Source organism: Acidiferrimicrobium sp. IK (genome assembly GCF_025499425.1).
Taxonomy (GTDB): domain Bacteria; phylum Actinomycetota; class Acidimicrobiia; order Acidimicrobiales; family Palsa-688; genus Acidiferrimicrobium.
Map to the genome: position 1 here is coordinate 1 of NZ_JAIMCB010000012.1, position 57326 is coordinate 57326.

Annotated in this window: 56 protein-coding genes and 1 riboswitch (1 of these 57 running past the window's edge); of the genes, 21 read left to right on the forward strand and 35 right to left on the reverse strand. The window is 70.4% G+C overall.

Going from position 1 to position 57326, the window contains the following annotated elements; genetic code table 11:
- Positions 1-101: 101 nt before the first annotated feature.
- From K6U06_RS18040 to rplM, 13 genes are all read right to left on the reverse strand, one after another.
- Positions 102-950, reverse strand: a complete 849-nt coding sequence (locus K6U06_RS18040; RefSeq protein ID WP_262323357.1) for an amidohydrolase family protein — start codon at positions 948-950, stop codon at positions 102-104.
- A 107-nt stretch (positions 951-1057) separates the two neighbouring features.
- Complete coding sequence (ltrA, locus tag K6U06_RS18045) at positions 1058-2530, reverse strand: group II intron reverse transcriptase/maturase (protein ID WP_262323358.1); 1473 nt, start codon at positions 2528-2530, stop codon at positions 1058-1060.
- 447 nt (positions 2531-2977) lie between these two features.
- Complete coding sequence (locus K6U06_RS18050) at positions 2978-3730, reverse strand: HAD family hydrolase (protein WP_262323359.1); 753 nt, start codon at positions 3728-3730, stop codon at positions 2978-2980.
- A gap of 188 nt (positions 3731-3918) precedes the next feature.
- The gene (locus K6U06_RS18055) at positions 3919-4632 is read right to left on the reverse strand and encodes a glycosyltransferase (protein WP_262323360.1); all 714 of its coding nucleotides are present in this window, start codon (positions 4630-4632) and stop codon (positions 3919-3921) included.
- Complete coding sequence (locus tag K6U06_RS18060; protein WP_262323361.1) at positions 4623-5744, reverse strand: glycosyl hydrolase family 8; 1122 nt, start codon at positions 5742-5744, stop codon at positions 4623-4625. Before K6U06_RS18060 ends, K6U06_RS18055 begins: the two co-directional genes overlap by 10 nt.
- Positions 5741-6556 (reverse strand): hypothetical protein, encoded by an 816-nt coding sequence (locus K6U06_RS18065; protein ID WP_262323362.1) that lies wholly within the window; start codon positions 6554-6556, stop codon positions 5741-5743. The genes K6U06_RS18060 and K6U06_RS18065 overlap by 4 nt, the downstream gene beginning before the upstream one ends.
- Positions 6557-6615: 59 nt before the next feature.
- A complete protein-coding gene (locus K6U06_RS18070; RefSeq protein WP_262323363.1) occupies positions 6616-8352 on the reverse strand; it encodes an ArnT family glycosyltransferase in 1737 nt (578 codons plus the stop codon).
- Positions 8349-9632, reverse strand: coding sequence for a glycosyltransferase (locus K6U06_RS18075; protein ID WP_262323364.1), 1284 nt, complete (start codon positions 9630-9632; stop codon positions 8349-8351). The genes K6U06_RS18070 and K6U06_RS18075 overlap by 4 nt, the downstream gene beginning before the upstream one ends.
- 77 nt (positions 9633-9709) lie before the next feature.
- Positions 9710-10933, reverse strand: a complete 1224-nt coding sequence (locus K6U06_RS18080; RefSeq protein ID WP_262323365.1) for a hypothetical protein — start codon at positions 10931-10933, stop codon at positions 9710-9712.
- Positions 10930-11532 carry an RNA polymerase sigma factor gene (locus K6U06_RS18085; protein ID WP_262323366.1) on the reverse strand — a complete coding sequence of 201 codons (603 nt, stop codon included), beginning with the start codon at positions 11530-11532 and terminating at the stop codon, positions 10930-10932. Before K6U06_RS18085 ends, K6U06_RS18080 begins: the two co-directional genes overlap by 4 nt.
- A 114-nt stretch (positions 11533-11646) precedes the next feature.
- Positions 11647-13026: a phosphoglucosamine mutase gene (gene glmM, locus K6U06_RS18090; protein ID WP_262323367.1), complete on the reverse strand. Its 1380-nt coding sequence runs from the start codon at positions 13024-13026 to the stop codon at positions 11647-11649.
- Positions 13027-13051: 25 nt separating this feature from the next.
- A complete protein-coding gene (gene rpsI, locus K6U06_RS18095) occupies positions 13052-13456 on the reverse strand; it encodes a 30S ribosomal protein S9 (protein ID WP_262323368.1) in 405 nt (134 codons plus the stop codon).
- Between the two features lie 29 nt (positions 13457-13485).
- Positions 13486-13938: a 50S ribosomal protein L13 gene (gene rplM / locus K6U06_RS18100; RefSeq protein ID WP_262323369.1), complete on the reverse strand. Its 453-nt coding sequence runs from the start codon at positions 13936-13938 to the stop codon at positions 13486-13488.
- Between the two features lie 175 nt (positions 13939-14113).
- On the opposite strand from rplM, the gene K6U06_RS18105 reads away from it, so the two are divergent.
- Entirely contained in the window at positions 14114-14368 is a 255-nt protein-coding gene (locus tag K6U06_RS18105; RefSeq protein ID WP_262323370.1) for a type II toxin-antitoxin system Phd/YefM family antitoxin, read from the forward strand.
- The gene (locus K6U06_RS18110) at positions 14361-14870 is read left to right on the forward strand and encodes a type II toxin-antitoxin system VapC family toxin (protein WP_262323371.1); all 510 of its coding nucleotides are present in this window, start codon (positions 14361-14363) and stop codon (positions 14868-14870) included. Before K6U06_RS18105 ends, K6U06_RS18110 begins: the two co-directional genes overlap by 8 nt.
- 105 nt (positions 14871-14975) lie before the next feature.
- On the opposite strand, the gene K6U06_RS24815 is transcribed toward K6U06_RS18110, so the two are convergent.
- Positions 14976-15305: a type II toxin-antitoxin system PemK/MazF family toxin gene (locus K6U06_RS24815; RefSeq protein WP_410051088.1), complete on the reverse strand. Its 330-nt coding sequence runs from the start codon at positions 15303-15305 to the stop codon at positions 14976-14978.
- On the reverse strand, positions 15302-15535 hold the full coding sequence (locus tag K6U06_RS18115; protein WP_262323372.1) for a hypothetical protein: 234 nt from the start codon (positions 15533-15535) through the stop codon (positions 15302-15304). Before K6U06_RS18115 ends, K6U06_RS24815 begins: the two co-directional genes overlap by 4 nt.
- A gap of 154 nt (positions 15536-15689) precedes the next feature.
- On the opposite strand from K6U06_RS18115, the gene K6U06_RS18120 reads away from it, so the two are divergent.
- The 11 genes from K6U06_RS18120 to K6U06_RS18170 all read left to right on the forward strand — a co-directional run bounded on the left by K6U06_RS18120 (position 15690) and on the right by K6U06_RS18170 (position 29065).
- Complete coding sequence (locus K6U06_RS18120) at positions 15690-16598, forward strand: hypothetical protein (RefSeq protein WP_262323373.1); 909 nt, start codon at positions 15690-15692, stop codon at positions 16596-16598.
- An 82-nt stretch (positions 16599-16680) separates the two neighbouring features.
- Positions 16681-16782, forward strand: a riboswitch (TPP riboswitch).
- Positions 16773-17585: a hydroxyethylthiazole kinase gene (gene thiM / locus K6U06_RS18125; RefSeq protein WP_262323374.1), complete on the forward strand. Its 813-nt coding sequence runs from the start codon at positions 16773-16775 to the stop codon at positions 17583-17585. (Overlaps the previous riboswitch by 10 nt.)
- A complete protein-coding gene (thiE, locus tag K6U06_RS18130) occupies positions 17582-18199 on the forward strand; it encodes a thiamine phosphate synthase (RefSeq protein WP_262323375.1) in 618 nt (205 codons plus the stop codon). The genes thiM and thiE overlap by 4 nt, the downstream gene beginning before the upstream one ends.
- Complete coding sequence (gene thiD, locus K6U06_RS18135) at positions 18196-19041, forward strand: bifunctional hydroxymethylpyrimidine kinase/phosphomethylpyrimidine kinase (RefSeq protein ID WP_262323376.1); 846 nt, start codon at positions 18196-18198, stop codon at positions 19039-19041. The genes thiE and thiD overlap by 4 nt, the downstream gene beginning before the upstream one ends.
- 63 nt (positions 19042-19104) lie before the next feature.
- Complete coding sequence (gene fdh / locus K6U06_RS18140) at positions 19105-22353, forward strand: formate dehydrogenase (RefSeq protein WP_262323377.1); 3249 nt, start codon at positions 19105-19107, stop codon at positions 22351-22353.
- A gap of 23 nt (positions 22354-22376) precedes the next feature.
- Positions 22377-23222 carry a 4Fe-4S dicluster domain-containing protein gene (locus tag K6U06_RS18145; RefSeq protein WP_410051092.1) on the forward strand — a complete coding sequence of 282 codons (846 nt, stop codon included), beginning with the start codon at positions 22377-22379 and terminating at the stop codon, positions 23220-23222.
- Positions 23215-24219 (forward strand): NrfD/PsrC family molybdoenzyme membrane anchor subunit, encoded by a 1005-nt coding sequence (gene nrfD, locus K6U06_RS18150; protein ID WP_262323379.1) that lies wholly within the window; start codon positions 23215-23217, stop codon positions 24217-24219. Before K6U06_RS18145 ends, nrfD begins: the two co-directional genes overlap by 8 nt.
- 10 nt (positions 24220-24229) lie before the next feature.
- Positions 24230-24970, forward strand: coding sequence for a cytochrome c oxidase subunit II (locus tag K6U06_RS18155; protein ID WP_262323380.1), 741 nt, complete (start codon positions 24230-24232; stop codon positions 24968-24970).
- Positions 24971-25035: 65 nt separating this feature from the next.
- Positions 25036-26658 carry a cytochrome c oxidase subunit I gene (gene ctaD, locus K6U06_RS18160; RefSeq protein WP_410051093.1) on the forward strand — a complete coding sequence of 541 codons (1623 nt, stop codon included), beginning with the start codon at positions 25036-25038 and terminating at the stop codon, positions 26656-26658.
- A gap of 189 nt (positions 26659-26847) precedes the next feature.
- Positions 26848-27333, forward strand: coding sequence for a cytochrome c oxidase subunit 4 (locus K6U06_RS18165; protein WP_262323382.1), 486 nt, complete (start codon positions 26848-26850; stop codon positions 27331-27333).
- A 247-nt stretch (positions 27334-27580) separates the two neighbouring features.
- Complete coding sequence (locus K6U06_RS18170; RefSeq protein WP_262323383.1) at positions 27581-29065, forward strand: ABC1 kinase family protein; 1485 nt, start codon at positions 27581-27583, stop codon at positions 29063-29065.
- 31 nt (positions 29066-29096) lie between these two features.
- Here K6U06_RS18170 and K6U06_RS18175 read toward each other — a convergent pair whose 3' ends face one another.
- From K6U06_RS18175 to K6U06_RS18195, 5 genes are all read right to left on the reverse strand, one after another.
- Positions 29097-31967, reverse strand: coding sequence for an IPT/TIG domain-containing protein (locus tag K6U06_RS18175; RefSeq protein WP_262323384.1), 2871 nt, complete (start codon positions 31965-31967; stop codon positions 29097-29099).
- Between the two features lie 211 nt (positions 31968-32178).
- Complete coding sequence (locus tag K6U06_RS18180; RefSeq protein WP_262323385.1) at positions 32179-33789, reverse strand: cytochrome b; 1611 nt, start codon at positions 33787-33789, stop codon at positions 32179-32181.
- 12 nt (positions 33790-33801) lie between these two features.
- On the reverse strand, positions 33802-34827 hold the full coding sequence (locus K6U06_RS18185; protein WP_262323386.1) for a ubiquinol-cytochrome c reductase iron-sulfur subunit: 1026 nt from the start codon (positions 34825-34827) through the stop codon (positions 33802-33804).
- Entirely contained in the window at positions 34824-35684 is an 861-nt protein-coding gene (locus K6U06_RS18190; RefSeq protein WP_262323387.1) for a c-type cytochrome, read from the reverse strand. The genes K6U06_RS18185 and K6U06_RS18190 overlap by 4 nt, the downstream gene beginning before the upstream one ends.
- Complete coding sequence (locus K6U06_RS18195; RefSeq protein WP_262323388.1) at positions 35681-36307, reverse strand: heme-copper oxidase subunit III; 627 nt, start codon at positions 36305-36307, stop codon at positions 35681-35683. Before K6U06_RS18195 ends, K6U06_RS18190 begins: the two co-directional genes overlap by 4 nt.
- Positions 36308-36395: 88 nt before the next feature.
- Between K6U06_RS18195 and K6U06_RS18200 the strand changes: the two genes are divergently transcribed.
- From K6U06_RS18200 to K6U06_RS18210, 3 genes are read left to right on the forward strand one after another with little or no spacing between them, the layout of a single operon-like run.
- On the forward strand, positions 36396-37328 hold the full coding sequence (locus K6U06_RS18200; protein ID WP_262323389.1) for a cytochrome c oxidase assembly protein: 933 nt from the start codon (positions 36396-36398) through the stop codon (positions 37326-37328).
- On the forward strand, positions 37325-38569 hold the full coding sequence (ilvA, locus tag K6U06_RS18205) for a threonine ammonia-lyase (RefSeq protein ID WP_262323390.1): 1245 nt from the start codon (positions 37325-37327) through the stop codon (positions 38567-38569). Before K6U06_RS18200 ends, ilvA begins: the two co-directional genes overlap by 4 nt.
- 49 nt (positions 38570-38618) lie before the next feature.
- The gene (locus K6U06_RS18210) at positions 38619-39551 is read left to right on the forward strand and encodes an MIP/aquaporin family protein (RefSeq protein ID WP_262323391.1); all 933 of its coding nucleotides are present in this window, start codon (positions 38619-38621) and stop codon (positions 39549-39551) included.
- Positions 39552-39838: 287 nt separating this feature from the next.
- Here K6U06_RS18210 and K6U06_RS18215 read toward each other — a convergent pair whose 3' ends face one another.
- The 5 genes from K6U06_RS18215 to K6U06_RS18235 form a co-directional block, all read right to left on the reverse strand.
- The gene (locus K6U06_RS18215) at positions 39839-40105 is read right to left on the reverse strand and encodes a PIN domain-containing protein (protein WP_262323392.1); all 267 of its coding nucleotides are present in this window, start codon (positions 40103-40105) and stop codon (positions 39839-39841) included.
- Between the two features lie 118 nt (positions 40106-40223).
- The gene (locus K6U06_RS18220; RefSeq protein WP_262323393.1) at positions 40224-40454 is read right to left on the reverse strand and encodes an AbrB/MazE/SpoVT family DNA-binding domain-containing protein; all 231 of its coding nucleotides are present in this window, start codon (positions 40452-40454) and stop codon (positions 40224-40226) included.
- 155 nt (positions 40455-40609) lie between these two features.
- The gene (locus tag K6U06_RS18225) at positions 40610-41428 is read right to left on the reverse strand and encodes an N-acyl homoserine lactonase family protein (RefSeq protein ID WP_262323394.1); all 819 of its coding nucleotides are present in this window, start codon (positions 41426-41428) and stop codon (positions 40610-40612) included.
- Positions 41429-41545: 117 nt separating this feature from the next.
- Positions 41546-42166 (reverse strand): methylated-DNA--[protein]-cysteine S-methyltransferase, encoded by a 621-nt coding sequence (locus tag K6U06_RS18230; protein ID WP_262323395.1) that lies wholly within the window; start codon positions 42164-42166, stop codon positions 41546-41548.
- Positions 42163-42642, reverse strand: coding sequence for an RNA polymerase sigma factor (locus tag K6U06_RS18235; protein WP_262323396.1), 480 nt, complete (start codon positions 42640-42642; stop codon positions 42163-42165). Before K6U06_RS18235 ends, K6U06_RS18230 begins: the two co-directional genes overlap by 4 nt.
- A gap of 202 nt (positions 42643-42844) precedes the next feature.
- Here K6U06_RS18235 and K6U06_RS18240 point away from each other — a divergent pair, with 202 nt between their 5' ends.
- Positions 42845-43363: a DUF1203 domain-containing protein gene (locus K6U06_RS18240; RefSeq protein ID WP_262323397.1), complete on the forward strand. Its 519-nt coding sequence runs from the start codon at positions 42845-42847 to the stop codon at positions 43361-43363.
- 67 nt (positions 43364-43430) lie between these two features.
- On the opposite strand, the gene K6U06_RS18245 is transcribed toward K6U06_RS18240, so the two are convergent.
- Together K6U06_RS18245 and K6U06_RS18250 are read right to left on the reverse strand one after the other, a co-directional pair.
- Positions 43431-43592: a hypothetical protein gene (locus tag K6U06_RS18245; RefSeq protein ID WP_262323398.1), complete on the reverse strand. Its 162-nt coding sequence runs from the start codon at positions 43590-43592 to the stop codon at positions 43431-43433.
- Positions 43593-43794: 202 nt separating this feature from the next.
- Positions 43795-45384 (reverse strand): Fic family protein, encoded by a 1590-nt coding sequence (locus tag K6U06_RS18250; protein ID WP_262323399.1) that lies wholly within the window; start codon positions 45382-45384, stop codon positions 43795-43797.
- 336 nt (positions 45385-45720) lie between these two features.
- Here K6U06_RS18250 and K6U06_RS18255 point away from each other — a divergent pair, with 336 nt between their 5' ends.
- Positions 45721-46254, forward strand: coding sequence for an aquaporin (locus tag K6U06_RS18255; protein WP_262323400.1), 534 nt, complete (start codon positions 45721-45723; stop codon positions 46252-46254).
- A 163-nt stretch (positions 46255-46417) separates the two neighbouring features.
- Here K6U06_RS18255 and K6U06_RS18260 read toward each other — a convergent pair whose 3' ends face one another.
- The 7 genes from K6U06_RS18260 to K6U06_RS18290 all read right to left on the reverse strand — a co-directional run bounded on the left by K6U06_RS18260 (position 46418) and on the right by K6U06_RS18290 (position 54213).
- On the reverse strand, positions 46418-47140 hold the full coding sequence (locus tag K6U06_RS18260) for an L-threonylcarbamoyladenylate synthase (protein ID WP_262323401.1): 723 nt from the start codon (positions 47138-47140) through the stop codon (positions 46418-46420).
- Positions 47137-48399 carry a hypothetical protein gene (locus tag K6U06_RS18265; protein ID WP_262323402.1) on the reverse strand — a complete coding sequence of 421 codons (1263 nt, stop codon included), beginning with the start codon at positions 48397-48399 and terminating at the stop codon, positions 47137-47139. Before K6U06_RS18265 ends, K6U06_RS18260 begins: the two co-directional genes overlap by 4 nt.
- Complete coding sequence (locus K6U06_RS18270) at positions 48396-49307, reverse strand: phytanoyl-CoA dioxygenase family protein (protein ID WP_262323403.1); 912 nt, start codon at positions 49305-49307, stop codon at positions 48396-48398. Before K6U06_RS18270 ends, K6U06_RS18265 begins: the two co-directional genes overlap by 4 nt.
- Before the next feature lie 56 nt (positions 49308-49363).
- The gene (locus K6U06_RS18275; protein ID WP_262323404.1) at positions 49364-50809 is read right to left on the reverse strand and encodes an MmgE/PrpD family protein; all 1446 of its coding nucleotides are present in this window, start codon (positions 50807-50809) and stop codon (positions 49364-49366) included.
- Between the two features lie 107 nt (positions 50810-50916).
- The gene (locus K6U06_RS18280; protein ID WP_262323405.1) at positions 50917-51456 is read right to left on the reverse strand and encodes a YbhB/YbcL family Raf kinase inhibitor-like protein; all 540 of its coding nucleotides are present in this window, start codon (positions 51454-51456) and stop codon (positions 50917-50919) included.
- A gap of 154 nt (positions 51457-51610) precedes the next feature.
- Positions 51611-52993 carry a citrate synthase gene (locus K6U06_RS18285; protein WP_262323406.1) on the reverse strand — a complete coding sequence of 461 codons (1383 nt, stop codon included), beginning with the start codon at positions 52991-52993 and terminating at the stop codon, positions 51611-51613.
- Positions 52994-53043: 50 nt separating this feature from the next.
- Positions 53044-54213: a citrate/2-methylcitrate synthase gene (locus tag K6U06_RS18290; protein WP_262323407.1), complete on the reverse strand. Its 1170-nt coding sequence runs from the start codon at positions 54211-54213 to the stop codon at positions 53044-53046.
- A gap of 268 nt (positions 54214-54481) precedes the next feature.
- On the opposite strand from K6U06_RS18290, the gene K6U06_RS18295 reads away from it, so the two are divergent.
- The 3 genes from K6U06_RS18295 to K6U06_RS18310 all read left to right on the forward strand — a co-directional run bounded on the left by K6U06_RS18295 (position 54482) and on the right by K6U06_RS18310 (position 55649).
- A complete protein-coding gene (locus K6U06_RS18295) occupies positions 54482-54682 on the forward strand; it encodes a hypothetical protein (RefSeq protein WP_262323408.1) in 201 nt (66 codons plus the stop codon).
- Positions 54683-54806: 124 nt separating this feature from the next.
- The gene (locus tag K6U06_RS24820; protein ID WP_410051089.1) at positions 54807-55097 is read left to right on the forward strand and encodes a helix-turn-helix domain-containing protein; all 291 of its coding nucleotides are present in this window, start codon (positions 54807-54809) and stop codon (positions 55095-55097) included.
- A 42-nt stretch (positions 55098-55139) separates the two neighbouring features.
- A complete protein-coding gene (locus K6U06_RS18310) occupies positions 55140-55649 on the forward strand; it encodes a DinB family protein (RefSeq protein ID WP_262323409.1) in 510 nt (169 codons plus the stop codon).
- 89 nt (positions 55650-55738) lie between these two features.
- On the opposite strand, the gene icmF is transcribed toward K6U06_RS18310, so the two are convergent.
- Positions 55739-57326, reverse strand: the 3' portion of a protein-coding gene (gene icmF / locus K6U06_RS18315; RefSeq protein ID WP_262323410.1) for a fused isobutyryl-CoA mutase/GTPase IcmF. It continues 1637 nt past the right edge of the window; only the last 1588 of its 3225 coding nucleotides appear in the window; the start codon falls outside the window, past its right edge; it ends in the stop codon at positions 55739-55741.

The window sequence follows — 57326 nt, forward strand, 5'->3', positions numbered from 1 at the left end:
CCAACCGGCTCGTCGGCATCCTCCACGGCTGCCTAGGACACCACACGCTCTACGACGAGCACACCGCCTGGGGCCACCGTGAACAAGAAGCTGCTTGACAGTTAGACCCGTGGGATGTCTAGGTCCTCGCGGGTCATCTGCATGGTGGGCACGACGTAGGTACCCGAGCGCTCGGCCATGTCGATGGCCTCCTCGTCGATCAGGTAGGCGTGCTCGAGGCTGCGGGCCCCGCAACGCACCGCTTGCTTACAAGCCTCCGCGCCGCCGGTGTGCACCGCGACCGGCAGCCCCAGGAGCCGGGCGGTGGCACAAAGCTCCTCCATCTCGTCGTCGAACCACGTGCCGCTGGCGGGGTCGTCTCCCACGCTGAAGTAGCCGCCGGCGTTGGCGGTCTTGATCCAGTCGGCGCCATGGGCGTGCTCGCGGCGCACGACCCGGCGGATCTCGGGGGCGCTGTCGGCGAGCGTGGATACCGGAAGCTCCCATCGGGGCGGGTAGAAGCCGCTCATGTCGCCGTGGCCGGCGGACGCGCTGATCACGTGGGGGGCGACCACGAGCCGGGGTCCGGTCACAAGGCCAGCGTTGATGGCGTCTCGGAGATCGACCGTCGGGAACTCCGGGTCCATGCTTCCCAGGTCGCGCAGCGTCGTGAAGCCGTACTGGAGATACTGCTGGGCCAGGTGGAGGCCCTTGAGGGCCTTCGCAGCGGAGGACTGCAAGGTCTGGAGCGCCAGATCGGAGGCGTCCATGGTCAGGTGGACATGGGTGTCGATGAACCCCGGGCTGACCGTGCGCTGCGACAGGTCGATCACCTCTGCCCCGTCGGGGCGGTGCACGGCCGGGCCGATCTCGGCGATCAGGCCGTCACGCACCAGGATCTGCGTTGGCCCGACGATCTCGTCGGAGACCCCGTCGAAGACCGCTCCGCACACCAGGACCGATGCGCCCACTGGTAGTCAGGGGCGCGGTGCTCTGGTGAGCCCGTTTCCCCATCCCCCTTTCAATCCGTACGTGCGGTTTTCCCGCATACGGCTTAACGACGGTCTTCTTGACATGGTTACGCTGCCTTCGGATATCGGATAGTTCCCATGAGCTTGTGCAGGCCCTGGTCATGGAACCAGGTGCGCTTCCAACGGTCCGCTTGACCAGCACGGAGATTGCGACCTCGCTTCTTGATGAGCAAGCGGCGGAGTCGCCACGCTACGTAGCGGTCAAGTTCGATGAACTTGTTGCCAGCGTTCCCGGTGCGAAAGTAGTTGCCCCATCCCCGTAGGAACAGGTTCAGCCGTCCGATGACGGCTTGTAACTCCATCCCCACCTGGCTTCGACCGGTCAGGGCCTTGACTCGCTGTCGAGCCCTCTTCATCGACCGCTGCGAGGGCCAGCGGTGCAGGTAGTAGCGGACAATGCGCCGCTGCTCCCACTGCTTGCCAGACATACGGGCATGAAGATGGCAACCGAGGAAGTCGAAACCCTCCTTGCCACCCCGGAGTTCGACCACACGGGTCTTGTCCGGGTGCAGCCTCAACCCGAGGTCACCCAAGATGGCTCTCGCCGTCTCACGGGCTTGCTCGGCCTGTTCCTGAGATGTGCACATCACCACGAAGTCGTCCGCATAGCGGACGACTTCCCCGGTGCCACGCTCAACCCAGGCCCGGTCGAATGCATGCAAGTAGATGTTGGCCAACAGCGGCGAGATCACCCCGCCCTGAGGTGTCCCGGTGACCGTCTCGGAAACCACCCCATCGGCCAACACACCCGCACGCAGCCACTGTCGCAGCAGTTTGAGTACCCGCCGGTCCGATACCCGAGCCTCGACCAGAGACATCAATATGTCCTGGTCCAAGCTCCCGAAGAAGTCGGCGATGTCGGCCTCGAAGACGAACTCGTAGCCTTCGATAAAACCGACCCGCAACCGCTCCAAGGCGTCGGTGGCCGACCGCTTCGGGCGGAACCCGAACGAGCAGGGCAGAAAGTCGGACTCGAATATCGGTTCGAGGACAATCTTCGCTGCCTGCTGGCACACCCTGTCCACTACGCCAGGAATGCCCAACGGCCTCTTGGAGCCATCAGGCTTTGGTATCTCCACCCGGCGCACCGGCGCCGGACGGTAGATGCCTGCACGGAGGCGCTCAGCCAGTTCATCGAGCATCCGATGAACCCCGTAGTCCTCCACCGCCGCCAAGGTCAATCCGTCGACCCCCGCAGCGCCACGATTAGCCCGAACCCGCTCCCACGCCTCCCACAGAACGTCACTCCTGTAGATGCGGTCATACAGGGCGTGGAAACGCCGATCCGGAGACTGCTTGGCCGTAGCCCATAGCCGGTTCTGCAGTTGTCGCACTTTGACCGGGGCCACATGGCGCCCCTCGGGGTAGTTGGGCTGGGCGGTCCCAGCCATGCCCTCGCGCTTACCCGCTCGACCAGCCTGACCGAAGTCGGGGCCCTTCCCTCCCGCCGGGTTCATCCCGGCGATCAACGGTACTACGACCCCGTCGGACTCCCGCTGTGCTCCGCTCGATTTCACCATCGGCTTATACGATCGGTCTTTGCTGACAAGGCTGCACAGACGGGTCTCTCCTGTTCCGACCCAAACCTTGCGTACGTGCCGCTCCCCGTACCCCGAGGGGACCCGACCAAGGGCATCTCCGGAACTGGCCAGGAGGTCGGACATGGGCCTTCGCCGTGATGTGAGCGGCTCGGCTCCCCCATTGTGAATGTGACGAGGCTGCAGGACTCGCGCCTGGTGGCACTACGGCCCGCACGCTTGCTCCCTCCAAAGAGGCTCTTGACGCCCCGCTCAGCCCGCCACGTCTCCGCGACGAACCGGGGCCTGCTACCGGGCTCTCCGGCGATTACCCGGACGGGACTCTCACCCGCTGGTCTGGTCCAGCTTTCAGGACGCAACACGACGCCCAGACTAACCATCGGGATCCAGCTGCGCCCCCGGTCTACCTTCCAGGGACCGTCGGGCCGGCTAGGCGGATGGCCCCGCCCAGTCGGAGTGGGAGTCGGAGGCGGGGAAGGACTCCATCTCCTGCTCGTCGACCGGGTCGACGGCGCTTTGCTCGGGTTCGTCGCCCAGCCGGCTGAGCCTCGACACGGTGAGGTCATCGAGCTGGTGGACCACCAGGTCGGCTCGAGCCAGCACCCCGGCCTCGGGTGGGAATTCCCGGTTCGGTACAGCCGCCACCCGCATGCCGGCAGCCAGTGCCGCCTTGATCCCGTTGGACGAGTCCTCGATGGCAACGCAGCGACGCGATGGCACCCGAAGGCACCGGCATACCTCCAGGTAGACATCGGGATGGGGCTTGCCTCTCGGCACTTCCTCCGACGACACGGTGACCAAGAAGGCGTCGGTCAAGCCGCTCAGGGCTAGAAACTCATTGATCACGGGCCGGTTCGCCGATGAGGCCAGCGCTAGCGGCCAACGTCGCCCGATCCTTGCAACCGCGTCGAGTGCGCCGGGTAGCAGGGGCAAATGATGTCGGTAACGCGCGAGCAGCGCAGCCACCACCAGCTCGACGATCCGCTCCTTGTCGAGTTCGACGCCGATCTGGTCTCGCAGGTACGTCGACCATTCGACCGAGCTCATGCCCTGCATGTCGGAGGTCGCGTCTGGGCGCCACCGCCCGCCGTGCTCGTCGGCGACCCGGCGACGCGCGCCGTCCCAGAGGATCTCAGAATCGAGCAGCACTCCGTCCAAGTCGAACACGACCGCCTCGATCACCCCTGCAGTATGACCCTGCGAAGGAGTCGTCGGCTACCGGCGCTGGACGGACGAGGCCTGTCAACGAGAAGGTGATCTCATAGTCTCACCGAAGGCCTGAGCGTCGTGGGCTCGGCGCCGACGAGGCGCGCTTCATGAACGCGCCTCCGCCGCTTTGCGCCTCTGCCAGGATCGGCCCGGCGCACGGATCACGCCCCGGCCAGGCGCCCCAGTTGGCGCACGAACCGCCAGCCTGTCTCCACCGAGGCGTTCGACGTCCCGGCGTGGCGGGGCGCGAACGAGTAGGGCACCTCGACGGTCCGCTCCCAGCTTCCGCCGGCGAGGACCTCGAGGAGGATCTTGAACCCGTCGGGCTGGAGCGCCGCGCCGTCCACCACCGAGCGGCGCATCGCGAAGTACCCGCCGAGAGGGTCGCTGATCGAGCGCAGCCGGGGCAGCACCAGCCCGACCGCCCGCCGCGACGCCCGCGACACCAGCCGCCGGCCGGGACCGGCCAGCCCGCCGGCCGCTCCCCCGCCGGCGTAGCGGGTGGCGATCGCGATGTCGGCGTCCCCGCCGAGCACCGGCGCGATCAGCGCGCCGAGCAGCTCCGGCGGGTGCTGCAAGTCGCCGTCCATCACCGCCACCACCTCCGAGTCGGTCGCCGCGATCCCCGCGAGCACCGCACCGGCCAGCCCGCCGCGGCGCTCCCCGGCCGAGCGGTGCAGCACCCCGACGGGGCCGTAGCGCTCCGCCAGGTCGGCCAGCACCGTCGGGGTGTGGTCGTCGGAGTCGTCGACGAAGAGCAGTTCGGCGTCGAGGCCCGACCCCGCCAGGCACAGCGACGCTCGCGCCGCGAGCACCGGCGCGTTGTCCGCCTCGTGGCGGGTCGGGACGATGATCGTGGCGTCGGTCACGGGCACGTCTCCAGTCGGTGGTCGAGGGTCAAGGTGGTGAGGGCCAGCCACGCGGCTCCGTAGTAGGTGGGATGGGCCCGGTCGGCCGCTGCCGCCTTGGCCTCCAGGGCGGCGGCTGCTGGCTGGTCGCCTGAGGCCGCGGTGGCGGCAGCCAGCGCCAGGGTGCCGACCGGGCTGGGCAGCCCCGGCGACGGCTTGCCGCCGAGGTCCAGCTCCAGCTGGCCGCCGCCGCGTCGCAGGGCCGGCAGCAGGCCGGCCGCGGCGGCGCGGTAGGCGGGGAGGCAGGCGCCGGCCAGCCATATCGGCGCCCGCGCCGCGTCGAAGCCGTAGCGGACCGGGGCGCTCGGGGTGCCGGGCGGGCTGGCGGGGTGCACCGCCCCGTCGCTGCCGACCACCGCCCAGTCGGACGGGAGCGTGCCGCCGGCGGTGAGGGCCTGCAGCTGACGGTCGGCGCTGGCGGCCAGCGCCGGCCACGGCCCGCCGAGCGCGGCGGCGAGCACCCCGAGCTCTTCGGGAGACAGGTAGGACGGGTCGACGCGGGGCGGTTGGGTGGTGGCCCACGGCCCGGCGGCCAGCACCGGGCCGGTCGCGGTCGGGACCGTCTCGTGGGCGACGACCGCGGCGGCGAGGCGCCGGGCGGCCGCCAGGTACGACGGGTCCCGCCACCGGATGGACGCGCTGACCAGACCGGCGGCGGCGCCCACGTCGGCGTCGGCGGCCGGTTCGGCACCGGTGACCACCCCGTCCTGCCAGTGCCAGGCCAGCAGCCCGTCGGGTTCGAGCAGGTGAGCGGAGGCCCACGTCCACGCCGCGGCGAAACGGGCCCGGTCGCCGATGGCCGCGGCGACCAGCATGGCGTACGCCTGACCCTCGCTCACGGTGTCGCCGCCCTGGTCGCGTCGCACCACCCGCCCGTCGGGCTGCTCGTAGCCGGCGAGGAACGCTCCGGGCGAGTCGGCCGGGGTGACCGTCTCCGGGAAGGAGGCGGCGCGGCCCGAGGACGCGGAGACCCCCCAGGCTACGCCGACGGCGAGCAGCGCGGCGACTAGAAGCCCGAGGATCCCGCGTCCCGCGACCCGCCGGGCGGAGCGACGCAGCCCGCCGACGGTGGCGGTCACTTGCGGCCGGGGGCGGCCGCCTGCGGTTGGCCGGCGCCGGCGCGCAGGTCGATGACCGCGGTCTGGTCCCCGGAGGCGCCTTCGGCGTCGTGCCCGTCGAGCGGCTCGGCGATGAGCGTGTGGATGGCGCCGCGCAGGCGGCCCAGGTCCTGCTTGATCTGCTGGCGCTCGGCGACGAGACGGTTGATGGCCTCCTGCTGGCGGCGGGTCTCGTCGTCGGACTGGCGGCGGCGGTCGGCGGCGTCGGCCTCGGCGGCTGCGATCATTTCCTCGGCCCTGGCTTTGGCGTCGCGGAGCAGCTGTTGGGCGGCGTCGTCGGCCTGGCGGCGTACGTCGGCGGCTTTGGAGGTGGCCTGGTCGATCATGCTGCGGGCGTGGACGGTGGCCTCCTGGCGTTCCTTGGCGCCGGCCTCGCCGATCGCCGCCATCGACTGGCGGGCCGACTCGACCAGCTCGACCGCCTGCTGGCGGGCGTCGGCTACCAGTCGGTCGGCCTCCTGGGCGGCGCGGGCCCGGATCTGTTCTATCTCGCGCAGGCCGGCGGCGACCGCGCCCGACACCCGCTCCGCGGCCGCGCTCACCGCGGCTTCGGGGGTTGCGGGTCGTTCTGCTTCCAGCTGGTTGAGGCGGTGGTGGAGGGCGCGCACCTCCTCCTCGGAGGTGGCGGCGCGCCGCTCGGCGTGCTCGGCGCGGGCCTGCGCGCCGGCGGCCCACTCGTTGAGCCGGCCGATGTACTCGTCGACTTGGAAGCGGTCGTAGCCGCGCACGGCGTGAGCGAACTGCGGGGTTGTGGTCTCTTCGGTGACAGCCATGTTCGGGGCTCCTCTGGTTGGCGGGCGTTCGGGGTCGGCGGGCAGGCGGGGGCGCCCCGTCAGGGGCGGGCGGGGGCCGGGGCGGGCCGGCGGACGGTGGTGGGCCAGGTCCGGCCGGGCACGGTGATGCGGCGAACCTGGACGGTGGCGGCCCCCGCACCGAAGGAGGCGACCACCTGCGAGGACCCGATGGCGTCGCGCACCGGTGTCAGCTGCCCTGGCATCTGGGCCAGGGCGGAGCGGATGACCGGGGTGGAGACGATGTAGCCGAAGTCCTTCCACCCCTGCGGGAGCGCCCGCGACACCGACGGGTCCAAGTTGTTGCTGTTGTCGAGCTTGTAGAACCACACGACGCCGAGATCCGGGTCGAATCCGTGCTCGACCAGGTCGACCCAGATGCTGTCGTCGACGATCAGCCTCTGGTTCTTGGAGACGTGCTGCTCGATCCAGGTCTCCGCGGACCACACCGGGGTGGTGGCGTTGGCGGCGGCCAAGGCCCGGTCGCCGTGGTCCCAGCGGGGGGCGACGGTTAACACCAGGGCCACGGCCACGCCGGCGGCGAGCGCGCCGCGCCCGCTGGGCCGGCGGGCCGCTCCGGCGGTGCGCGCCATCCGCTCCACCAACGACGCCGGCCGCTGCGGGCCGGTCCGGTCCGGTCCGGCGGGGCGCGGCCCGGCGAGGACGTCGAGGGCCATGCCGACCGACAGCGCCGCGAACGGCAGCAGCCCGATGACGAACGGGTCGGGCAGGTAACCGCCGCGGAGGATGGTGAGCAGCGGCACGGCGAGGGCGACGATCACCGGCCACGCCCGCCGCGCGCTCAGGGACACCGGCAGGGCCAGGAGGCCGACGCCGAGCAGCCAGGCGTCGAGGTGGAGCCAGTTGGCGGCGGTGGTGTGGGCGTTGGAGCCGGCGGCGAAGAGGCTGCCCGAGGACTGGCGGGCGAAGAGCTGGAAGTCGACCGCCTGCCACAGGCTGACGTGCCCCTTGCCGGGGATCAGCTCCCCTTTGAGGGTGGCGTAGAGCGGGTAGGCCGCCGCCAGCAGCACGAACGTGGCGGCGAAGCCGGTGAGGCAGAAGCTGCGGGTCCGCCGGTCGGCGCGCACCCACAAAAGGACCGCCACCGCGGGCAGGAACAGCAGGAACGTCTCCTTGCTCAGGATCGACACCGCCATGCACGCCCCCGCCGCCGACGCGGCCCACAGGCTGCGGCGCGGCGACGCGGCCAGCACCATGGCGGCGAGCAGCCACGGGACCGCGACGTTGTCGAGCAGCACCAGCCGCTGGTAGTCGACGGCCAGAGGGCTGAGGGCGAACAGCGCCACCACCACCGCGGCGGTCCAGCGGCGCATCTCCAAGCGGCGGGACAGGACGTAGAGCAGCCCGGAGGAGATCATCGACGCGATGACCATGAGCTGGCGGCCGGCGTCGATGGCGTCCACGGACGGGCGGAACGACCCGGTGAGCCACGTCCAGCCGGCGATCTGCAGCCACGCCAGAGGCGGGTGGTCGTACCAGTAGGTGTAGGGGGCGAGGGTGTGTTGCACCTGCACCGCCCACGCCTGGGCCATGTAGGTTCCCTCGTCGTCGGTCAGCGCCGGCGAGTGGGCGGCGCCCCAGCCGTGCACCGCCCCGGCGACGGCCAGGAGCCCACCGACGATGAGCAGGCTGGCCCGGTGCAGCCCGCCCCACACCCACAGCCGCCGGCGGAGGGTGAGGACGTCGTCGGGACCGACGTCGCCGGGTTCGGGGCGGCGCAGGCCCAGCGCCTCGAGGTCGGTGGCGGTGGCGGTCACGAGTAGGCCTCCTGCGGTCGGACGGCGGCGGTGTCGCCGGCGCGGTGGGCGCCGACGTGGGCGGTCTTCTCCCAGCCCCGCTGGCCGAGGGCTTCTCGGACCACCGCCCGCACCGCCGCGGCGGCCAGGACCAACTGGTAGGGGAACATGCCCGCCAGCAGCCGGGCGTAGTCCCACGCCCGGGGCCGGACGTAGTAGAGGCGGCAGAACTCCCGCAGCCCGGCCATCTCGAACGCCAGGGACACCAGCGTCGGCACCGCCGGCAGGAACGACAGCAACGCCAGCACCACCGGAGCCTTCATCCACAAAGCGGTGGCCAGCGAGACCAGCAGCCCGAGCCCGGCGAAGGCCTGCAGGAACGGCATCGACAGGGTGTAGCGGGCCAGGAGGCGCTGGCGGCGGCTGGGTAGGTGACGCCACTCCCCCTTGCGCAGCACCTGCAGGAACCCTTGATTCCAGCGGGTCCGCTGCTTGAACAGGCTGCGGAGGGTGTCAGGGGTTTCCTCGCGCGTCACCAGGTCGGCGCTGTAAGCGATGGCCACCTTGGCGCCGAGGGTGGAGAGGCGCACCCCCAGCTCGCAGTCCTCCGCCAGGCACTCGGCGTCCCAGCCGTCCACCGCCCGCAACACCGGGGTCCGGACGAAGACCGTGTTGCCGCCGAGGGGGATGAAACGGTGCTCGGCGTGGAGGTGCAGCCGGCTGCGGAACCAGAAGAAGTACTCCAGGCAGTTGCGCAGCGAGTACCAGGTGGTCCGGAAGTTCATGAGCTGGACGCCGCCTTGCACGATGTGGGCGCCGGACTCGCTGAAGGTGGCGTCTACTTGGCGCAGCAGTCGGGGGTCCACCTCGTCCTCGGCGTCGAACACGCCGACCACGTCGCCGGTGCAGTGCGGCAGGGCGGTGTTGAGGGCTTTGGGTTTGTTCTTCGGCCAGTTCTCGTCGACGACGACTTTGAGCCGCGGGCCGTGCCGGCGGGCGGCGGCCTCCGCGACCTCGCGGGTGGCGTGGTCGTCGTGGCCGACGATGGCGATGACCTCGAAGTCCGGGTGGTCCGAAGCCATCAGCGTGTCGAGGGTGGCCCCCATCACCGCCTCCTCGTGGCGGCCGGGGACGAGCAGCGAGAACGACAGCTGCGGCTGGCTCTGAGCCACCTGGAAGCCGGTCCCGCGCAGCACCTCAGGGGTCCGCCATGCGTGCAGCATCCACCAGAGGGTGCCGGCGGCGATGGCGAACAGCAGCGCCGAGAACGCGCTGTAGACAGCAAGGAGCAGGGGGTGCATGCGGGTCCTCTTCCGGGGGGGTCGGAGGTTCGGGGACGGCGGGGGGAAAGCGGCGGGGTGGGCTGGCGCCCGGGCGCTTAGGGCAGCGTCGTGGTCGGGGCGGTGCCGGCGGGCGCCTCGGCCGGCACCGTGGTCGAGGTCGTCGACGTCGTGGAGGTGGTGGTGCTCGAGGGCTCCGGCCCGCCGGGCTGGGCGCTCGCCGGCTGCCGGGTTCCCCCGCCCGGCCCGCTCCACCGGCCGGCGTCGGGCGGCGCGGACCCGGGGGGCTGGCCGTCGGTCGGCGGGCGCGAGCCGCGGCCGTCGGCCGGCGGCCGGCTGCCCTGGAACCCTCGGGGGTCGCTCGCAGCGCCGGGGGGGTCACTGCTGGTCCCGTCTCGGCGGGTCCCGTCTTGGCTGGGCCCGGCGGCCGGGGCCGCGTCGGGCGGGATCGGGCCGCCGTCGGGGGCGGCGGGCGCCGCGGCGCCCGGCGCGGCGCCCCGGCCGGCCCCCGAGGCGGGCGCGGTGGTGACGCCGGCTGCGATCTGGCCTGCCCCCGCCTCGGACGGGTCTTCGGGGGTGCGGGCCGGGCGGGCGAGGGCCGCGGCGGCGGGGCGGGCTGCGGGTTCGGGGACGTGGATACCGGCGCCGGCCAGCCAGTGGCTGGTCGCTCGCTGCACCGGCGCCGGTAGGTGCCCGCTGGCCGCGGCCGCCGCGGTGGCGCCGGTCGCCAATACCGCCGCCGCCGCGATCACTCCGACCCGGCCGCCGGCGTGCGCGGCGCGGCGCGCCGCGGCCCGTCGACCGGCACGGTTCCCGGCGGGGACGGTCGGGGCGGCCCGCTCGGCGACCGGGGCGACGGGCCTGGAGGCCGGGACGGCGGTCCGAGCGGCCGGCGCGGCGGGTCCGCTTGGGCCGGGAGGGACCTGGCCGGCAGGGACCTGGCCGGCAGGGACCTGGCCGGCAGGGACCTGGCCGGCAGGGAGCTGGCCGGCAGGGACCTGGCCGGCAGGGAGCTGGCCGGCAGGGAGCTGGCCGGCAGGGAGCTGGCCGGTAGGGATCTGGCCGCTAGAGAGCTGGCCGGTGACGGCCCCGGCGGTTCCGGTCGGGCGCAGCGCCCGGTAGGCGGCGCGCGCCGCTTCCTCGCCGGCGGCTGGCTGCTCGCCGATCTGGCGGGCGGCGGCCATGACCCTGGCGACTCTCCGGTAGGCCTCGGGCAGGTCGGGGCGGTCCTCGCCGCTGAGGACCGCCTCGACTAGATCGTCGGCCAGCGGCGGGGCCATCCGGTCGGCGCCGCGGTCACGGCCGAGCGTCGGCCACCTCACGACGCGACCTCGGCGTCGGCGTCGACGCTGTCGGTGTCGAGGAGCCCGGCGAGGTGCTGCAGGCCCCGGTGGCACAGCACCCGGACCGCGCCTTCGCTCTTGCCGAGGGCCCGGGCGGTCTCGGCGACCGACAGGCCGGCCACCACCCGCAGGGACACGACCTGCCCCTGGGTGGCCGGGAGCCGGCGGAGGAGACGCACGGCTTCCTCGCTGGCCAGGCTCTCGGTGACTTCGATGCTCGGGTCGTCGATCGGTGCCGGGGTCTCGTGATGGTTCATGTCGGTCGGCTCCGGTAGGCGGGTGCGGACACGGTGCGCGTCGACGGCGCGGCGGCGGGCGATGGTGAACACCCAGCTTCGAAACGTGCCGGCGTCACCCTCGAAACGCTCCAGGCTCTGCGTCACGCTTATCCACGTCTCCGCCGCGGCTTCCTCCTCCACACCGGGGGCGATCACCCGTAGCCATCCGATCAGCGCCGGCTGCAGCCACCGCCACAGCACGGCGAAGCAGTCGTCGTCGCCCCGGCGGGCGCCGGCGAGGACGTCCTCCCATGAGGTCGAGGCGGGCAACGGGTTCATCTCACCGCTATCGCCGCGCACCCCCTCCTCGTTACGCGCTAATCGGAGAAAAGCGGACGAAGTGACCAAGGTCATAGCCGCCGGCGGCGCTGGCGGGAGGAGCGCCCGCTGCGACCGGTCCGGCGGACGGGCTGCTCAGGGGCTGCCGAGCGCTCCGGTCACCGCGTCGGCCAGGTGGAGGGCCACCTGGTCGGCTTCCTCCTCGCTCGGCGCTTCCACCATCACCCGGACCAGTCGTTCGGTCCCGCTCGGGCGGAGCAGGACCCGGCCCCGGCCGTCGAGGGCCCGCTCGGCGTCGCGCACCGCGTCCCACACCGCCCGGGCGCCGGGGAGCCCGTCGCGGTCCGCGACGGCCACGTTGCGCAGCACCTGGGGGAGGCGGACCATCGACCCGTCGGCCAGCTCGGCGAGGGACCGCCCGGAGCGGGCCACCAGGTCGGCGAGCAGCAGGCCCGAGAGCAGCCCGTCGCCGGTGGTAGCCAGGTCGCGGAAAATGACATGCCCCGACTGCTCCCCGCCGAGGGACCACCGGTTGGCGTCGAGGGCCTCGAGCACGTAGCGGTCGCCGACCTGGGTCTGATGCACGGTGATCCCAGCCGCGGCCATCGCCTGGTGAAAACCGAGGTTGGTCATCACCGTGACCACCACGGTGTCGTCGGCCAGCGCACCCCGAGCCCGTAGATCGGTGGCGAAAAGGGCCAGCAGGCGGTCACCGTCGACCACTCGACCCATCCCGTCCACGGCGATCACCCGGTCCGCGTCCCCGTCGAACGCCAGCCCGAGGTCGGCGCCGGCCGCCACCACCAGCTCGCCCAGCGGCTCCGGATAGGTGCTGCCGGTCCCCCGATTGATGTTGGTGCCGTCGGGGGCGGCGCCGAGCACCGCGACCACCTCGGCGCCGGCGTCGCGCGCCGCGGAGGCGGCCACCCCCGACACGGCCCCGTTGGCGCAGTCCAGCGCGACCTTGAGGCCGTCGAGGCGCCGGCCGGCGAGGGCCCCCACCACCCGGTGGCGATACCACTCGGCGGCGTCGGGGTCGACGTTCACGCCTCCGATGTCGGCCCCCGAGCGGGCCACGACGCCGGCCGCCGTCGGCGGGTGGGGCGACGAGCCGCCGACCGCCGCCAGCAACGCCGCTTCCAGCCGTTCCTCGGTCGCGTCGTCGAGCTTGAGGCCGCCGGCGGCGAAGAGCTTCACGCCGTTGTCGGCGAAGGGGTTGTGGGAGGCGGAGATCACCGCGCCGGGGAGACCCCGGGCCGCGCAGAGCGCGGCGACGGCCGGGGTGGGCAGCACACCGACGTCGATGACCTCGACGCCCTCCGCGGCCAGGCCGGCCGCCAGCGCCGCGGCCAGCATCGGACCGGACCGGCGGGTGTCGCGCCCGACCACGAACGAACGGGGCACGGACGCGACGAGCCCCCGGGCGGTCACCCGCCCGAGGGCCATCACTAGTTCTGGGGTGAGCTCGGCGCCGGCCACGCCCCGAACGCCGTCCGTGCCGAAGCGAAGCGTCACGTCGCCGCTCCGATTCCGGTTGGGATTAGCGCTTGGAGTACTGAGGCGCCTTGCGGGCCTTCTTCAGGCCGTACTTCTTGGATTCCTTCTCGCGGGCGTCGCGGGTGAGGAAGCCGGCTCGCTTGAGCGAGGTGCGAAGCTCGGGCTCGAGCTCCGCCAGGGCCCGGGCGATGCCGAGGCGCAGCGCGCCGGCCTGCCCGGAGATCCCGCCGCCGTCCATGGTGGCGTCGATGTCATAAGCGCCGTCCTTCTCGGTGAGGCGGAGCGGCTCGGTGATGATCATCTGGTGGGTCGCGGACGGGAAGTAGTCGGCGATGGGTCGCTTGTTGACCGTGACGACCGTGGTCTCGCTGCCGCCGGAGGGGCGGAGACGGACACGGGCGACAGCAGCCTTGCGGCGGCCGGTGGATTGGATCAGCGGCTTGGGCATCCGGTGGGGAAGCTCCTCGTGAGTACGGGTCAGGACGCCCGGTGCGTGCGGGGGTCGACGGTGAGCGGCTTGGGCTGCTGCGCCGAGTGGGGGTGGGTGGGCCCGGAGTAGATCTTCAGCTTGTTGATCATCGACCGGCCGAGCGGGCCTTTCGGCAGCATGCCCTTGACGGCACGCCTGACCGCCTCTTCGGGCTTGGTGTCGAGCAGCTCCTGGTAGGTCCGGGACCGCAGGCCGCCCGGGTAGCCGGAGTGCCGGTAGGCCAGCTTCTTCTCGGCCTTGCCGGAGGTCATGACGATCTTGGACGCGTTGAGCACGATCACGTGATCGCCGGTGTCGACGTTGGGAGCGAAGATCGGCTTGTGCTTGCCCCGCAGCACGCGGGCGATCTCGGTCGCCAGCCGTCCGAGGACGGCGCCGTCCGCGTCGACCTCGTACCAGACACGCTCGATGTCGGCGGGCTTGGGAGTGTAGGTGCGCACGGCGAAGTCCTTGGGAGAGTGAAGCTGTAGCGAGCGGCGGCGACAGCCTGGGTTCAGGTGCCACCGGCGGGCCGCGACGGACCGCCGGGCCGGTCGACCATGGTAGAGCCAAACCGGCCCCGATGGCAATCGGCCCCCTCCAGCCCGTGTAGCACGACATGCTACGGTCCCGGAGGTGGCCACCGAGATCAGCCAGCGGGAGCTGCGCAACCAAAGCGGCGACATCATGCGCCGCCTCGATGACGGGGAGAGCTTCATCGTCACCCGCAACGGGACGCCAGTCGGCGAGCTGGCCCCGATGCGCCGGCACCGGTTCGTGAGCGCGGACACCGCGCTCGCCGTGTTCCGCCACGCCCCCGGCGTCGACCACTCCGGGCTGCGTGGCGATCTCGACCGGCTCGGATCCCCGAACAGCGCGCCTCGTGGCTGAACCGGCGGCGCCAGGGCGCCCCGCAGCCCGACGGCCTCGGGCGGCCCGAGGGATCGTCGACACGTCGGTGGTCGTCGACCTCGACCGGTTGTCGGTCGGCGACCTGCCCGCCGAGCTGGCCGTCAGCGCGGTGACCATGGCCGAGCTCGCCGCCGGACCCCACGCCACCGGCGACGCGGCCGAGCGTGCCCGGCGCCAGGACCGCCTGCAGCGAGCCGAGGCGGCCTTCGACCCGCTGCCCTTCGACGGGGAAGCAGCCCGGGCCTACGGGCGGATCTACGCCGCCATCGACCGTCGCGGCACCGGCCCGCGCACCGACGACCTGCTCGTCGCTGCGACCGCCTGCGCGGCCGGCATCCCGCTCTACACCCGCAACCCGGCGGCGTTCCGCGGCCTCGAGCAGCTGGTGGAAGTCATCCCGGTTCAACTCGCCGACGAGTTGCCTGAGGCAGCAAGGAGCCCAGACGCTCCGCTGCGCCGGCGCAAGGCGAGATCCCCTTAGCCGGCGACGAGACCTCGGCGTCTAATGCGCAGCCGACCTCGACAAGCTGGGGCGCCTCCTCGAGGCCCTACACGCGGCCTGATTCGCGTCAGCGACGAACCGTGGTCAACACTGGATGGCAAAACGTGCCGCAGCGCACGCCCGCCTCATCTCCGGCGCGTCGAGGCGACCGACGTGCTGGATGAGCTTCTCTTTTGGCAGCGGCAGGATGTTGTCGAAATTCGCTACGCACCGCCGAGGGAGGCCATGGGCCGGCCCGAGTGGGACCTCGGTTGGGATCTCTCTCACTCGGGTGGTCACCGGGGCCACCAGGATCGTCGCTAGCCGAGGCAGGACCGAACTCCTGGTGAGCACCACCACGGGTCGGCGCTTGTCGCCGGGAACGTCGGCGAACCACACATCACCCCGTTCGGGGGTGGGCGCGGTCTGACTCACTCCTCATCCCAGGGCAGGTCGGCCCACACATCTGAGCTGACGGCGGTCACCGTCTCGTCGGCTTGAGGCTCCCGTGAGTAACCATCGGCGTGGATTCGTTCCAGCTCGTCCTCGATGAGGGCCGCGAGTCCCCGATCGAGCACCTCCGAGACGCTCCTAACGCCAGTCAGCTCCTTCGCCCGCTTGAGGCGCGCCGGGTCGACGGTGGCAGAGATCTTCACCTTGGGCATGAACAAACCTGTTATCCGACTTTCGGCTTGAATTAAATCCTACTTCAGCCCGAGTCCTCCTCGGTCGCATCGGACCTGCCTTCCCGCCTGGTTACCGGTGCAGTCGGCCGGGTACAGCCCGAATGCACTGTTCGCGGAAAGGCGGGGTAGCTCGATGGCATTGGTGACAGGCACGGAGTCCAGGCCGGGCAGGACAGCCGCTGCTGCTGTGGCGGCCGCGTCGCTGGTCGGCGTCCTGGCCGGTTGCGGCAGCTCGTCGTCAGGGGCGGCCCCCTCCCCGGCGAAGGCGGTGGAGACCGCGTACACCTCGACGCTGGCCGCCCGCACCGCCCATTTCCGCTTTTCCGAGTCGACGCAGATGCCCTCGTCGGCGGGAGCAGCGAGCCAGCAGGTCGTCAACGGGTCGGGGACGGTCAACTTCGCGTCGAAGGCCGTGACGATGTCGATGACCGGTCCGGCGGGAACGGCGGCGCAGCTGGTGCTGATCGGGCCGAACATGTTCTTGCAGGTGCCTGCCGCCGACCGGTCACAGATCCCTGGCGGCAAGCAGTGGGTGGAGATCAACTTGAGCCAGGTCGCGCAGGCGAAACTCGGCGCGTCGTACGCCCAGCTGGTGTCGGGCGGCTCCAACAACCCGGCGGCGTTGCTGGGACAGCTGCAGGCGGTGTCGGACCAGGTGGTCAAGGCGGGGACGACCACCGTCGCCGGGGTGGCAACCACCGAGTACGACGCGGCGCTGCAGTTCTCGAAGCTGGAGGCACAGGCCCAGGCCCGCGGCGGCGCGAAAGCTGCACAGGCCTTGGCGTCGGAGGCGGCCGCGCTGCACACGTCGACGTTGCCGGTGAAGGTGTGGTTGGACAGCGCCAACCGGGTCCGCCAGTACCAAACGACGCTCCCGTTGCCGGCATCCTCGCCGGGGGCCGGGCCCGCGTCGGCGACCATGACAATGACCTTCGACGCCTACGGGGTGGCAGTCAACGCGTCAGCGCCCCCGGCGTCGGAGGTCGCCGACGTCACCCAAAAAGTGATCGGTGGTGCCGGCACCAGCTCATCGGGGAGCTGAGCAGGCTCCTGTGGTACCCGGCCGGCCCGCTGCGGACGCCACCGGGAAGCAGACCCGATCCGGCTAGCGTCGGGAGGCAACCACTATCGACTCAGGGCGCACGGCGGGCATCCGCCGGGCTGAGAAGCACCTGTAATACCTGATCCGGTTCGTACCGGCGGAGGGAACGTCACGATGAGCACCAGCACCGGTCCGCAGACCCGCACCTGGGTGTGGCCCGACCCGGAGGTCACCGGCCCGGCCGCGGCGGTAGTCGAGGCCACTCCCCTGGTTCACTGCCTGACCAACATCGTCGTCGCCGGGTTCAGCGCCAACGTCCTCCTCGCCGCCGGCGCGTCCCCGGCGATGGTGGAGAATGCCTCGGAGGCCGGCCCGTTCGCCTCCGTCGCCGCCGCGGTGCTGATCAACATGGGGACCCTCACCCCCGAGATCGAGCGGGCCATGGTCGCCGCGGCCGCCGCCGCAGGCGACGCGGCGACGCCCTGGGTGCTCGACCCCGTCGCCGTCGGCGCCCTCCAGCACCGCAGCGCCTTGGCCGGCGAGCTGGCCGGAATGGGCCCGGCGGTCATCCGGGGCAACGCCTCGGAGATCCAGGCCTTAGCCGGCGCCGGCACCGGAGGCCGGGGCGTGGACTCGACGGCGGGCTCCCACGAGGCGCTCGACGCCGCGGTGGCCCTGGCCGGGAGGACCGGGTCGGTGGTGGCGGTCAGCGGCGCGGTCGACTTGGTCACCGACGGCTCGCAGGTCATCGAGGTGCCGGGCGGCGACGTGTTGATGACCAGGGTCACCGGCGTCGGCTGCGCCCTCGGGGCGCTGATGGCCGCCTTCGCCGGCGCCGGCACCCCTGCCCTGGAGGCCGCCGCGGCGGCCTCCGCCATGCTGGCGGCGGCCGGGAGCCGCGCCGCGAAAGGCGCGCCCGGTCCCGGGACGTTCGCGGTCCGGCTCCTCGACGAGATCGCCGCCCTCGCCGCGGCGGCGCGCCGGTGATCGACCTCCGCCTCTACCTGGTCACCGGCCCCTCCCCGGACCTGGCGGCCACCGAGGCGGTGGTCCGGGCCGCGGTGGCCGGCGGGGTCACCGCGCTGCAGCTGCGCGACCCGGGCGCGCCGACCCGCCGGCTGGTCGACGCGGCCCGCCGGCTGGCCGGCGCCGGCGTCCCGCTGGTCGTCAACGACCGCCTCGACGTGGCCATCGCCGCCGGCGCGGCGGGCGTCCACCTCGGCCAGTCGGACCTCCATCCCCTCGACGCCCGGGCGATCGCCGGCCCGGGGCTCACCATCGGCTGGTCGGTCACGACCCCCGAGCAGGTCGACGAGCTGGCCGGGTGGCCGGCGGGGACCGTGGACTACCTGGGGGTCGGGCCGATCCACCCGACCGGCAGCAAGGACGACGCGGCCCGGCCGATCGGTTACGCCGGCATCGAAGAGGTCCGCCGCCACACCCCGCTGCCGGTCGTCGCGATCGGCGGGATCGGCGCCGACCACGTCGGGTCGTGCCTGGCCGCTGGCGCCCAGGGGGTGGCGGTCATCTCCGCGATCTGGGCTGCGCCCGACCCGACGGCCGCCGCGGAGGCGCTGCGCCGGGCGCTGGACGCCCGATGATCCCCAACGTGGTGTCCATCGCCGGGTCCGACCCGAGCGGCGGCGCCGGCATCCAAGCCGACCTGAAGGCCTTCTCGGCTATGGGCGCGTACGGCATGACGGTGATCACCGCTTTGACCGCGCAGTCCACCACCGGAGTGCGCGGGGTCATGCCGGTCCCCGCCGATTGGGTCACCGCCCAGATCGACGCTCTCGCCGCGGACGTCCGGATCGACGCCGTGAAGATCGGGATGCTCGGCGACGCCGCGGTGATCGACGCGGTGGCCGACGCGCTGGAGCGCTACCGCTGGCCCTTCGTCGTCCTCGACACGGTCATGGTGGCCAAGAGCGGCCACCGCCTCCTCGACCCCGACGCGCTCGGCGCGCTGCGCCGGCGGCTCGTACCGATCGCCGATCTGATCACCCCCAACCTGCCGGAGGCCGCCGACCTCCTGGGAGAACCCGAGGCCCGCGACGAGGAGGAGATGGCCGCACAAGCCGGCCGCCTCATCGACCTCGGGGCCCGCCGGGTGCTGCTCAAAGGCGGCCATCTCACCGGCATCGAGGAGAGCACCGACCTGCTCGTCGAGGCCGGCGGGGCGGTCACCCGGCTGCATGCGCCGAGGGTGCACACCACCAACGACCACGGCACCGGCTGCACCCTCTCGTCCGCCATCGCCGCGCTGCGGCCCCGTCGGGCCGACTGGCCCGGCGCGGTGGCCGACGCCAAGGCGTACCTGAGCGGCGCCCTGGCCGACTCCGGGGCGCTCGACGTCGGGTCCGGTCACGGCCCGGTCCACCACTTCTGGCAGCTGTGGGACCAGACGCCGCCCGGAGACGTCAGCCGGAGCCCTAAGAGCTGAACGCCGGAGATTCTGGCGGAACGGTGAGACAACCGACACCGCGGTGGGTAGACCTCCGTGCAGATGAAAATGCGCAAGCTGATCGCGTCGTGGCCGGCCGTGCGCCAGGCCACCAACCTGGCGGACTGGCGAGGGATGGGCCGGACGGTCCAATCCGAGCGTTCGGCGAGCCTCGAGCCCCGCACCGACACCGCCGACTCGGTGGTCCGCTCGATCTGTCCTTACTGCGCGGTGGGCTGCGGGCAGAGGGTGTTCGTCAAGGGCGGCAAGGTCACCCAGATCGAGGGGGACCCGGCCAGCCCGATCAGCCGGGGTCGGCTGTGCCCGAAAGGCTCGGCCAGCAAGCAGCTGGTGACCCACGGCCGGCTGTCGAAGGTCCGTTACCGCCGGCCGCACGGCACCGAGTGGGAGGACCTGGACCTCGACACAGCGATGGACATGATCGCGGACCGGGTGATCAAGACCAGGGCGGAGACCTGGCAAGACGTAGACGAGAACGGCGATCGGCTTTCGCGCACCATGGGCATCGCCAGCCTCGGAGGAGCGACCCTCGACAACGAGGAGAACTACCTCATGAAGAAGCTGTACACCGCCCTCGGGGCCATACAGATCGAGAACCAGGCCCGGATATGACACTCCGCCAGCGTCCCCAGTTTGGGGGCATCGTTCGGTAGAGGCGCAGCCACCGGGTTCCAGCAGGACCTGGCCAACGCGGACTGCATCGTCATCGAGGGCTCCAACATGGCCGAGTGCCACCCGGTGGGGTTCCAGTGGGTCATGGAAGCCAAGGCCCGCGGCGCGACGGTCATCCACATCGATCCTCGCTTCACCCGGACCAGCGCGGTCGCCGACCAGCACGTCCCGATCCGCAGCGGCAGCGACATCGCCTTCCTCGGAGGGCTGATCAACTACGTCCTCCAGGGCGGCCACGACTTCCGTGAGTACGTCGTCGCCTACACCAACGCTTCGGTGCTGGTGAGCGACGACTTCCAAGACACCGAGGACCTCGACGGGCTGTTCTCCGGCTACGACCCCGACAAGCGCAGCTACGACACCAAGACCTGGCAGCTGGCCCACCGGCGCCCGCCTGCCGGGTCGCCGGCCGGCGCAGAGAAGGCGTCCGCCGGCTACCAGCACGGCTCGGGCGGCGCGTCGCCGGGCTTCGACGGCGACTACGAGATGGACCCGACGCTCGAAGACCCCCGCTGCGTCTACCAGGTCCTCAAGCGTCACTTCGCCCGCTACACCCCCGAGATGGTGGAGCGGACCTGCGGGATCCCCGAGGACCAGTTCCGGAAGGTCGCGGAGGCGCTGGTCGCCAACTCCGGCCCGGAGCGGACCTCCGCGTTCGTCTACAGCGTCGGGTGGACCCATCACACCGTCGGGGTGCAATACATCCGCACCGCGTCGATCCTCCAGCTGCTGCTCGGCAACATGGGCCGTCCCGGCGGCGGGATCATGGCCCTCCGCGGCCACGCCAGCATCCAGGGCTCGACGGACATCCCGACGCTGTACAACCTGCTGCCCGGCTACCTGACGATGCCCACCGCGGGACGGGACAACAACCTGCGGGCCTACATCGACGACCAGATCGGCCAGGCCGGGTTCTGGGGGCACCTCGACGCGTACATCGTCTCGTTGCTGAAGGCGTACTGGGGTGACGCGGCGACGCCGGAGAACGACTTCGGCTTCGACTGGCTGCCCGCGGTCAACGGCGACCACTCGACGTACCAGTCGGTGCTCGGGATGATCGACGGGACCGTCAAGGGGTACTTCATCGTCGGCGAGAACCCGGCGACGGGCACCGCCAACGGCAAGCTGCAGCGGATGGGCCTGGCCAACCTGGATTGGCTGGTCGTGCGGGACTTCAACGAGATCGAGTCCGCGGCGTTCTGGCACGACAGCCCCGAGATCGAGTCCGGGGAGCTGCGCACCGAGGACATCGGCACCGAGGTGTTTTTGATGCCGGCCGCCGCCCACACCGAGAAAGACGGCAGCTTCACCAACACCCAACGCCTCCTGCAGTGGCACAACAAGGCGGTCGAGCCCGAGGGCGACACCCGCTCGGACCTGTGGTTCTACTTCCATCTGGGGCGGATCATCCGCGACAAGCTGGCCGCCTCGACCGACCCGCGGGACATCCCGGTGCGCAACGTGACCTGGGACTACCCGACCGAGGGCCAGTGGGACGACCCTTCCGCGGAGGCCGTCTTGCGGGAGATCAACGGGTTCTCGCTGATCGACGACCCCGACAGCAGCCACGGCGGCGGGAAGGTGCCGGTGTCGTCCTACACCGAGCTCAAAGCCGACGGTTCGACGTCGTCGGGGTGCTGGATCTACGCCGGCGTGTACGCGGACGGCGTCAACCAGGCCAACCGCCGCAAGCCCGGCAGCGAGCAGTCGTGGGTCGCCCCCGAGTGGGGATGGGCGTGGCCGTCCAACCGGCGGATCCTCTACAACCGGGCTTCGGCCCGGCCCGACGGGACGCCTTGGTCGGAACGCAAGAAGTACGTGTGGTGGGACGAGGACGCCGGCAAGTGGACCGGCTTGGACGTCCCCGACTTCGTGGCGACGATGCGCCCGGACCATCCCGGCGACCCCGACGGGCCGCCCGAGCAGCGGCTGCCCGGCACCGCGCCGTTCATCATGCAACAAGACGGCCTGGGGTGGCTCTACGCGCCCAACGGGCTGACCGACGGGCCGCTGCCGACCCATTACGAGCCGCACGAGTCCCCCGTCGCCAACCCGCTCTACGGCGTGCAGTCCAGCCCGCTGCGGCAGGTCTTCGACCGGAAGTGGAACTGGTCCAACCCTCCGGTCAACGCCGGGTACCCGTACGTGTTTTGCACCTACCGGCTCACCGAGCACCACACCGCCGGCGGGATGAGCCGCGGGTTGCCCTACCTCTCGGAGCTCCAGCCGGAGTTCTTCTGCGAGGTCAGCCCGGAGCTGGCCGCGGAGCGCAACTTGGTCCACGGCGAGTACGCCACGATCATCACCGCCCGCTCCGCCATCGAGGCCCGGGTGATGGTCACCGACCGGGTGACGCCGCTGCGCCTCGGGGACCGTACCGTCCACCAGATCGGCCTGCCGTACCACTGGGGGTGGCGGGGGTTGGCCACCGGCGACGCCGCCAACGACCTGCTGCCCGGCGTGCTCGACTCCAACGTGCACATCCCGGAGCAGAAGGTGGCCAGCTGCGACATCATGCCCGGCCGCCGGCCGCGGGGACCGGCGCTGGTGAAGCTGGTCGAAGACCACTATTCGAAGGCGATGGACGGCCATCCGCCCGCCCACAGCACCGACTGGTAGAGGACGCGAGCGACGTGACCATCATTGACCGGGGCAGCGACGGGACCGACCTGACCCTGCAGGGAATCGGGACCCCCCGCTACGACCGCGAGCAGCGCGTCGGTTTTTTCACCGACACCTCGATCTGCATCGGCTGCAAAGCCTGCGAGGTGGCGTGCAAGGAGTGGAACGACGTCCCCGCCGACGGGCTCAACTTCCTGGCCCGCAGCTACGACAACACCGGCCACCTCTCCGCTGACACGTGGCGCCACGTGGCGTTCGTCGAGCAGCCCACCACCGACCCGGAGTCCGCCCGCAGCGGGGTGCGGTGGCTGATGAGCTCGGACGTGTGCAAGCACTGCACGTCGGCGGCCTGCTTGGAGGTGTGCCCGACCGGCGCCTTATTCCGCACCGAGTTCGAGACCGTCGTGGTCCAACAAGACATCTGCAACGGGTGCGGCTACTGCGTGTCGGCTTGCCCCTTCGGCGTGATCGACCAGCGCAAGGGCGACGGCCGGGTGTGGAAGTGCACCCTCTGCTACGACCGTCTCCGCGGCGGGCAGACCCCGGCGTGCGCCCAGGCGTGCCCGACGCAGTCCATCCAGTTCGGCCCCCTCGAGCAGCTCCGGGAGCGGGCCGCGGCGAGGATCGAAGCCCTCCACGACCAAGGCGTCGACGACGCCCAGCTCTACGGCGACGACCCCGGAGACGGCGTCGGAGGCTTCGGGGCGTTCTTCCTGCTCCTCGACAAGCCCGAGGTCTACGGGCTGCCGCCCGACCCGGTGTCGACCACCCGGGACCTGCGCACGATGTTCAACGCGGCGACCGCCGCCGCGTTCGGGCTCCTCGGGATCGCCGCCGCGACGCTCCTAGGTCAGCGCCGTGGCTAGAGAACGCCGGATGGTCCCCGACGCGACGCCGATGTCGTACTACGGCCAGCCGATCCTAAAGCCGCCGACGTGGAAGTGGCCGATCGCCGCGTACCTCTTCACCGGCGGGCTGGCCGCCGGCACCAGCCTGGTCGGCGCCGCGGCCCGCCTCCACGGCGACCGCCGCCTGGCCGGCGCGGCGTCGGCCGCGACGATGTCGGCGATCGGCGTGTCCGCCGGGTTCTTGATCGAGGACCTCGGGCGGCGGTCCCGGTTCCACCACATGCTGCGGGTGGTCAAGATCACCTCCCCGATGAGTGTCGGCACGTGGATCTTCTCGATCTTCTCCTCCCTCGCCGGCGCGTCGGCGGTCGCGGAGATCGGGGAAAAGGTCGGGGTGCCGGCCCGCGTGGCCCGGCCGGTGACCGCCGTCGGGCAGGTCGGCTCGGCCCTGGTCGGCCCGGCGCTGGCCACCTACACCGCCGTCTTGCTGGCCGACACCGCGGTCCCCGCCTGGCACGAGGCCCGCCGCGACCTGCCCTGGGTGTTCGCCGGTTCGGCGACCGCGTCGGGCGGGGCGATGGGGATCCTGCTCAGCACGCTCGCACCTTTGGACCCTTCTGATGGTTTCGCGTCGGGGCCGAGGCGCATGGCGGTGGTCGGCGCGGCGCTCGAGGTCGGCGCCGACGAGGCCATGCACCGCCGCTTGCGGGCCGTCGCCACCGGCGACACCGACAAGCCCGACATCGGCGCCGCGTACACCAGCGGCTCGCCTCGGGTGCTGGCCGGCGCGGCCCGGGCCGCCAGCGTGACCGGAGCCGCCACCGTCGCTCTCGCCGGGCGCCGGGACCGGCCCCGCACCCGGCTGCTCGCCGCCGCCGGGGCGCTGCTCGTGCTCGCCGGCGCGGCGCTCGAGCGCTTCGCGATCTTCCACGCCGGGAAGGCGTCCACCACCGATCCGGTGTACACCGTCGGCCCGCAGCGGCTCCGTTTGGTGCCGCCGGCCCGACGACCGTAATGTTGGGCCAGTGAGCAGCCTTTCCGGCCGTCTGCTGGCCACCGATTTCGGTTCCCCCCACGGCGTCACGGTCAACGACAAGTACGTCCGAAGCCTGTGGCACATCACCTACTACATCGGGGTGCCCCTGGCGGCCATCGTGGTGGGGCTGATCGTGTGGTGCCTGATCCGCTACCGGGTCAAGCCGGGCGACGAGCCTCGCCGAGCCGCCCAGTTCCAGTACCACATCCCCCTCGAGGCGTTCTACACCATCGTGCCGCTGATCCTCGTGGCGGTGGTCTTCGGTTTCCTCTACGGCGGCGAGGACAAGATCACCCACGTCTCCAGCAACCCCTACGTCAAGATCAAGGTCGAGGGGTTCCAGTGGGGTTGGCGGTTCACCTACCCCAACGGCCACCAGGAGCAGGGCTCCTACAACTCCGTGACCAGCATCAACGACGAGAAGGACCTGCCGGTGCTGTACATGCCGGCCAATGAGACCGTCCAGCTCCAGCTGCTCACCGACGACGTCGTCCACACCTTCTACGTGCCGGAGTTCCTGTTCCAGCGGGACATGATCGCCGGCGTCAACAACGTCGTCGACATCAACGTGACCAAGACCGGGACGTTCCTCGGCGAGTGCACCAACCTCTGCGGCACCTACCACGCGTTCATGCGCTTCAACGTCGACGTCATGCCTGTCAACGCCTTCAACGCCTGGATGAACAGCCAGGCGCCGGGCTCGATCCACACCGCCGGAGTGCATCAGTGACCATCATCCAGGACCGTCCCGGGCCCGAGCCCGCCGGCACCTCGCGCGGCCTCGTCGCGGAGCCGCTGACCGAGTTCGTGCCCGGGCCCCGCCCCCGGGGGTGGGTGAAGTTCATCACCAGCACCGATCACAAGCAGATCGGGCTCAACTACATGGTCACCGCGTTCATCGGGTTCATGACCGCCGGCTTGATGGCCGAGGGGATGCGGACCCAGCTGATCGCCCCCAACAACCACTTCGTTTCGCTGGACGTCTACAACCAGCTGCTCACCATGCACGGCACGATCATGCTTTTCGTGTTCCTCGGGCCGTTCGCGTTCGGGCTGGCCAACTACATCGTCCCGCTGCAGATCGGCGCGCCGGACATGGCGTTCCCCCGGTTCAACAACCTGTCCTACTGGCTGTATTTGGGCGGGTTCCTGGTGCTCACCGGCGGGTTCTTGACCAACAACGGGGCCGCCAACTTCGGCTGGTTCGGCTACTCGCCGCTCACCGACGCCGTGCACGCCCCGGGCCCCGGCGCCGACATGTGGATCGTCGGCATCGCCCTCACCGGCTTCTCCGGCATCTTCACCGCGGTCAACGTGATCACCACCATCTTCTGCCTGCGGGCGCCGGGCATGGTCATGTTCCGGATGCCGATCTTCTCCTGGAACCAGCTGGTGACCATGTTCCTGGTGCTCCTGGCGTTCCCGGTCCTGACCTCCGCCATGGCGCTGCTGTGGGCCGACCGGCACCTCAACACCCACTTCTACGACCCCTCCGGCGGCGGGCAGCCGATCTTGTGGCAACACCTGTTCTGGTTCTTCGGGCACCCGGAGGTGTACATCCTCGCCCTGCCGTACTTCGGTGTGGTCACCGAGGTCATCGCCACGATGTCGAAGAAGCCGGTGTTCGGCTACAAGGGCATGATCGGCGCCACCCTCTCCATCGGCGGCCTGTCGATGGGGGTGTGGGCCCACCACATGTACACCACCGGCGCGGTGCTGCTGCCGTTCTTCGCGGCGCTGTCGCTGCTCATCGCCGTGCCGACCGGCATCAAGTTCTTCAACTGGATCGGCACCATGTGGAAGGGGACGATCACCCTCAACTCGGCGATGCTGTTCACCGTCGGGTTCCTCGCCATGTTCCTCTTCGGCGGCCTGACCGGCGTGGTCCTGGCCCAACCACCGCTGGACTTCCAGCTGCACAACACCTACTTCGTGGTCGCCCACTTCCACTACGTGATGTTCGGCGGTTCGGTGTTCGCGGTGTTCGCCTCGATCTACTACTGGTTCCCGAAGTACACCGGCCGGATGCTCGACGAGCGCCTCGGCAAGCTGAGCTTCGTGCTGCTGTTCATCGGGTTCAACCTGACGTTCTTCCCTCAGCACGACCTGGGCCTGCGGGGCATGTCCCGCCGGATCGCGACCTACGACTCCAACCTGGGCTTCAACTTCCTCAACGCCTTGTCGACGACCGGCGCCTACATCACCGGCATCGGGGTCATCCCGACCCTGATCAACGTGTTCAAGTCGCTGCGCACCGGGGCCGTCGCCGGCGACAACCCGTGGGACGGCCAGACCCTCGAGTGGGCTACGTCGTCGCCGCCTCCGGACCACAACTTCGAGTCGCTGCCCCCGATCCGCTCCGAGCGGCCGCTGTGGGACGCCAACCACCCCGACGAGCTCACGAAGGTCGGTCACTGACATGAGCGCAACACCCGTCTCCTGCCTCCCCTGCGGAGCAGTGCTGCCTTCCATGACGAGCGCGACGCACCTTCGCCCCTGCGGAGCAGTGCTGCCTTCCATGACGAGCGCGAAGCACCTTCGCCCCTGCGGAGCAGTGCTGCCTTCCATGACGAGCGCTAAGCACCTTCGCCCCTGCGGAGCAGTGCTGTGAAGATCGAATGGCGGACCATCCTCGGCGCGTCGCTGTTCCTCGGGATCATCTGCGCCGTCTACTGGTTCTGGAGCACCGAGGACACCGGCACCGCGCTGCTGCTGTTCGGCTTCGCCGCCTACCTGATGCTCGGCGGCTTCCTGGTGCTGCAGTGGACCCGGCGCAAGGGCATCCCCCGGGCCGAGGACAAAGACGACGGCACCTACGAGGAGACCGCCGGGGAGCCTCTCGGCTTCTTCCCGGCCGCGTCGATCTGGCCCGCCGGTCTGGCGCTGGGCGCCATCTTCGCCGGGATCGCCCTGATCTGGGGCACCTGGTACTGGGTGATCTCCCTGCCGCTCATGCTCGGCGCGATCATCGGCTGGTCGGTGGAGTCCGAGGCGCCCGAGGACGTCCCCGACGACCTCGAGGCCGCCCACCGCAGTGACACCACCATCGGGCCGGAGGTCATCAAGGACACCGGCGCTGCGGCTCACCCGTAGTCAATCGGGGTCACCCCTGACCTCCCTGCCGCCGTCTCCCGCCGACCCCGGATCGTTCGATCCGGGGTCGGGCGCGCCACGACCGAGCGCCCGGGTCGCGGAGGCGGTCGCCGACGGGCTGGAAGGCCGCCTCGGCGTCCCGCTGTCCCGGCTGGGGCCCAGCCTGTCGCGCCTGGGGGTCCCCCTGTCGCGTCTCGGTCTGGCTTCCACCGAGACCCCGCCGAGACCCCCGAGGGACCGTCCCGGGTTGGGCAGCGAGGTCCCGGGCCGGGCGGTCACCCCGATCCGCCTCGACCGGGTCGGGGTCCGCGAAGCGACCCGGGCCCTGGTGATCGGCGTGGTCCTGTTTTTCGCGGTGGTCCGCCGCATGGCCCGCCCGTCGCGTCGGGCCCTGATCGGGTGGGCCGCGGCCCGCTGGCGGATCCGCAGGGCCGGGGAGGGGCCGCTGCTGCCGTCGGGGGCGCCGAGGACGGTGCCCGCCGCCCGGGAGGCCCTCGCCGCGGTCCCCGCCGCGGTGTGGGGTTCGACGTGGGCGGCCGAGGGCTGCGAGGGCCTGGTCGACGGGTTCATCAAGCTGGGCCCGACCTTCGTCAAGCTGGGCCAGCTGATCGCCTCCTCCCCCACCGTCTTCCCCGCCCCGCTGTCCGCGGCGTGCGAGCGGTGCTTGGACCAGGTGCCGCCGATCCCCGCCGAGGACGCCCGCCGGGTGGTGGAAGAAGACCTCGGCGCCACGATCAGCGCCCGGTTCCGTTCCTTCGACGACCGACCGCTGGCCGCCGCGTCGATCGCCCAGGTCCATGCGTGCGTGCTGAGCGACGGCCGCAAGGCGGTCCTCAAGATCCAGCGGCCCGACATCGCCCGGCGGATGCGGCGCGACCTTCGCATCATGTACGTCCTGGCCCGCCTAGCGGAGCGCAGCGCGCTGGGCCGCACCGCCAACGCCAAGGGCGCGGTGGAGGACCTGGCCCGGGTCACCGCCCGGGAGCTGGACTCGCGCCTGGAGGCCCGGGAGCAGGCCGCGTTCCGGGCCAACATCCACGCGTTCGGCGACAACTGGCACGTCACCGCCCCGGAGGTCTACGAGCAGTGGTGCGGACCTCGGGTGATCTGCATGGAGCGGATGTACGGCCAGCCCTTCGACCGGGTCGACCCCGAAGGCCCGGTCGACACCGAGCTGGTGATCCGCCGGGTGTGCAAGGTGTGGCTGGAGGCGTTGGCGGTGCACGGGCCGTTCCACGGCGACGTGCACGGCGGGAACGTGTGGCTGCTCGACGACGGCCGGGCGTCGTTCCTCGACTTCGGGATCGTCGGCGAGCTGTCGGAGCCGTGGCGGGAGCTGTTCCGCACCGTGTTTAGGACCTCGATGATCGACGCCGACTTCGTGGCGGTGGTCCGGGCGTTCAAGAAGGTCGGGGTGCTCCCGGTGGAGGCCGACGAGGCGCAGCTGGCCGTGGTGGTCCAGGCGATGTTCGCCCCGCTCCTCGACCGGGGCCTCTCCGACGTCGGCCTCGGCGAGGTCCTCCGGTCGCTGTTCACCGTGCTGCAGCAGTTCGGGATCGGCACCCCCCAGGAGATGCTGCTCGTCACCAAGCAGCTGGTCTACTTCGAGGGGTACTCCAAGGTGCTGGCCCCCTCCTACGTGCTGGCCCGGGACCTGTACCTGGTCCGCAACCTGTTCCCGGAGGAGACCCTGGCCCGAGCCGAGGAGCTCGGCGTCACCCTCCCGGACTGACCGGCTGCGGGCCGGCTGCGGGCGGGCCGGGTCAGGTGCTGGTGACCGCCACCGCGCTGCCGTTCAAGGCCGCGCCGCCGCCGGAGCCCTCGTAGGGCGCGTCCCCGAAGGAGAAGATCCCGCCGTCGGCGCCGACCAGCCAGTACCCGCCGCCGTCGCCGGCCGCGGCCATGGCCACGATCGGCTTGTTCAGCGTGACGTTGCCGAGCGACCCGTAGAACCGGGCCTCGCCGAAGTCGAAGATCCCGCCGTCGGACGCGACCAGCCAGTAGCCCGTCCCGTGTGAGGTCGGGGCCATCCCGACGATCGGCTTGTTGAGCGCCACGTTGCCGAGCGCGCCGTAGAACCCGGCGTCGCCGAACTGGAAGATCCCGCCGTCGGACGCGACCAGCCAGTACCCGCCGCCGTCCGGCGTCGAGGCCATGGCCACGATCGGCTTGTTCAACCTGATGTTGCCGAGCGACCCGAAGAACCGGGCGTCACCGAACTCGAAGATCCCGCCGTCGGACGCCGCCAGCCAGTACCCGCCGCCGTCCGGCGTCGAGGCCATGGCCACGATCGGCTTGTTCAACCTGATGTTGCCGAGCGATCCGAAGAACCGGCCGTCACCGAACTCGAAGATCCCGCCGTCGGACGCCGCCAGCCAGTACCCGCCGCCGTCCGGCGTGGAGGCCATCCCGACGACCGGCTTGTTGAGCCACCCGGTCGACCCGTACGCCCCGGCGCTGCCGTAGGAGAGCACCTCCCCGCCAGAGGTCGCCAGCCGGTACCCGCCCGGCGGTGACAGGTAGGTGTAGCGGTCCCCGCCGCTCCAGGCCGAGGTGCCCGCGGGGGTGGTCACGGTGACGTCCACCGCGCCCGCGGCGCCGGCGGGGGCGGTGGCGGTGATGGTCGTGTCGCTGACCACCGCGAACGAGGCCGGGGTGGAACCGAAGCTGACGGTGGTGGCGCCGCTCAGCCCGCTGCCGCTGACGGTGACCGTCGTGGCGCCGCTGGTCGGCCCCGACGGCGGCGTCACGCCCGACACCACCGGGACCGGGGTGGGGGCCGGCGACGGAGCGGGGGTCGGGGCGGGCGCCGGCGTCGGGGCCGGGGCCGGCGCCGGGGTGGGGGTGGGGGCCGGAGCGAGGGCCGGGGCCAGGTAGGTGAACACGTCGCTGCTGGTGGCGGCGGAGGTCGCGGCGCCGGCGGATACGGTCACGTCCACCGTCCCGGCGCTGCCTGCCGGCGCCACCGCGCTGAGCGACGTGGAGCTCGAAACGGTGAACGACGCGGCGCTGGCCGACCCGAAGCGGACCGCGGTGGCGGCGCTGAACCCGGTACCCGACACCGTGACCGTCGTCCCGCCGGCGGTCGGCCCCGACGACGGCGTCAGCGCGGTGACGGCGGGGGCGGTTGTCGTGGCGGCGGCGAACGCGCCCAGCCCGGCCGGGGTGCCGACGCCGCTGGCGCCGTCGTAGCCGGCTCTGGCGTCGCAGGCCGCGGTGTCGGCGGTTGCGGTGGCGGCCGAGCCCGTCGCTGGCCACCCGCAGTCGACGACGCCGTGCCCGGTGGTGTTGGGGTTGACGCCCGCCGAGCACGTCGAGGGCGACTCGCCGTCGCAGTAACCGTTGCCGCCGGTGACCACGTCGTAGAGACCCGACTGCCCGAGATGGGAGTAGAGGGTCCGGGCCGGGTCGGTGACGCCGCGGGCGCCCCCGGCGAGGGCCCACATCGCCGCGATCAGCGGCGACGACAGGGACGTGCCGCCGGTCGTCTGCCACCGGCAGAACTGCCCGCAGTCGGTGGTGCCGTAGGTGTCGAAGCCGGTGTTGGGGTCGGCCACCGCCGCGATGTCGGCGGGTAGACGCTCGGAGCCGCAGCCGGTGCTGGCCCAGTCCGGGACCGAGGTCTGCCACGCCGGCGCGGTGTACTCGGACTCGGCGATGGTGTCGCAGCCGCCGCCGCTGGCGCCGGCCTGGGCGTAGGAGCCCGGCCCGTTGCCGTTCCAGACCTTCTCCGCCTGCCTGGTCCCGTCGCTGTTGAGGGTCAAAGACGTCCCGCCGACCGCGACGACGGTGTTGAACGCGGCCGGCGCGTTGGCGGTGCCGGCGCTGGTGCCGGTGTCGTAGCTGTAGTAGCCGGAGTCGCCGGTCGACGCGGTGATCACCACCCCGGGATGGGAGTAGGCGGAGGCGTAGGGGTCGTTGGGGTACTCCGGGCCGCCGTAGGAGTTGGAGATCTCGGTGGCGCCGAGCGCCGCCGCCTCGTCGACGGCCGTTGCGAGGTCGGCGTCGCTCGGGGAGTCGGCCTCGACGAGGAGGACGTTGCAGGTCTGGCACACCGCGTGGACGGTCTCCACGTCGAGGGAGGTCTCGCTGGCCCAGCCGTTCTGGCTGGCTGCGGGCAGCGCGGTCTGGGAGCCGGTCTGGCCGACCACCTCGAGGCAGCCGTTGGCGATGGTGCACGCCGGCAGCCCGTAGTAGGAGTCGAACACGCCGAGGTCCGAGCCGATGGTCGGGTCGTCGTAGGCGTCGACGACGGCCACGGTCTGGCCGGGAGCCGGGGCGGTGGGGTCGAACCCGTAGGCCGACGCCAGGTCGGCGGGGGTGTACCCGCCGTGCGGGCCCTGGGTGAGCGCGTTGCGGGTGATGACGTAGGGGCGGGCGCCGGGGGTGGACGCGGAGGCCGGCACCCGGCGGGCCGCGAAGCAGGTGGCCTGCCCGGCGGCGGGCGTCGGCGCGCACACCGGCGCCTCGACGCCGTAGGCGACGGTGCTAGACCCGCCCGCCGCGGACGGGCCGGACCCGGCGGGCGCGGCGAGCGCCGCGGGCAGCCCCAGGAGCGACACCAGGACCGCTCCGGCCGCCGCCACGGCCGCCCGCCGGCGCGCCCGGTGAGATGCTCCGCCTGTTCGCTTCATCGCCGCCGCTCCTCACCGGTCGTAGGACCGGCCCGGGACGGCGCACAACTTCGTCGGCGCGTCTCCAGCCAGCCCAGATCTGACTGGACTGACGGAGTGTACGCAGACCCTCACGCTTTGTGGTGTGGAGGGGTCCGGAGATGCGCTGTTCGGCGCGGTGCGCCGGTTCGCGCCTTATGTCCCGTCCGAGGAGGGCGGCGGCTTTGGAGGCTCAGGCGTCGCCCGGGCCGGCACCGCCGACCGCCGGCTCGGTGATGTCTTCCTCGGGGTTGTGGGCGCTGCCGTCGCCGTCCACGGCGTGGCCATCGACCGCGTGGCCATCGACCGCGTGGCCATCCACGGCGTGGCCGTTGCCGTCGTGGCCGTTGGCGTGCCCGTTGCCGTCGTGGCCGCCGTGGTCGTCGCCGAGGGTGTGGTACGCCCCGTCCGCGGTGCGGATCAAAACGCCGCCGACCGGCTTCATGATCGGGTGGGTACCGGTGCGTTGCAGGGCCTGGCACGCCTTGTAGGCGATGGCCCCGGCCACCAGCGGAGCGACGAACACCCCGTACTGCAGGATCTCGATCAGCCGCTCGAAGGGGATGTGGAGGTCGTTGCCGAGGATGTCGGTGCCGCTGGCGAGGGTCAGGTCGGTGAAGAAGGCCAGGGCGCCCACGCCGACCGCGGTCCGGAACGGCTTGTCCCGGGGCCGGTCGAGGAGGTTGTGGGCGGCGTGGTCCTTGTAGATCCACCGGTCGATCTGAGGCCACGCGAACATCAACGTGAACACGATGCCGGGGACCAAGATGCCGGGGAAGAACGGGTTGGCGATCTCGTGGCCGAAGGACCGGAACTCCCAGTGCGGCCACAGCCGCACCGATCCGTCCAGCCACCCCACGTACCAGTCGGGCTGGGCGCCGGCGGACACCGTGAAGGGGTTGTAGGGGCCGTACAGCCAGATCGGGTTGATCTGGAACAGGCCTCCGAGCGCCGCCAGGACACCGGAGACGACCATCAACAGCGCCCCGGACTTGATGGCGTACTGCGGCCACAGCCGGCTGCCCCGGATGTTGGTCTCGGTCTTGCCGGGCCCGGGGAAATCGGTGTGCTTCTGGCGCCAGATGATCATCAGGTGCACGGTGAGCAGACCGAGGATGGCCAGCGGGAACAAGAACTCGTGGACCACGAACAGCCGGGGGATCAGCGCCGATCCTGGGTACGCGCTACCCCACAGGTCGAACGCCAGCCACGACCCGATGAACGGGATCGACTCGACGATCGAGAACACCACCCGCAGGCCGGTACCCGACAGCAGGTCGTCGGGCAGGGAGTAGCCGGAGAAGCCCTCGAGCATCACCGACAGCAGCAGCAGCAGCCCGATGACCCAGTTGGTCTCGCGGGGGCGGCGGAACGCCCCGGTGAAGAAGATCCGGCACAGGTGGAAGGCGATGGCCGCCATGAACACCACCGCCGCCCAGTGGTGCATCTGGCGCATGATCAGCCCGGCGCGAACGTTGAAGGTGATGTCGAGGACCGACTTGTACGCCTCGGACATGTGCTGGCCGGCCAGCGGCATGTAGCCGTGCCCGGGCGTCGGGTGGTACACGATGTCGCTGGCCGACGGCACGTAGTACAGCGCCAGGTAGACACCGGTGATCAAAAGCACCACAAAGCAGTACATGGCAATCTCGCCGACCATGAACGACCAGTGGTCGGGGAAGATCTTGTCCAGGGCTTTTTGCAGGAACCCCGACGAGCCGAGCCGGTCGTCGATGGCGTCCAGGCCGGCCTTCTCGTACTTCAGCCGCTTCTGCGCGGCCAGGCGTTCTTCGGTTGTGCTCATGCGCCGCGCCTCCTACGCCCGGTTCCAGAAGCCGGGGCCGACGGGCTCTTGGTAGCCCTTCGAGGAGATCAAGTAGCCCTCGGTGTCGACCGCCAGCGGCAGCTGGGGAAGGGATCGGGATGCCGGACCGAACACAGGGTTGCATCCCTTCAAAACGTCGAACGTCGACTGGTGGCACGGGCACACCAACTGGTGGGTCGTCGAGTTGTACAAGCCGACCGGGCAGCCGGCGTGGGTGCAGATCTTCGAGAAGGCCACCAGCCCCCCGATGTTCCAGCCCTGGGTGCCGGGCCGGACGTCGAAGGGGGCGTTGCCCAGGTTGATCAGCACCGTCGACGACTGGGCGTCGTCGATCCCGTTCTCGGGGAACACCGTCAAGATCCCGTTGACCTTTATGTCGCTCGGCTTGAGCGGCTGGTTGTCCTGGTCGACCACCCGGACGCCGGGGCCCCAAGCGGTCTTGTACAGCGACCGGTGCGGGCGGTCGCCGAGGGAGGCGATCGGGAACAGCGCGGCGAGCCCGAAGACCCCGCCGACCAGGCCGAGCAACCGGAACAGGAACGGCCGCCGGGCGATCGGGTCGATGGTCCGGTTGAGGGCCTCGGCCGCGGCCTCCCGCTTGCTGCGATCCGAGACGTTGTGGCTGCCTCGGCTGGCGGTGACCTCGGTGCCGGGGAGCAGGTCCCGGGCCCAGAGGATCAACCCGACGCCCATCCCGAGGAAACCGACCGCGAGGAGGGCGCCTTCGGCCTGGGTCTGGCCGCCGACGACGTAGGTGACGGCGAACCCGATGCCCGCCAGCAGGGTCAGGATCCAGCAGAAGGCGATCTTGAGCTCGGCCATGCGGGCCAGCTTCGGGTTGTCCTGGAAACGCCAGCGGCTGTCGTCTTGGCCGCGGGGGACGTCGTCGGGCCACGGTTCGTGGGGGTCGATGCCGAAGTGCAGCTTGACCTTGGCGTCGTCGTCCTCGTAGAACGCGGAGCTCGACGGCTCCTCGACGCCGTCGGGGCCGACGGAGGGGTGATCTGTGGTGGTCATCCTCGGTTTCCGATCAGTCGGGAGGCCAGCAGCAAGATCCCGAAGCCGAGGACGATGCCCACGAAGCCTTCGGCGATCGGACCGAAGTGGGAGATGCCCAGGCCACCGGCGTTGGTCGGGTTGTGAAGGTACTGCACGTACTGGGCGATGGCCGACACCTGCTGATTGCTGAGCTGGCCGGAGCCGAACACCGGCATCGGCATCGGGCCGACCCGCACCGCCTCCGCCACCTGGGTGAGGCTGGCGTTGTGGAGGCTCGGGATCACGTTGCCCTTCGACAGCATCCCGCCGGACCCGGCCGCCTGGTGGCACTGGGCGCAGTTGAGCGAGAAGTACCGTTCGCCGTCGGAGAGGTTGACGCAGCCCGACGGGGTGCCGGGCGAGGTGCAAAGCGGGGCCACCGTCGGGATGCCCGGCCCGGTCGCGGCCACGTGGTTGATCTGGGGCAGGGCGTTGATGTAGGCGACCAGCTGGCGGGTCTGGGCCGCGTCGAAGTACGAGTGGTGGCGCAGCGCCTGGTCGTGGGGGTTGTTGAGCGGCATCCGGCCGGTGGAGATGTAGAAGTCGGCCGCGGCCGCGCCGGCGGTGATCAGCTGAGGCGAGCCGTTGGTCCCGCCGACGCCGTTGACGCCGTGGCAGCTTTGGCAGTGGGCGGCGTAGAGCTGCTCGCCGGCCGCGATGTCCTGAGGGCTGGTGGACACCGTGGCGTCGGCGCCGCGCGCCGCGCCTCCGGTGAGGGCCATGAACGCGAACGCCGCGACCCCGAGGGCCAGCACGACGGCCGGGCCGGCGAGGACCCGCCGGCCGGTGCCCCGGCCTCGCAGCACCCGCCGCACGATCTTGCGGGTCCGGGTCACTTGAGCAGGAAGATAGCGGCGAACAGGGCGATCCATACGACATCCACGAAGTGCCAGTAGTAGGACAAGAACTCGACTGCGGGGGCGGTGCGGTGACCGAAGTGCTTGGACTTCTTCGCCCGGATCCCCATCACGACCATGCCGAACAGGCCGCCGAAGACGTGCAGGGCGTGGATGCCGGTGAGCACGTAGAAGCAGCTGGTCCAGGCGTTCTGGTCAATCGGGAACGGCCGGCTCATGTAGTCGGAGATCTGCATCCCGTCGAAGAGCGCCCCGAGGCAGAACGTCAGCGCCAGCCACCCGAGGAACCCGGCCCGGTCGCCGCGCACGGTCCGCCCGACCGCCATCTGCATGGTGCCGGATGACACGACCAGAAGGATCGTGGCGTAGAGCACCGTGTGGACGTCGAGGATGTCGCCCTTCGGCGGCCATACCGGCGTCGACGCGCGCAGCGTGAAGAAGGCGGCGAAGAGGCCGGAGAAGAACATCAGCTCCGACGCCAACCACACGATGACCCCGACGTTCAGCAGCGCCGGACGGTAATCCGCAGGATTGACCGGCTTGATGAGCGGAGGGGAAGCGGCTGTGGCCACCGGAGCCCCGGACGGGGAGATCGCAGTCACTGGAGTATTTCTACACAACGGAGGGTCCTCAACCCAAGCTGGGGGCCCGCCTGCGCTCAGCGGGGGCCGGGCGGTAGCGTTCCAGGCGATGGTTTCCCTGCACATCGAGCCCGCCGCGTGGGTGGTGCTCGCCGCTGCTGTAGCCGGTTACCGGGTCGGGGTGGTGCGCCTGGCGGGGCGCTCGATCGCCTGGCCGTGGTGGCGCAGCGCCGCCTTCGCGGCCGCGGTGGTCACCGTTTTCGTGGCCACCACCTCGCCGCTGCCGGCCGACGCCGCGTCGGACCCGGCCCAGGGGGCGATCGCCCAGGTCCTGCTGCTGATGCTGGCGCCGCTGCTGCTGGCGTGGGCCGCCCCCCACACCTTGGCGTTGGAGGCGGGCGGGCGGGTCACCGCCCGCCGGCTGCGGGCCGTCATCGAGAGCCGGGCGCTGCGGGCGCTCACCTACCCGGTCGCGGCGTGGCTGCTCTACGCCGGGGTGCTGGCGGTCATCTACGGCACCAGCTTCTACACCGACGCGGCCCGCCACGAGATCATCGGCCAGCCGCTGCAGGTCCTGCTCCTGGCCCTCGGCTGCCTGTTCTTGTGGCCGGTGTTCGGCGCCGATCCCCTCCCCCGCCGGCTTCACCCGGTCCCGGCCATGGGCTACCTGCTGGCCCTGCTCCCCTACTTCACGCTGCTCGGCTTCGCCATCGAGAGCCAGGGGGCGGCCAAGGTCGTCGCCGCCCACGGCGCGATCCAAGCCGCCGCCAACCTGGGCTCGGATCTGGAAGGCGCCGGCGGGGTGCTCTGGACCGTCGGCGGGCTGGGCGCGATCTGCCTGACGATCATGGTCCTGGTCGGCTGGCTGCGGACCGAGGAGCGGGCGACGCCCAACCGGGAGACCGGCCTCGACCCCGCCGCGGTGGCGCAGCTCACCGCGTGGAGGGAGCAGCGCGCCGCGGCCGCCGAGGAGGAAGCGTCGCGCCGGGCCGCGCTGGCCGAGGCGCTGGCCTCCCGCCGGTCCAAGCCCGCCTCCACGTGACCCCGCACCCGGGCGCCCCTCCCCGCCCGGACCCGGACCTGATCCTGACCGCCCTCTCCGAGATCAGCGCCGCCCGCCAGCGAGTCGCGCCGGTGCTGCGCCCGACGCCGGTGGACCACTCCGACTCCCTCTCCCGGGTCGCGGGCCGCCCGGTCCTGCTCAAAGCCGAGTACCTGCAGCGCACCGGGTCGTTCAAGATCCGGGGGGCGTACAACCGGATCTGCCAGCTCCCGCCGGGCGTCGAGGTGGTCGCGGCGTCCGCGGGTAACCACGCCCAAGGCGTCGCCTTGGCCGCGGCGCTCACCGGCCGGCACTCGACGATCTTCATGCCGGCCACCGCGGCGCTGCCCAAGACCGAGGCGACCCGGGCTTACGGGGCGACGGTACGCCTGGAGGGCGAGGTCGTCGACGACTGCATCCTGGCCGCCCAGGCGTTCGCCGCGGAGCGCGGCGCGGTGTTCGTGCCGCCCTTCGACGACCCCGACATCATCGCCGGGCAGGCCACCCTCGGCCTCGAGGTCGCCGAGGAGGCCCCCGACGCCGAGGTGGTCGTAGTTCCAGTCGGCGGCGGCGGGCTCCTGGCCGGGACCGCGGCCGCCCTGCACCACGTCGCTGCCCACGTCCGCGTCGTCGGGGTGGAGGCCGCCGGTGCGGCGAGCCTGTCGGCTGCGCTGGCCGCGGGCCGGCCGGTGCTGCTCGACAGCGTCGCCACGATGGCCGACGGGATCGCGGTGCGGATGGTGTCGGAGCTGACCCTGGCCCACGCCCAGGCCTACGTCGACGAGGTGGTGACCGTCGACGAGGAGGAGATCAGCCGGGCGATGCTGCTGCTCGTCGAGCGGGCCAAAGGCGTGGTCGAGCCGTCCGGAGCGGCGGCCCTGGCCGCGATCCTCGCCGGGCGGGTACCCGGCCACGGGCCGGCCCTCGCGGTGCTCTCGGGCGGCAACGTCGACCCGCTGCTGCTCACCAAGCTGATCAACCACGGCCTGACCGCGGCCGGTCGGTACCTGGTGCTGCGCATCGTCGTCGGGGACCGGCCCGGCGCGCTGGCCGGCCTCACCGCGCAGCTGGCCGCCATGCGCCTGAACGTCCTCGACGTCGAGCATCACCGAAGCGGCCGGGCCCTGGCCCTGACCGAGGTGGAGGTCGCGGTGACCGTCGAGACCCGCGACCACGAGCACCACCGGGAGATCCTCCGGGAGCTGGCCGACGCCGGCTACCAGGCCGAACCGCTCAGCTGACCCGGCCCCGACCGAAGTGGGATCGGGCGGTCTCGGGTACACCTCCGCTATGACCGTCCCCGACACCCAGACCTCCGCCGCCGCGGCGGTCGACACCGGCGGCCGGCGCCGGGCGCCGCTGTCGGGCCCCGGTGACCGCCCCTCCACCGCCCAGCCGAAGGCCGCGGGGTGGCACCCGGTTGAGTGGGCGTGCGAGTTCGGGGGGACCGCCTTCCAGCTGTTTGTCGGTTTCGGGGCCGTCGCAGCGTTCGAGAGCAGCCACTCGCCCCTCCGAGCGGACCTGCCGGCCGGGGTCAGGCTGGCGGTCATCGGCGCGATCTTCGGGTTGCTGGGCGCCGCGGTAGCGGTGTCTCCCGCCGGCAAGCGCAGCGGGGCCCATCTCAACCCGGCGGTCACGTTGGCGTTCGCGCTGCGGGGGCACACCGGGTGGCGCGACGTCGCGGGGTTCGTGGCCGGCCAGGTGTGCGGCGCACTCCTGGCGGCCGCGGCGTTCTCCGCCGCGTGGAGGTCCTGGGCGAGCAGCGTCCACACCGCCCGCACCATCCCCGAGGCCGGTCTCCCCGGATGGGGGGTCGTCGCGGTCGAAGCCGGGCTGGCCGCCGGTTTGATCCTGACCATCCTGACGATGCTGTCGTCGTCGACGACGGCCCGCTGGACGCCGCTGGTCGTGACCGGCGCGCTGGCCGGGCTGATCTGGGCCGGGGCGCCCGAGACCGGGGCCAGCATGAACCCGGCCCGAACGTTCGGGCCGGACCTGGTCGCCGGGAACTTCGCCTTCTTCTGGGCCTACCTGGCCGGTCCCCTGACCGGGGCGACGGTCGCGGTCGTGGCTTTCCGTCTCCTGGGGGCGGTCGGAGCGCTCGGGCGGGACTGGCACACCCTCACCGCGAAGCTGTTCCACGACCCCGACTATCCCTCTATTCACGCCACGGCCCTTCCCGCCCAGGCCGCAACACCGTCACCCGGGCGGCCCTCCGGCTGACCATGCCCGCGGACATCCGCCTCGCCGCGCCCGCCGGTCATCTCGTCGGGGTCGAAGGCGGCGGGGACCGGCTCCCTGCTCGAGATTCGACTGCCAGTTGTCCACGACGGTCGGTGCGCAAGTGGCAGCGGGGCGCCGCGCCCGCCCGCACCGCCCGTGTCGACTGCGCCGGGGCCGCTACCGCACGCCCCGCTCACCCGGGTACGGAGGCGAAGCGCTCCCCGAGCGAACGGGTGAGGGGGGGCCACAGCACCTGATCGTGGCGTCTAGGTGCGCGGGGAGCCCGGTTACTCGAGGCGGGTAACGGTGCCGATTCTGTCGATGCTGCGATCGAACGAGGCCACGACGTCGACCCCGCTGCGCTCGGCGCTGGCCACGAGGTAGGCCTCGGCGAAGTCGAGCCGGTCGAGCTCGTACACCTCCGCGGCTCGCCGTAATAGCCCGACGTCGAGAACCTGCACCGCCTCGAACGCCGAGAAGGCCCGGATCAATTCGGCGATCCTGGACCGCTCCAATTCGTAGAAGGACTCGAGGACATACACGGTTTCCGCCACGATCAGATCGAGAGGAGAAGCTCGTCGGCGTTCCGGAGGAACCGGGTGGCACGAGCGGCGAGGTCGGGCGGGTCACCGGTCAGGTGACGAATCAGGACGTTGGTGTCGACAAAGGCGGTCACCGCCGAGCCTCACTCCGGACCCGACGGGTTCGCGCCAGCACCTCTTCCCACGGGACGCCACTCTTGCCGACTGGGACCGGCACGCTGCCGGCCAGCTCCAAGAGGTCCGGGGTGCGGGAGAGCACCGCCCGCTGTCCTTCGACGCGGAACACCACCGCGTCCCCGTCCTGCAGCCCCAGTGCCTCGCGCACGCCTTTAGGGATGGTGACCTGCCCTTTGGTGCTCATCCGAGCGGCTGCTTCCATCGCGACTCCTTACCTGCTCCCGAAAGTAGGGATACGTCTTCGGCTCAAGACCGGACCGCCAGTTGTCCCCGGCCGTCGGTGCACAAGTGGCAGCCCGGCACCGCCTGCGTCTCCGGCGCCGGTACCGCACGAACAGTTCACAACCCCTGCACGGAGGCGAAGCGCTCCCCCAGCGAACGGGTGAGGCGGGGCCACACCACCGGGTCGTGGCCCGGGACCACCTGGTATCCCTTCTCCGCGGCGATCGCCTTCAGGCGCCGGATCGGCTCGACGGTGTCGGGCGCCTCGACTCCGATGAACCCGCCGACGGGCAGCTCCCGGTCGATGTTTTCGGTCAGGTCGGCGGCGTCGAAGGCGAAGACAAGCCCGCCGCCACCGACCGACTCGTCGAGGTCGACCACGAAGCTTTGATGGCCGGGGGTGTGCCCGGCGGTCAAGACGGCGGTCACGCCGGGGGCGATCTGCGAGTCTCCGTCGGCCAGCCGCCAGTCGATGGCGGGGTCGTCGAAGTCGACACGGAAGATCCCGTTGCGTTCCGGCCCGTCACCCTCCGACAGCCCGTAGGCCAGCTCGGCGCGCTGCGCGTGAACCGGGGTGCGCCCGGCGAAGTGGCGGAGGCCGCCGGCGTGGTCGTTGTGCAGATGGCTCACCGCGACCTCGACGATCTCCTCCATCGCGATGCCGGCTCCGGCCAGCGCCTCTTCGAGCGGCTCGCCGGGGCCGGGCAGGACCGGCCGGAACGCCGGGTCGCCGTGGAATCGCCGGCGCAGCTGCGGGTCGGTGATCAGCGCCGGGTTGAACCCGGTGTCGACCAGCAGCCATCCCCCGTCGCATTGCAGCAGCACGCCGGGTACCGGCTCCAGGATCCGCCGGTCGGGTGACGCTCCGTGGATGGACACCGACAGCGGTAGGTCCTCCCATCCAAGCGTGAGGAGCACGACCCGGCGGACGCCCATGGACGAAACGCTACGTGGTCCGGCCGGCGCCGAACGACCGCCGCGGGCCGGCCGGCACCGGTGCGACAGGCGACGAGAAGGTGTCAGCGGGGCGCAACGGGTCGACTGGTCTGGTGGTCACCGGCGGTGGGCGGTCTCGAGGGCGAGGAGGGCGCGCTTGGCTTCGACCCCGCCGGCGTAGCCGCCGGCGCTCCCGTCGCTGCGAACGACCCGATGACAGGGCACCACGACCGGCACCGGGTTGGTGGCGCACGCGGTGCCGACCGCCCGTACCGCCTTGGGGTTGTCCAGGGCTGCCGCCACCGCGGCGTAGGAGGCCGTCGAGCCGTATCGGAGATCGGCGAGCCGGGCGAGGACCAGACGGCGGAACCCTTGCGCGAGCTGCAGATCGAGGGGTAGGTCGAAGCGGTGGCGACGCCCGGAGAAGTACTCGTCCAGCTGCCGGGCCGCCGGGTCGAGCCGCGAAGGGGCTCGCAGCACTCGAGGGCTTACCCGGCGGGCAAGGTCGTCGAGCACTGCCTCGTGGCCTTGGACGGCGAACGCGACGCGGACGACTCCCGCCGGGGTCGCCGCGACGAGGAGCGGCCCGACGGGGGTGTCGACGATCCGGTAGGCGACGTCGAGCAGATCTTCGCCCAGGGCCGCTTCGACGAGCCTGGCGTGGAGGCGTTCTAGCGCCTGGACCGACTGGTCGCTGTTCCGGCCCAGGCGGGTGAGAATGTCGCGCTCGAAGCTCATGATGTCTCCCGGGTCACAGTCGAGCGAAGCGCCCGCATCCCGTCGGCCGCGGCTCTTCGCGCCGCGGCTTCGCTCGAGTCGAGGAGCTGGCCGACCTCGGCGTAGGGAAGGCCGGCCAAATAGTGGTACACGACGGCTCCCCGTTGTTTGGTTGGCAACGCGACGACGGCGTTCCACAGGTCCTCGTCTCCGACCTCCGGCTCAGCGCCGAGCACGAGAGCCTCGGGGGGAGGGTCGACTGGTAGCGGCGAACGGTTGAGCTTTCGGATGTGATCGATCGCCTTTCGGTGCGCGATGGTGGCGAGCCAGCCGCGCACGTTGCTGCCGGGTTCCAGTCTGGGATAGGCGCCTAGTGCGGCCAGGAAGGTCTCGGACCACACGTCGTCGGCGTCATGGGCGCCGACCATCGCTCGACAGATCCGCAGCACGGTCGCCCCGTGTTCGGTGACGACGACTTCGAAGGGCGGGAGGCTCACCCTCGGTCACCGGGGGATACCAGACGAGGAGGCGATGTCCGCAGAAGCCGACCGGGCATGCCCTATTCAACGTCGGCCAGGCTCGCGACGTGAGACGCGCCACCCGCCGGCACCGACGAATCTCGCGGGCCGCGCCTCACGAAACTTCGTCGCCAGACGTTGAGCGTCCGGACACAGCACGCCGATCAAGGAGAGGCTTTCGGTGAAGACCAGCTTTCGTATCAAAGCGCTCGACGCCGCCTACCTCGAGGGGGTCAGGAGCAGAGGCACCGACGAGTTCGGCAACGCCGTGATCGCGGTGGCCAACGAGGAACCCGGCGGCACGCCGCTGCGTTGCTGCCTGCGGGAAGCCGAGATCGGAGAGAAGGTTGCGCTGATCGCCCACCAGCCGGCGCGCATCGGGGGCCCGTACGCGGAGGTCGGCCCGGTATGGATTCACGCCGATCGCTGCGAGGGTCACGGGGCGCCCGACGCCTACCCCGAAGGTTTTCGTCACCGCCGGCTTCTGTTCCGGGCCTACGACGCCCGAGGCAGGCAGGTCGACAACCGGATAGCCGAAGGGGCCGTCGCCGAGGCCGTCATCGACGGGCTCTTCTCGAGGCCCGACGTCGCGTATATCCACGCCCGCAACGTGCTCGCCGGCTGCTACATGTTCACCGTCGAACGCGCATCGTGGACCACGCCCGAGACGCGCCGCGGCCCGACGATGATGGTTGGATAAGCGATACCTTCCCGAGTCCCGCAATCCCGGCCTCCTCGCGCTCCGAGGTCTTCGTCGGCTACCGCGGCTACTTCGGGGCCCGGATCACGCCAAGGTCGGTCAACTCGGCCGTGACGGCCAGCGCAGCAGCCAGTTGCTTGCCGTCGGCGCCGTCCCCGCCATCCTCAAGCAGATCGTCGAAGCTCGCCGACGTACCGGTCGGCGAGTAGCACCAACTCAGCACTACCAACCACCCGACCCTTCGGTCGGGTCCGGCACCGGTGGCAACGGCTACGGCGGCCCGCTCGTGCGAAGCGGCCAAGTCAGCGGAGACACGGCGCAGGGCGTTACTGATCCCGGACTGTGTGCCGGCCGGGTCTCGGCCGCCTCGGTGACCTGGGCGAACGCCATACGGCAAGGTTACGGGTGCTCTGTGACCGTCGTCGGACCGGTCAGCGCCGGGGGTTGCGGCTGTGTCCTCGCACTGGCGTCCCGTCCCGTCGGGTGTATGGCCGGACAGCGCCCGTCCGCTTCCGGTCGGAACGTTCGAGGACGGGGCTGATGTCGACCTCGATCGGCTCGCCGAACATCTCCTTGCTGGGCATGAGGAGCCGCCCTCCCTCCTCGGCCAGCTCGAAGGCGTTGGTTGCCGCCATCTGGTCTCTGGCTCCGGCGAGGTCGGAGAAGTCGATTCGGGCGGTCCAGTCGTTGGCGTAGCGGAGGGCCTTGGTGAGCACCGAAGGGTCGTCTTCACGAGAAAGGCGTCTGAGCGCCCCCAGGTAGTCGTCGCGGAACACCGTGGGGACGATCGTGCGCATCTGGTCTGCGGCCGTCAGCTCGGCGTTCATCATGATCCGAGCGATCCGCCCGTTGCCGTCGTCGAAGGGGTGAACTTCGGACACCACGAACATGGCGAGCACCGAGCGCTCCCAGGCTGTGTCGAGGTCGGCAAGCCGCTGGTACCCCTCGGTGAGCGTTCCGTCCACCAAGTCGGGGTCGACGAAGCGGGTGACCCTCGCCTGGTTCGCTTTCTCCTTGAAGTCACCGGGATGCTTGTCAGGACGCCCGGCCATTACGAATGCGTGGCGGGAGCGGAGGAGGGTTACGAAGTCGTCCGGGCTGGCAGGGATGTGGGACATCTCGTCGGGGTCGTTGACGATCCGGAAGGTGCCAACGATGTCGTGGGCGTCCTCGGAGCGCCCGGCAGGGATGCGATCGTCATAGACGATGCCGACGGCTTCATCGAGAGTGAACTCGGTGCCTTCGATGAAGTTGGAGAAGTACGCTTCGTAGAACGGCAGGCAGACGTTCGAGGCCCGGGCGGTGATCGCCTGCGGCGGGGCTGACCGTAGGGCGGTTACGAGCAGATCGAACCGCTGTGTGCGGATCGGGTCGTAGGGCCTCAGGTAGCGGCGGGCGCGCAACGCAGGCGGGAGGTTCGGGGCGTCCCTGGTCCCGAGCGCCACCCCTATGAGGTTGTCGACGGTGGCAAAGCTCTCCGGCTCCACCCCGAGCGCTGGAGCGAGCGCTCTCGCCTCGTCACGAAGTTGGTTGAGTTTCTCTTCACCGTCGAACCGGCAGGTCTGCTCGATCCACTCTCCGAGTTCGTCCCTGGTCAGCCGTCGTGGAACAGTGCCGCTGCGGGCTCTGGACGGGATGGCGTTTTCCAGCATGCCTCTTGCCCGGGAAGCGAAGTGAAGGCCGCCGGGCATGGCGATGTCACTGGGCTGGGGCGGCGCTCCTCGCCGTGCGGTGAGCCGCAGGCCGGGAAGATCGAAGTCGCGGTCCCTGCGGTCATGGGCGAGGTAGAGCACTCCGTCGACCGGTCCGGAGCGGACGGCGGAGCGGTCGGTGACGGTGGCGTCAGGGAAGATATGGCCGGCGATGTCGAGCCATCGCTTCCTGACGACCTCCCCGGGGGCGTGGCTGGTGTCGGTCGTGTAGACGCCCCTGGCGAGTTGCACCAGGTCGCCGCGTCGCGCCATCCCGGCGATCGTGGACCGGGGGGTTGCATCACTGAAGACGAGATCGTTGTTATCCACGCACTTGCTCCCCGAGATCGGGCGTATCTGTAGTTAACATACAGTAGCTCGAACGTATATGTTGATAAGAGCGCAAGCGGCCCGAAGCACTGCCTATCCCGCAGACCGCTCTCGAGATCGAACGGAGCTGTAGATAGCGAGCTACAGCTCGAACGAATCCGCAGGTAAGGCACTGCTACGGAGCCTCAATCACTAAACGTGCCAGCACCCCCGCGTGAGGCCCGTGCCGCCACTAGCTCTGCCCACCTCAGCGGCCGTGAGCGACGGCTCGTCGGGAACCGGTCACGACCACCCCCACCCTGCGCCCCCTACCGTCCCCGGGCGCTTCTGAGGTTCGTGGCCGGCCAGGTGTGCGGCGCACTCCTGGCGGCCGCGGCGTTCTCCGCCGCGTGGAGGTCCTGGGCGAGCAGCGTCCACACCGCCCGCACCATCCCCGAGGCCGGTCTCCCCGGATGGGGGGTCGTCGCGGTCGAAGCCGGGCTGGCCGCCGGTTTGATCCTGACCATCCTGACGATGCTGTCGTCGTCGACGACGGCCCGCTGGACGCCGCTGGTCGTGACCGGCGCGCTGGCCGGGCTGATCTGGGCCGGGGCGCCCGAGACCGGGGCCAGCATGAACCCGGCCCGAACGTTCGGGCCGGACCTGGTCGCCGGGAACTTCGCCTTCTTCTGGGCCTACCTGGCCGGTCCCCTGACCGAGGCGACGGTCGCGGTCGTGGCTTTCCGTCTCCTGGGGGCGGTCGGAGCGCTCGGGCGGGACTGGCACACCCTCACCGCGAAGCTGTTCCACGACCCCGACTATCCCTCGATCCACGCCACGGCCCTCCCCGCCCGGGCCGCACCCCCATCGCCTGGACGGCCACCAACCTGAACGTGCCGCCGGGGGCGTGGTGGCCGGGGTCGCCGTGGAACGCCGGCGCAGCTGCGGGTCGGTGATCAGCTCCGGGTCGAAGCCGGTGTCGAGCAGCAGCCATCCGCCGTCGCATTGCAGCAGCGCGCCGGGTACCGGCTCCCGATCTGGAGCTGACGCGGCTCTATTCAGCGGTGACCCTCGCCGCCTCGAGCCGGGCGGCCAACAGCGCTTGGTAGGCGGCGGGGTCCTCGATCAACCCAGGGATCCAAGGCCGCAGCTTCTCCACCGGGTAGGCGCCGGGCCGCACCAGGTATGGCGCGTCGAAGGTGAAGTCGACGATGGTGTTCGACGGCTGCACGCCCTGCGCTTTTGTGTCGACCACCTCGTCGACGCGGTCGTTGTACAAGAAGAAGTCGACCACGCCGCCGACGTCCTCCAGGGCCTTCTCCCGGGTCACTGTGATGTTGCCCTGCCCAGAGAGGTTCGCTGAGGTCAGGGCCAACGGTCGCTGGTAGGTGTCGAGCAGTCGACGCAGGGCACACTCGCGTTGGAACATCACCGCGACCGTCGTGGCCCCCATTGTCATCCGGGGAGGGAGGCGGCGGCGCTGGGCGAAGATGAACGAGACCTCCGCCGGCCATATGGCTTCGGCATGAGCCGCACCGAAATCCGGGACCGTCCACACGTAGTCCTCGAGGTCGCTGATGCGAGGGATGGCCAGCGTGAGGGGACCGAACTTGCTTCGCTTCTTCGCTTCGAACACATTGGCGATCGAGCGGGGATCCTCGTAGTCGCATACCAGTGCATAGTTGGTTCGTGAGGGCACGACCACCATTCCCCCGCTTCGGAGTACCGCGGCCGCCTCCCGGAGAGCGCTCGGTGATTCCTCTCGCACCTGTGTCATGACTCGCTCCTTGCTCGTTCGGGTGCTCTTTGCGTGTGCGCCGGGGCTGGATCCCCGTCCGCAGGAGAAGCCGCCGGCGGGCGGCCGAGGGCTACGACGATCAAGCCCACGACGAGCAGAGCGAGGCCCAGGCCGACCAGCAGCGAAGTGGCCTCCCCCGCCTGCAGGAGGGCCCCCGCCCCCACGAGGATCGCCGCGTTCGTCAGACCGGTGAGCTGCTCCATACGGCCGGTCACCGCCGACCGGACCGGTGCCGCCAGGTCGCTCAGCCCTCGCTGGGTGACGGGTCGAGCGGCGCCGGCACCGAGCCCGAGCACGAAGATGGCCAGGCCGGCAACTGCGAAGGCCTGCGAGACCGCGAGGAGCAGCATGCACGCGGTTACTGCGACCACCGTCGCGGCGGCCAGGGCCTGGTCTCCGAGGGCCGCCAGCACCGCCGACGCCGCCTTGTTGACTACGAAGGCGCCGATATTGAACAGCGCCAGCATCGCCCCGAAGAACGGGAGGGACACGTGGACTTTCACGAAGAGCAGGTAGGGGATGATCCCAACAAAGCCGGCCAGGCTCACGCTGCGGATCGCTGCGTAGTAACCCACCCACGACATGATCTTGCGATTCCAGACCGTCGTGGGAGCATCGCCGAACGAACCTGTGGGAGCGGCGGCCGCCGGCCCGATCCCGGTCGCCACCCTCGTCGCGATCACGGCCGACAGCAGGCACGCAACAACCGAGAGTACGAACACCAGGTGCTGCTGGTGCTGAAAGATGATCGCGCCGAGTATCCCACTCGCCATCACCATGGCGAAGATCCACGCTTGGGTGTTGGACTGGATCTTCCCGACCGCGGAGGGGTCCTCGGCCAACTGGCTCACCAGCCCGGTTTCCACACTGGAAGTCAAGGCATAGCCGGCGCCGTTGAGCACCTGGCCTACCACCAGACCGAGGAGGCCACCCGCCGTGTATCCGACGAGGACGATCCCGATGGCCTTCAGGATCTCCCCGACGGTCAGGATCCATCGCGGGGAGGCCGTCCTCCTCACCCGGCCGGTCACGAATCCCGCGGCAAGGACGGCCACGCCGTAGAGGGCGAGGATGCTCTCGATCGCCTCGAACGAGTACTGGCGGAGATCCAGGAAGACCAGCAGGACCGGCAGATGGAAGTAAGCCCTCGACAGCACCCGGTAGGCGAAGAGGACTTGCAGCGGCTCGGCCCGCCGCCGAGCGGGCTCGGCACGGCCTCCGCGGGTCAAGACGGTCATGACCGCACCGCCTGGCGGCGCGCGCTGTTGAAATAGTCCCGCCCGAAGTGCCTCTGGGTCGTGTACACCGACGACGCGTCGGCCGGTCGGGGCAGCGGCAGGCGGACCGGCACCGCCTCGAGGCGGACCTGGCGGGGGACGCCGCGAACCATCAGGTCGTTGTAGGCGGAGAAGTCACCCCCAGCACAGAACTGCCCGTGCCCAGGTCCACCGCAACCGACGAGGGGCCATGCGTCAGCGGCGCGGTAGTTGTGGAAGATCACTCGCCGCGGCTGCGTCGAGTGATTGGGTCCGCTGGCATGGACGGCCATCACGTGGTGGAGGGAAATCGAACCGGCCGGGGCGATGATCTGGCGTGCGGTTGGGATGTCATCGCTGAGGGTCTCGTGGTCGATCGCCCCGCAGAAGACCCCCTCCGCGTGGTGGTCGTGAATGGGGCCGCGGTGGGATCCCGGCACGATCATGAGCGGCCCGTTCTCCTCGGTCATGTCGTCGACCAGGATCCCCACCGCCACTAGGGACGTGTTTGTGTGAGGGTAGTACGCCCAGTCCTGGTGCCACTGGATGGCGTCCCCGTCTCCCGAGGGAAGCTTCAGGTTCATCTTCGTCCCGTAAAGGCGTATGTCCTCACCCACCACGCACTGGACCAGGTCGGCGATTTGGGGGTGACGCACCAGGCCCCGGAAGACGGGGTGCTGGAGGTGCGGGGACTTGATGCGCCGCACGTACCGCCGGCCGTCGTACTCGCCGATGTCGAGGATGTCGGGATCCTTCGGGGTGTCGGGAGCGCAGAATGCTTCGGTGACCCGGCGGAGATCTTCCAGCTCCTCGGCGGAGAGCACACCCTCAACGACGGCATAGCCGTACTCGTCATAGGAGTTCATCTGCTCGGTGGTAAGGGTTCTCATGGGATTCGCTCCGATCTCCTTGGGGAATGCGGGGAGTACATCGCCTGCTCTTCGCCTCACGCGCTCGCTGCTTCGAGATCCCCGACGGGCTGGGGGCACAGGTGGCGCATCACCGCGGCGATGGTCGGGACATGCTCTAAGTCGCTGAGGATGCACAGCACCGTGGCCGCGACCTCCGTCCCGAGCACCGGGCTGGTGTTGGCGAGGAACTTGGCTTCCATCTGGTCTGGTGTCATGGGCCGCTGAGGCGTCCCGAGCGGGTGACGGCAGCGCCGGGTGAGCCGCTCGCCCGACGTGGTGATCAGCTCCACCACCCCACCCCAGTTGTCGGGGTACTCCCGGGTCGCGGTGTCGTCCTCGAAGACCACGATTCGCCGCGCGAACTCCCGCACCCGCTGATCGGCCAGCTCTGCGGGGCCATAGCTGTCGATGACCGGTGCGTCGTAGAAGAGGGACCGGGCGACGGTGAAGTGGATACTGAACTGGGCCCCCACCTCGTCGTGGGGCTCGGGGATGCTCCCCACATGGACCAGGCCATGCGCGGAGGTGCCGACGTAGACGCGGTCTATGTCAGACGCCGTCAGTCCCGACCCGGTCACCAAATCGGTGAACGCTTCGAGCGGGGCGTGAATGAAGTAGCAGCAGTTGTAGGCCTTGAAGCCCATGTGGCCGATGAGGAATTCCTCGCCTAAGCCCTCCACGATGCGAACCGGGCTGGGGTTCTGGGCGAACACCCGGCAAAAGCCCTTGGCGCCCTCGAACACCGAGACCGGGCCGGTCATGCCGGCGCGCGCCAGGGCCGCCGCCCGGATCCCGGCGGTGGTGGGGATTGCGGTGTGCATCCGCTTCACCGAGCCGCCCGTCTGGGTGTACTCGGTCAGGCCACCCGAGAAGCTACCGGCGATCGCCAGCGCGTGGGCCAACTCCTCAGCGCTGAGCCCCTGCAACAACCCCGCGGCGATGGCCGCTCCGAATGGCCCGACTGCAGGAGGCGTGTGGTGGCCGCTTCTCAGGCAGTCCGGGGACACCGAGTGCGCGACCCGCAGCATCACCTCCAAGCCGACCGTCACCGCCCGCAGCACCTGGGCCCCAGAGGCTCCCACCTGCTCTCCGATGGCCAGGGCCACCGGCACGATGACCGCCCCGGCATGGGTCTGCACCAGCGGTGTCGTGTCGTCGAAGTCCTGGGCGTGGCCGAACGTGGCGTTGGCGAAGGCGGCGAGCTCCGGGGAGGTGGCCGTGCCGTGCACGACGACCGTCGCAGAAGCCACTCCGCCCTGACGGCACACGTATTCGTGGACCTGGGTGCTCCAAGGCAACCGGGCGCAACCGACCTGGATGCCGATCTGGTCCTGTATGACCCGGGCCGCCACGGCCAGGACTGCCGGCGGCAGTTGGATCGAGCCGTGATACATGCCTAGCGCCGCCTCGACAACCCTCTGCGCTAGGTAGGGCAGCCCCGGATGAGGGACATCCGGTCGAGCCTCGATGTGGTTGGACACGAATAGTTCTCCTCTGCTGTGCTTCGGGGGGATAAGCGAGCGGGCAACGCCGACGATGCCGCTACTTGAAACAGAGCTGACGCGGGGTCGCAGGTGAGCGCCCGGCGCTACTCGACTTGGTAGAGCGCGGTGATCCTCGCTCGCGCCAGCGCGTTGAGCGTCAGGTTGAATCCGACATAGGCGGGGGTGGCTTCGGGACTCAGCCCGAGGTCGCTGACGCCAAGGGCGTGGACGGCGAAGACGTAGCGGTGCGGGCGGTCGCCATTGGGCGGCGCGGCCCCGTCATAGCCGCGCCGCCCGAAGTCGTTGCGCACCTGGAAGCCGCCGCCTGCAACCGCGACCTCCCCACCGGCGCCGGCCCCCCGGGGCAGCTCCGTGACCCAAGAGCCGAGGCCGACGACGGACCAATGCCAAAAGCCGCTGGCCGTCGGCGCGTCAGGGTCGAAGCAGGTGACCGCGAAGCCGGCGGTGTCCTCGGGAAAGCCGGACCAGGCCAGGTGGGGGCTGACGTTGCCGCCACCGGCATCGGAGAACACATGGTCCAAGGGAAGGGTGCCTCCGTCGGTCAGGTCTTCACTGGTCACCTCGAAACCGGGCAGCGCCGGGAGCAGGTCGTAGGGGTCGGGACCAAGCGGTCGGTCGAGCATCTCGTCTCTCCTGGTAGATGGCCGATGCCGGCGATTGCTTCTGGGCGACAAATGCTTGTGAGCGATGACCTCGCTTCGTGCCCGGCGACGACGTCCTCCGGCGCCCTTGTTGGAGGCACCCGCCCGAAGGAACCTCCTCAGGCGGGTACGTCTCTCAGGAGGGTCCTGGGCCGGTGTAGATCTCGTGCAGTCGGTAACGGTCAGATGTCCGGCCGGCCTCGATCAGGTGGCCGATCCAGCCGAGTGAGCGTCCGATGCAGAAGACCGCCTCGGAAGAACCTTCGGGCAGGTGGGTTGCGTAAGCGAAAGTGGCGAGCGCGAAGTCGATGTTCGGCTGGCGTCCGGTGCGCGTCTGGACTTGTTCGACCGTGGCCAGGGCCCGCTGCAGCCGCTTGCGGTCTATGGCATCGCTCTCGGTTGAGATCACCCGGAGCTGGCTAAGGAGTTCCTCGGCGCGGGGGTCAGCCCGGTCGTACACGGTATGGGTGAAGCCGAGCCGCCCAGGCGAGCACGGGTCGTCTTCGTCCGGTTGGAGGGACCACGTCATCGGCGAGCCTGCGGCGAGGAAGCGCTCGATGGCCAGGAACCCGGTCCCCGGTTCCGAGCCGCGGATGGCGCACATGCCAGCCATGAGGCTGCTCAGCGGATCGGCGCCGACCGAAGCGACCAGCCGGACGCACATGGTGGGGACCGCAAGGCCGTGGTCGGCCGACAAGATCACCGCGGTGCGGAGAAGAGAGCGGATCTCGGCGCTCGGGTCAGGACCGAGCAGCTGGTACGCGATCCGGTCGGCTAGCGAGTCACCTGGGCGACCCTCCCGGCTGCGGCTGCGAGGCGCTCCCGGTTTCGAGCTGCTCAGACAGTCGATCTCGAAGGCGACCGCCGCTCGCCCGAACCCCTGGCAGTCGTAGCCACCACTCGGCATCCGAAACGCGGCAGGTTCCCGGGGAAGCAGGGCGAAGGCCCGCAGGATCCGATCGAGCGGTGGGGTCATCCTACCGGCGGCGTCGGCGGCGTGCACCAGGTCCAGATGCGCGGCCCAAGCCTCGGGATATTCCCAGGCCCGGTGGTCGCCGGGCGGGTCGACTCCGGCGCTGGAGCCTCCATCGGCGGCGCTGTCCCAGATGAACTGGCCGGCGGCTTCGATCGGCCACAGCCGTGCCAGCTTCACCGCGTCGACACCGTGGTAGTAAAGAGCGCCGTCGTCCACGAAGGTGATCGCCGACTCGATGACCACACCTTTGCTCCCTCGGCGCGCCTGGGTCTTGCGGCCCCGCGCTACGAGACGCTCCACGTCGTCGCGTCGGAACTGGCTCCTCCGGCCATCACCCGGTTCTTTGCGGAGCAACCCCCGGCTCACGTACGCGTAGAGCGTCTCCCTCTTCACCCCGAGCCTGTTCGCGGCCTCCTCGGCGCCGATCCACGTGCGGACGTCCTCCGCGCCAAGAGCGATTGCGCCGCCGCAGGCTTGCGCATCCTCGGGCTTGTCCGGGCATCCCGATCCTGGCACGATCTCTCCCGTGGGACCCTTCGCCACGCGGCCATCCCGATGGCTACTGTAGCGCTCCGCGACCGCCGCGGTGGCGCTCATGCCGGGCCCTCCTGCGCAGCCAAAGGCCTCTCGGGCATGCCGACGTACAGCTGCGCGGGGCGGCCGATCCGGCGGGTGGGAGAAAGCAGATATTCCCTCCAGTGGGCGATCCAACCAGGCACCCGGCCAAGAACAAATAGCGGAGTGAACATCTCGGCGGGAAAGCCAAGTGCCCGGTAGATGATGCCCGAGTAGAAGTCAACATTCGGGTAGAGGCGGCGAGCTAGGAAGTACTCGTCGCACTGCGCGACATCCTCCAGTCGAAGCGCCAGGTCAAGCAGCGGGTCGTCCGGGGCGAACTCTCGCACCACTCGAAGAGCCAACGGACGGATCACCTTGGCCCTGGCATCGGTTGTCTTGTACACCCTATGCCCGAAGCCCATTAGGCGGAACTCGTCGGCAGGGTCTTTCGCCCGGTCCACGAAATGCTGCAACGGCCGCCCGGACGCGAGGATCTCCTGCAGCATGTCCAAGACCGCCTGATTAGCGCCCCCGTGGAGATGCCCCCATAGGGCATTGATCGCAGCAGTGACCCCGGCGAAGAACCCGGCTCCACTCGAGGCGACCAGGCGCAGCGTGGCGGTGGAGCAGTTGAGCTCGTGGTCGGCATGAAGGATCAGGAGGGTGTTGATCGCCTCCACCGCGCTCGGATGAGGCGTGAACTCCTCGCCGGGCAGGGCGAAGCACAACCGGAGGAAGTCCGCTACGTAGGGCAGGCGGTGATCGCTGCGCAGCGGAGGGAGACCGCGACGAGCACGAAGCGCATGACTGGCGAACACCGGCATCGCCGCCAGAAGTTTGACCGCCGCCACCTCGAAGCACGCCGGATCGCAGTCGATGCCGTCGTTGAAGCTGGAGAGCGCGCTGGTCGCAGCCGACAGCATCATCATGGGATGGGCCGTCAAGGGGAAGAAGTCGAAGAGCCGGTCGAACCCGACGTGAGGGCTTCCCAGCGGATCGCGCACCTTGCCCTGGAACACCTCCATCTGCCGCCCATCGGGCAGGTCACCGTAGATGAGGAGGTAGGCGACTTCGAGGAAGGACAGCGTCGTCGCTAATTGCTCGACGGGGTATCCGCGGTAGAAGAGGCGCCCTTGCTCGCCGTCAACAAAGGTTATCGCCGACTGATACGCGGCAGTTACCGAGTAGCCGGGGTCATAGGTCACGACGCCATACTTGGCCAGAGCAGACACATCGAAAGCCCGACGGCCCATCGTAGGAATACGGATAGGAACCTCTATCTCCTCCTCACCGACCGTTAACAGAGCTGCGGTTTCAGAATTGTGGTCAATAGCCACTGCGCCGTCTGCTCCCTCATGCGTCAGCCATGATCAGGCTCGTCACCATGGACTGTGTCTCCCTAAAGACAATTACATGTCTTCCAATTCACGACAGACGTAAATTACAAGCATCGGGTCAGGACCATCTCCCCGAATGATCAACAGCTTGCTCAAAGGACTCGCTTTCGTCAACCTTGATTACGCAATCAAGGGCAGCAAGTTCGGGCGAGAGAAGGGCACCAGGCCGCGGGTGAAGACCTCGCTTCTGGCCGGCCGTTACTGGACGGTGAAACGGACCCTGCCGAGCCACAACGCCCGAACGTTGGGTCTACTGACGTTCTCGTGGGTGGGTTGATTGGCCATCCGCGCTGACACCCCGTGTGGGGTGGTGGGCGGCGCCGGTGGCGGGCGATCGACCCGGGGACGGTGATGGTGGAGTTGGAGGCCGACGCTCCCCGGGTGCGCTGCGGGCGCACGGGGTGGTCGTCGCCGCAGTGCCGTGGGCGAGACCGGGATCGCGCTTCACCCGGGCCTTCGAGGATCTTTGCGCCTGGCTCGCCGCGCACGCGTCGAGGGCGGCGACCGCCGAGACCGAATGGTCGTTGTGCTGGCCCAGCGGGGTGGGAACGTCGCGCTCGAGGCTCATGATGTCTCCCGGGTCACAGCCGAGCGTCATCGACGGGCTCTTCTCGAGGCCCGACGTCGCATATCTCCACGCCCGCGACGTGCTCGCCGGCTGCTACATGTTCACCGTCGAACGCGCATCGTGAACCACGCCCGGAGACTCGCCGCGGCCCGACGATGATGGGTGGATGAGCGATACCTTCCCGAGTCCCACGATCCCGACCTCCTCGCGCTCCGAGGTCTTCGTCGGCTACCTCGACTACTTCCGGGCCCGGATCATCGACAAGGTAGGTCAACTCGGCCACGACGGCCAGCGCATCAGCCGGTTGCCGTCGGGGTGGACGCCCCTCGAGATGGTCAAGCACCTCAGCTTCGTCGAGCTGCGCTGGTTGGAGTGGGGGTTCGCGGGACGCAACGTCACCGACCCTTGGGGAGACCAGCGCGACGGGCGGTGGTATGTCTCTACGGACGAGACCGCCGACCAGCTCCTCTCAGCGCTGCGAGCCCAGGGCCAGCGCAGCCGGACGATCATCGAGGCCAACGACTTGGGCACCGTCGGCCAGCCGGGTCCCCGCTGGGACGGCGACGACCCGGCCACCCTCGAGCGCATCCTGTTCCACCTGCTCCAGGAGTACGCCCGCCACCTCGGCCACCTTGACGTTGTCGTCGAGCTCGCCGACGGACCGGTCGGCGAGTAGCACTCAGCACCACCGACCGGCCGTCAGGGCCCGACAGACCCGCCCGGCATCCCCAATCGACGCCGAAGCGGCGTGCTCAGCCGGGCCGGCTACACGCTGCGCCGGTAGCGACCCCCGACGGAGAACAACGCGTCGGTGATCTCGCCGAGCGAGCACACCCGCACCGCGTCGACCAGCACCGCGAAGACGTTCTCGCCGCTCAGGGCGGCGTCTTGCAGGCGTTCCAGCATGGCCGGGCGGTCGTTGGCGTGCGCGGCCTGGAAGTCCCGGAGGCGTTTCAGCTGGGACTGCTTCTCCTCGTCGGTGGAGCGGGCCAGGGGGATGGTCGGCGTCTCGGTGGCGTGGGGGGCGAGGAAGGTGTTGACCCCGACGATCGGCAGGCTGCCGTCGTGCTTGCGGGTCTCGTAGAGCATCGACTCGTCTTGGATCCGGCCCCGCTGGTAGCCGGTCTCCATCGCGCCGAGGACCCCGCCGCGCTCGGAGAGCGCCTCCAGCTCGGCCAGCACCGCTTCTTCGACCAGGTCGGTGAGCTCGTCGACGATGAACGCCCCCTGCAGCGGGTTCTCGTTGACGGCCATCCCCCACTCCCGGGCGATCACCAGCTGGATGGCCAGGGCCCGGCGGACCGAGTCCTCCGAGGGGGTGGTCACCGCCTCGTCGTAGGCGTTGGTGTGGAGGCTGTTGGCGTTGTCATACACCGCGCACAGGGCTTGGAGGGTGGTGCGGATGTCGTTGAACGACATCTCCTGGGCGTGCAGCGACCGGCCGGAGGTCTGGATGTGGTATTTCAGGCGCTGCGAGCGGGCGTTGGCCCCGTACCGGTCGCGCATGGCGACCGCCCATATCCGTCGGGCGACGCGGCCGATGACGCTGTACTCGGGGTCCATGCCGTTGGAGAAGAAGAACGACAGGTTCGGCGCGAAGTCGTCGATGTCCATGCCCCGGGCCAGGTACGACTCGACGTAGGTGAACCCGTTGGCCAGCGTGAAGGCCAATTGCGAGATCGGGTTGGCCCCGGCTTCCGCGATGTGGTAGCCGGAGATCGACACCGAATAGAAGTTGTTGACCTGGTGGTCGATGAACCATTCCTGTATGTCGGCCATCACCCGCAGCGAGAACTCGGTGGAGAAGATGCAGGTGTTTTGCCCCTGGTCCTCCTTCAAGATGTCGGCCTGGACGGTGCCGCGCACCGTCTTGTAGGTGCGGGCGGCCAGCTCTTCGCGCTCCGCGGCGTCGGGCTCGCGGCCCTCCTCCTCGACGAAGCGGTCCACCTGCTGGTCGACCGCCGCCGCGAAGAACATGGCCAGGATGGTCGGCGCCGGCCCGTTGATGGTCATCGATACCGACGTCGCCGGGTCGCACAGGTCGAAGCCGGAGTAGAGGACCTTCATGTCCTCGACGGTCGCGATCGACACGCCGGAGTTGCCGACCTTGCCGTAGATGTCGGGGCGTTCGGCGGGGTCGAATCCGTAGAGGGTCACCGAGTCGAACGCGGTGGACAGCCGGGTGGCGGGCTGCCCCTCGGAGAGCAGCTTGAAGCGGCGGTTGGTCTTGAACGCGTCGCCCTCGCCGGCGAACATCCGCGCCGGGTCCTCGCCTTGGCGCTTGAACGGGAACACCCCGGCGGTGAAGGGGAACCGGCCGGGCAGGTTCTCCTCCCGAAGCCACCCGACCAGC

Coding starts and splice junctions, on each gene's coding strand:
- K6U06_RS18075 (WP_262323364.1), bottom strand. CDS start 9,632: ATGCACCCCCTGCTCCTTGCTGTCTACAGCGCGTTCTCGGCGCTGCTG.
- K6U06_RS18220 (WP_262323393.1), bottom strand. CDS start 40,454: ATGAGCACCAAAGGGCAGGTCACCATCCCTAAAGGCGTGCGCGAGGCA.
- K6U06_RS18210 (WP_262323391.1), top strand. CDS start 38,619: ATGACCGTCCCCGACACCCAGACCTCCGCCGCCGCGGCGGTCGACACC.
- thiM (WP_262323374.1), top strand. CDS start 16,773: ATGAGCACCAGCACCGGTCCGCAGACCCGCACCTGGGTGTGGCCCGAC.
- K6U06_RS18225 (WP_262323394.1), bottom strand. CDS start 41,428: ATGGGCGTCCGCCGGGTCGTGCTCCTCACGCTTGGATGGGAGGACCTA.
- thiD (WP_262323376.1), top strand. CDS start 18,196: ATGATCCCCAACGTGGTGTCCATCGCCGGGTCCGACCCGAGCGGCGGC.
- K6U06_RS18280 (WP_262323405.1), bottom strand. CDS start 51,456: ATGCTCGACCGACCGCTTGGTCCCGACCCCTACGACCTGCTCCCGGCG.
- K6U06_RS18260 (WP_262323401.1), bottom strand. CDS start 47,140: ATGACACAGGTGCGAGAGGAATCACCGAGCGCTCTCCGGGAGGCGGCC.
- K6U06_RS18185 (WP_262323386.1), bottom strand. CDS start 34,827: ATGACCACCACAGATCACCCCTCCGTCGGCCCCGACGGCGTCGAGGAG.
- K6U06_RS18180 (WP_262323385.1), bottom strand. CDS start 33,789: ATGAGCACAACCGAAGAACGCCTGGCCGCGCAGAAGCGGCTGAAGTAC.
- K6U06_RS18265 (WP_262323402.1), bottom strand. CDS start 48,399: ATGACCGTCTTGACCCGCGGAGGCCGTGCCGAGCCCGCTCGGCGGCGG.
- K6U06_RS18270 (WP_262323403.1), bottom strand. CDS start 49,307: ATGAGAACCCTTACCACCGAGCAGATGAACTCCTATGACGAGTACGGC.
- K6U06_RS18120 (WP_262323373.1), top strand. CDS start 15,690: ATGGCATTGGTGACAGGCACGGAGTCCAGGCCGGGCAGGACAGCCGCT.
- K6U06_RS18230 (WP_262323395.1), bottom strand. CDS start 42,166: ATGAGCTTCGAGCGCGACATTCTCACCCGCCTGGGCCGGAACAGCGAC.
- K6U06_RS18175 (WP_262323384.1), bottom strand. CDS start 31,967: ATGAAGCGAACAGGCGGAGCATCTCACCGGGCGCGCCGGCGGGCGGCC.
- ltrA (WP_262323358.1), bottom strand. CDS start 2,530: ATGGTGAAATCGAGCGGAGCACAGCGGGAGTCCGACGGGGTCGTAGTA.
- K6U06_RS18200 (WP_262323389.1), top strand. CDS start 36,396: ATGGTTTCCCTGCACATCGAGCCCGCCGCGTGGGTGGTGCTCGCCGCT.
- K6U06_RS18115 (WP_262323372.1), bottom strand. CDS start 15,535: ATGCCCAAGGTGAAGATCTCTGCCACCGTCGACCCGGCGCGCCTCAAG.
- rpsI (WP_262323368.1), bottom strand. CDS start 13,456: ATGCCCAAGCCGCTGATCCAATCCACCGGCCGCCGCAAGGCTGCTGTC.
- K6U06_RS18310 (WP_262323409.1), top strand. CDS start 55,140: ATGAGCGATACCTTCCCGAGTCCCACGATCCCGACCTCCTCGCGCTCC.
- K6U06_RS18065 (WP_262323362.1), bottom strand. CDS start 6,556: ATGGCTGTCACCGAAGAGACCACAACCCCGCAGTTCGCTCACGCCGTG.
- K6U06_RS18295 (WP_262323408.1), top strand. CDS start 54,482: ATGATCAACAGCTTGCTCAAAGGACTCGCTTTCGTCAACCTTGATTAC.